Here is a 57,293-nt window from a genome sequence, read left to right on the forward strand (position 1 = left end):
CCGCCTTGCCGCGCAGCCCGCCATAAAGCGCGAGATAGGTGCGCGCTTCAAGTGAGAAGGCCATGTCGGGTCGCGACGGCGGTGCGTTCCAGTTGAGCCATAAGGCATGGCTGGGTGCGGTCGGCTGACTGTCTGCAATCTTGCGGAGCGCGGGCAGCATCGGATCGATCGGATCATTCATCCACATGCTGTCGGCGGTCCAGCGGGTGTTGGGCAGAAACAGCATCTTTTCGCCGGTCTTCATCATCATGTTGAGCGACATTGGCATCAGCGGCAGGGTCAGGCTGGCCTTTTTGCGCAGCGGGCTCCTGTCGATGAACGCTACCGCCTCGCGCGCGTCGCTCCAGCGATCGGTAAGCACCGGGGCCAGGACTTCGATCCCATGCGCAAAGATTCCGGTCGCCCGCCGGTTGAACACCAGCTGGAATTCGACCGAAGGGGACACATCCGGTCCCGCTTTATCTGCCCAGGCCATCACCTCTTCCAGATGGCGCATGCGGAAAATCTGCAGCTTCAAGCCGACAAATTTGGGTCGGCGGTGGAGCTTCAGATGGAAGCGAACCACGACACCGAAAAAGCCTGGCCCAGCGCCCCGCGCGGCCCAGAGTAATTCCGGATTTTCCTGTTCGCTGGCATGCACCAAGGTGCCATCGGCGAGAACGACATCGATGCCGATGACGCTCTGGCACGCAAGCCCCGACGCCCGACTGTTCCAGCCAAAGCCGCCTTGCAGCAGGAAGCCGCCCATGCCGACAGTATAGGCATGCGCGACAGGAAAGAAGAGGCGGCGCTTGGCCAGCGCGGCATTGAGTTCACCCGCAAGGCAGCCCGGGCCGATGACCGCGGTGTCGTCAGCTTCGTTGATGGCAATGCCGTTCAATCGCGACATTTCGAGCAGCATCCCGCCATCGCGGATGTGGTTTTGCGCCCAGCTATGCCCGCCCGAACAGATGCCGATTGTCAGGCCTTCATCATGCGCGCGCTTCACGGCTGCGATGACCTCTTCAACGTCATTGACCTGCACGATCCGATCGGGACGGCGACCCGGGTCTTGCGCATTGAAGCTGGTGCCGAGCAGCGCCGCGTCAAAATCCGGCGAGCCCTTGTCGATCACGACGCCCCGGCTCGCTGTGCGCTTCATCGCATGTCTCCTGTTTGTGATTGCGGGGATGGAGGCAGCGCCAGCCAGCGCATCGGCAATTCGGGTGGGGGCGGAAAATCAAAGGCCGCATGCGCCAGCCGCTTCGCTTCGGCTGCATCGAGACCCAAATATGTCAGAAGCTGGGCGGTTGCCGGATCAATCTTGGCGAAACCCAAGGTGCCCCGATGCAGATCGAGTGCCAGCCCCGTAATTGCGCCTGCGACTATCGAGGTAGCAAGATCGACGTCAGCCACCGTGAAGAGACCACGCGCGACGCCCTCTTCAATGTCCATTTTCAACCGCAACCGCAACTCGGCGCCCAACCGGTCAGACGGCAAGCCAACGTCAAACATCAACCTTCCGAAGCCGGGCTGCTCGGCCACGATCCGTAAGGTCTGACGGGTGATCCGCGCAAAACGCGCGGCCGGGTCGTCACGGTCATTTCCGTGTATCGCCATCGCCGCCGCGTGCGTGGCGCCAAGCAACTCGCCCAGATCGCCGATCAGCGCGGCCACGTCGGGATAGTAATTGTAGAAGCTCGCATGCACCAGACCGGCATGGGCGGTGATCTGACGAAGGCCAAGTGCTGCCGCGTCCGCTTCCATCAACAGGGCTTGGGCGGAAATCAGCAACTGATCGCGGGTTCGCTCGCGCTTTGTGCCGGAGCGGCTTTCTAAGGTGGGCATCATAACAAATGACATAATGTCATTAATGACATACTGTCAATATATGCGATTGGGATTTGCGGTGCTCATCCCATGCCTTGAATGCTCCAGATTTTGGCGAAGAGGTGGCTTGATGCCGCCTAGCGGACAATATGGCATTGATGGTGTCATTATTTCGCGATACGTATGATGGTAAGCAATGTCGTCATCGCGGGTCTGGAGGCCAAGGGCATCAAAAGCATGGCGCAGTTGACCCGCGACAAAATGAAACAAGGCACCACCCCAATGTACACAATCAACGGCGCACTCGGTTCGCCCTATTCGATGAAAATCCGCGCGCTGATGCGTTATCGCCGCATCCCGCATCTTTGGGTCCACGGGCCGGACTCGCGCGAGGCGCTGACCAAGGTCAGGGCTCCTGTCATCCCGGTGATGGAATATCCCGATGGCAACTTCCACAATGATTCAACGCCGCTGATCTATGATCTGGAGGCGCGGCACGCCGAACGATCGGTTGTCCCGCCTGATCCCGCGTGCGCCTTTATCGCGCACCTGATCGAAGACTTTGCCGATGAGTGGGTGACCAAGGCGATGTTCGGCTATCGCTGGCTGGAGGAGGTGGACCAGATCCAGATGAGCCGCTGGCTGGCGTTCGATGCGATGAAGGGCGGCGGGCTGCAGCAGAGCCAGGGCTTTGCCGAACAATTCCGCGCGCGGCAGGTCGGGCGGATGGCGATTGTCGGCTGCACGCAGGAAAATTTCCCGCTGATCGAGGCCTCGACCCACGCATTGCTCGACGCGCTTGAGGCGCATGTGGTTGACCGCCACTTCCTGTTCGGCACCCGCCCCAGCCTCGCCGAATTCGGCATGTACGGGCAATTGTCACAGCTCGGCGTTGACCCGACCGCGCAGGCGATGATGCGCAAGAACTATCCCTATAGCTATCGCTGGCTGCTCCATATCGACGATATGTCGGGGATCGAAGGCGAATGGGATGCGGCGGACGCGCCCTTTGCGCCGATCATCACCGCCTGGCTGAAACAGGTGGGCGAAATCTACATGCCCTTCCTCCTCGCCAACGCTGCCGCGATCGAAGCGGGCAAAGAGACCTTCAGCATCACCGCCATGGGCCTGCCGTACACGCAGGGCGTGTTCAAATATCAGGTCAAATGTCTGGCGGATTTGCGCGCGCGATACGCGGCACTGGACAGCGCGGCGCGGGCGAAGGTCGATCCGCTGCTGGCGGAGGCGGGGTGTCTCGACGCTCTGCTGAGGTAATGAGGATGAAGTGTCCGGCGACCGCCTTGGCCGCCTTGGCGTTGCTGAACCCTTTCACGCTCGGCGCCCAGGCCACGGCGACGAAGCGCCCCAATATCGTCATCCTCCTTGCAGATGATTGGGGGTTTACTGATGTCGGGGCGTTTGGCGGCGAGATTGCGACGCCCAATATCGACGCGCTTGCTGCCACGGGCGTGCGCTTTTCGAACTTCCATGTGGCAGGATCCTGCTCTCCCACGCGGGCGATGCTGCAGACGGGGGTGATCAACCACCGCGCTGGCCTTGGCAATATGCCAGAGACAATCCCGCCGGAACATTTGGGTAGGCCCGGCTATGAAGCGCAACTCAACAACCGCGTAGTGACGATTGCTGACCAGCTGCGTGCTGGCGGCTACCGCACCTATCTGACCGGGAAATGGCATTTGGGCCACACGCCCGATACCTTGCCCACCGCGCGCGGCTATGATCACGCTCTCGCGCTCGCACAATCGGGCGCCGACAATTTTGAAGATAAACCCAACCTGCTGATTTATGACAAGACCGAATGGAGTGAGGATGGAAAGCCGGCGAAACTGCCCACGCGCTTCTACTCCTCGACCCTCATTATCGATAAGATGATCAGCTATATCGACAGCGGCAGGTCGAGCGGAAAGCCCTTTCTGGCATCGGTCAATTTCATCGCGAACCATATTCCGGTGCAGGCACCCGATGCTGACATAGCGGCTTATGCCGAGCGCTACACGGCGGGCTGGACCGCGCTGCGCAACGAACGCCGCGCCGCTGCGATTGCCAAGGGCGTGATGCCCGGGGGTGTTGCAATGGGGACCATGGACACAAGCGGAGACTGGTCAAAATTGTCGCCACTGGAACGGCGGCAGCGCGCAGGGGCGATGGCGGCCTATGCTGGCATGGGCACGGCGATGGACCGCGAAATCGGCCGGTTGATCGCGCATCTGAAGGCCATCGGCGCATATGAAAATACAATCTTCGTCTTTCTTTCTGACAATGGTGCCGAAGCTACGGACCCGATGGCGATGAGTGCATTCGCGCGCTGGAACACCAATCTTCAATATGATCAAAGCATCGCCCAACAGGGACGCCCGGGTTCGCTGACCGCACAAGGCGCAGGCTTTGCCAGTGCTTCCGTCTCGCCGCTGCGCGGATACAAGTTTACCGCGAGCGAAGGGGGCTTGCGTGTGCCGATGATCATAGCCTGGCCGGGCAACCCGGCGATCAAGGGCGGCAGCGTTGCGGCAGGCTTTGCGCATGTCACCGATATGTCGCCTACTTTGCTGGCGTTCGCCGGGGTCGCACCGCAGCAAGGCAGCTTTGCCGGACGTCGCGTCGAGCCAATGATCGGGTTGAACCTATCGCCAATGCTCACGGGCACTGCATCCACTGTCCATCCTACGGATCGGCCATTGGGGTATGAATTGTCGGGCAACGCTGTGCTGTTCAAGGGCGATTACAAGCTGGTCAAAAACCTGCCGCCCTATGGTGATGGCCGATGGCGGCTTTACAATATCACCGCAGATCCGGGAGAGACCAATGATTTGTCGCGCTCCGATCCGAAACGCTTTGCCGTTATGCAGGACGATTATGTCGCCTTTGCCAAGGCAAACAAGGTGCTGCCGATGCCCGAAGGCTACACGGCGCCTAGCCAGATTACCGCCAATGCCTTGCGGACTTTGCTGATACCGCGGTTGCTCAAGCTGTGGCCAGTTGCTGCGGTACTGGTGATAGCAATTGCGGCCTTGATCTGGTGGCGCAGACGACGGCGAAGGGCATCGCCAAGCTAAACTTTGCGGGCCGAGTTCATCCCTCGGCGGCAGGGCGTGCCCTATTGTGAAGAACTTCGGTCACCGTATCGCTAGTCCCTTTTGCTCCATCCGCCACTTCATCTGATCAAACCGGTCCTGCCCGAAAAACGGTTCTCCATCGAACACCATCAGAGGGACGCCATAATGACCGCCTTCGCGCTGGGCATCTTGCGATGCCTTGATCGCCTTGTCGTAATGATCGGGGTCAGTGGCGATTTTGGCGTCGAGCTCGGCCAAGTTGAGGCCCGCGCGCTCAGCGGCTTTGGCGAGGTGATCGCCCTCATGCCAGCCCTTCACTTCGCCGCCCCAGATGGTGCGGCTCACTTCATCGAGGAACGCTAGGCCCTTGCCCGCTTCAGTCGCAGCCTGACCAAGCTGGGTGAGGCGGTAGATATAGGGCTGTTCCTTGGGATACTTTCGCGTCGCCATGTCCATCACCACCGGATCGGGGCTTGGCCAGGAGAACGGAATCTCCAGAAACTCAGCACAGCGGAAGATGTCGCGCATGAAATACTGGATCCAGAGCGGATCGTTATTGTCGAAGAAATCGGGCTGGCGAACCGCGATGGGATAGACGACGCGGACGTTGCAAGCGACGTCATAATCACGCTCCAGCTCGACCAGCCGCTTCATCACGAAATAGCTGTAGGGTGAGCGAAAAGACCAATAGAGGTCGTAGGTGAAGGTCATCAGCCGATCGCCTTTGTGCGTATATTGAGCTGGCCTGCAAGCCCGGCATCGCGGTGCTTGGTGATCGCCTGATATTCAGGCGACTGAACCATCTTAAGCATTGCCGCACGCGAGGGGTATTCGGCGATCGCGACCATGTCCCACAGCTCTTCCACCTCACCCAGCATCAGGTCGGTGACCATACCGGAGAACCGCGCCTTGCCACCAACAGCGGCGAGGCAGGCCTGGACCCCCGCGCCATAGCGCAGATAAGCATCGCGCCCCGGAAGCTCCGGCTCGGACCCGTCAGCATAGGTGGCCTTGTCCTTGAACTTGAGCAGGTTGACCATACACATCGGCCCGTCTTCAGCGCCGCCGAAAAAGGCCTTGGCTTGTTCGGGGCTGGGGTGGACCAGGTTGGTGACTTTCATTCAGGGCTCCTGTGCAGCGATAAACTTGAGGATCAGGTCGACAAGCCGCTCGGGCTGATCTTCCTGACAGAAATGGCTGGCCTCGATCCGGCAATGCGGCTGACCCTTGGCTCCGGGGATCCGCCGCTGAATTTCGGCATCGAGATGCCCAAGCACCTTGTCCTGTTCGCCAAAGCAAGTGACCACCGGCTTTGTGAAGCTTTCCAACACCGCCCATGCCGCTTGGTTTTCCGCGACCGATGCGTGTTCCGGCGTTACCGGCACCAGCACGGGAAACTGGCGCGCGCCCGCCTGATAGTTTTCGTCAGGAAAAGGTGCATCATACGCGGCCACCTCGGAGCTGCTGAGTCCGCGAACGCAGCCGCCATCGACGATCCGGCCGGTCTTGAATTCGGGAGTGGCCTGACTGAATGTGCGCCAGGCATCGAACCCTGAGCCAATGCTTTCGCCCTCTGGCAGGTAGGTGTTTGAAATCACCAGCCGGGCAAAGCGATCGGGGAAAGCCGCGACCAGTCGTAGCCCGATCAACCCACCCCAATCCTGACAGAACAGCGTGATATCGCGCAGATCAAGCTTAGTCAGCCAGTCACTCATCCAGGCGACATGGCGTTCATAGCTATAGTCGGCGCCCTCAGCGGGCTTGTCTGATTTGCCGAACCCGATCAGGTCGGGTGCCAGCACGCGGTGGCCAGCCGCGGCGAGCGGGGGTACGAATTTGCGATAGAGATAGGACCAGGTCGGCTCCCCATGGAGCAAAAGGATCGGCGCGGCGTGTCTTGGCCCTTCATCCAAGTAGTGCAGGCGCATAGGCGGTGCGCTTGGCACCTCAACCTCAAGGTAATGCGGCGCGAAGGGATAATCCGTGAGGTCGGCGAAAGCGGCATCAGGGGTGCGCAGGACCTTCAAAGCTTGGCTACTTTCAGGATGCAATCGACGAAACCTTGCGGATCGTTCTCCTGGATGAAATGGCCGCCGTGCAAGGTGCAATGCGGCTGGCCCTTGGTGCCGGGAACGCGGCCGATGAACCGGGCTTCGCCGCCGCGGGTCACCGGATCGCCATCGCTGAAGCAGCACAGGAACGGCTTGTGCCATTGCTCGAACACCTGCCACGCGCGCTTCTGGTCGGGAATCGCGACATTGTTTTCAAACGGGACGAAGCTGGGGAATATCCGAGCACCGGCTTTGTAGCTGCTGTCCGGGAACGGTGCATCATAAGCTGCGATTTCCGCAGAGCTGAGCGCGCGTTTGGCCCCTACGTTGACGATGCGGCCGATCGGGAAGACGGGACTCCATTTGGAGAACGCCCGCCAGATCGCAAAGGCGCGCGGCGGGCTGCCGCCTTCGGGCAGGCCGCCATTCGACAGCGCCACGCCTGCAAACCGATCAGGCATTTCCGCGACAAGGCGCAGGCCGATCAGCGAGCCCCAGTCCTGGCAAACCAGCGTCATCCGCGTCAGGTCCAGCGCTTCGATCCACTGGCGCATCCAGCCGACGTGGCGAGCATAGCTGTAGTCAGTCTTTTTCGTTGGCTTGTCCGATTTGCCAAAGCCGATCAGGTCGGGCGCAACCACGCGAAATCCGGCCGCAACCACTGGGCCGATCATATGGCGATAAAGATAGCACCAGCTCGGCTCACCATGCATCATCAGCACCACCGGCGCATCGCGCGGCCCTTCATCGACATAGTGCACGCGCAGCTTGGTGCCTTCATCGGGATCGGTGATCTCCAGGTAGTGCGGCGCAAAGGGGAAATCGCGGATAGCCGCAAAGGCGCTATCGGGCGTGCGTAGGACTTTCACTAGGTCTCCCCTAAGATTGATATTATTGGCACTATAAGTGCCATATTACCAAAGACAGGTCAAGAAGCAGGCCCAGCCTTCGTCCCGTCTATCAGCCGGAACCCGATATGGTCGGTGCCCAGCCCGCGTTCCTGGAACTGCCGCGCGGCGGGGCGATAGCGGGCGCAATAATTGGCAGCGCACAGGTATGAGCCGCCTTTGATGACGTTGACCGGTTCGCTGGCGTCGGCGCGTGATCCTTGGGCACTGGTCCATTCCCAGACATTGCCGATCATATCGTAGAGACCGAAGCCGTTCGGCTTGAAACAGCCCACCGGCGCGCGGCCGACGTAGCCGTCGGTGTTCAGATTTTTGACCGGAAAGATGCCTTGATAGTAATTGGCTTGCGGCTGGCCTTTCGCATCAACCGGCTCCGGCAGCGCCGCCGCGCCGCCGCGCGCGGCATACTCCCATTGCTCCTCGCTCGGCAATTGCTTGCCCGCCCATTGCGCATAGGCCTCTGCATCCTGCCAGGCGATCTGGACAACGGGTTTGCGGTCTCGCCCGGCAATGCTTTCCTGCACCCCCGCAGGATGCCGCCATTGTGCGCCAGCGATCCAGCGCCACCAGCGCGGTTCCTCTTGTGACGGAATGTTAAACACCGCAGACCCAGGGACCAGCATCTCGGGCGGTGCGCCGGGAAGCTTGGGCGGATTTCGCTCGGCCATGGTCTTGTAACCGGTCGCCTTCACAAAGGCTGCGAATTCGGCGTTGGTCACTTCATGTGCGTCGATCCAGAATCCCTTGACGGTGACGCTGCGCGGCGGCCCTTCCTCGGGATAATGCGAATCATCGCCCATTACGAAGCTGCCGCCGGGCACCCAGACCATTTTGCTGTCTGGCAGACCGGCGCACGATGCGCTCGGCGGAGCGCTTGCATCTCCGCATGCAGTCAGTAGCAACGCCAGAGCAACTACAACCGCGAGACGCTGCATCAATCGTCCAGCATTCCGGCCATGGCATCGCCCAGCAAACGCCGCACGACAGCCTTCGCCTCTTCAACCGGCAGTTCCTGATCATGCCGCAGCAGCCGCCAGGTCTGGAAGCTGAGGATCACGTTCAGTCCGCGCGCGCCAGCAGTATCGGCCCGGACTGCCTGCGGCAAATGCGCCTCGATCGATTCGCTCTCAAGGCGCAGCATTCGCCGGTAATCTTGCATCAGATAGGGCGATTCAAATCGCCTGAGATTGCCTGAAATGCGGTAAGGCATGATCGTTTCGAAGACCTTGGCCCGGCGCTCGGCCAGGTCGAAGATCTTGTCCTTCCAGGTCGCACCGATCGGCGGCTGGAGCAGGATCGGCAGGATCCCTGCCTCGATCACTTCGCCCATTTCGCGGTAGAGCGCGTCCATGTCCTCGAAATGCCGAAACACCGAGCGCAGCCCCACCCCGGCGACCTCGGCCACCTTGGCGGCGCTGGGAGAGACATCGCCCTTGCCGACCAGATCGAGCAAGGCGGCGACGATCTTCGAGCGGCTCGAGCGGCTGCGTTCGCGGCGACCATCAGCCAGTTGTGCTGTCGAGCGTGATGCCAGTTTTTGCGATCCGTTGGTCATAAGCCTGTGTTTTGCGGCAATCAGGAAATGGTGCAAGCGACAAAAGCGATTGCAAATATATTTTGGCACAATTAATGCCAATAACATTCCGCTGAGCTGTTGGAAGAGGATAGAATGTCAAAACCGGTGATGATTTTGGCGGCAACGGCACTGCTGCTATCTGCCGCACCGCTGTCGGCGCAGGACAATGTGCGCGAGGCATGCATGCCGGACATCCGCCAATTTTGCTCTGCAGAATTGGGTACCTTTAGCCGCGAAAAGGTTCGCGCCTGTCTCATCAAGAACATCAGAGAAACGTCACCAGCCTGTCAAGCGGCAGCAAAGGCGCAGCGCGATGCCGAGCGCTCCAAGAAGAGGGAGAGCTAAACCATGGCTGTCTTGACCATCTGGGGCGCGGCCCTGCTGGCCTATGGAGCATTTAGGCTCTGGTATGATAATTGGTCCGGCCCGCTGAAGCCTGCGGAGATTGATGCGTTTCTTGCGCAAATGGCCGGACGGTTCGAAGGCACAGGAAACAGCCCCGAGGTCATGCGCGCATTTCTGGAAGCCGATGACGGCCGCGAGTTCGTAATGCTGAACCTGGTCAAGGCGCAAATGGAGCAGGTGGCAGACCCGAAGACCGGGCAGATGGTTCAAGGCTTTGACCTGCTCAAACGCTATTCCAAACGCTTTATGCCGGTGCTGTTGCACAATGGCGGTCACCCCGGCATGGTCGGTCGCAAAGTGGGCGGCTATGTCGATGCCTGGAACACAGAACCTGATCCAGGCTGGACGATTTTCGGGCTGATGCGTTACCGCAGTCGGCGCGACATGATGAAGCTGGTGATGGACCCGGCCTTCATGGAGGGCCATCCGGACAAGCTGCGCGGTACGCTTGCGACCTTTTCCTTCCCGGCGCAGCGGGTGGTGTCGTTCTATCTCAGCCCGCGCGTGACGGTGGCGCTGGTGCTGGCATTGATCGCGGCATTGGCGCATCTCGCGCTTTTGAGCCTTGCGGGATGAGCGCCTTCCTACCGCCGAGTACCAGTGATCAGTATCACGGCTCGCGCTATGCAGCCTGGTTTCTCGCCTTTTACGGGGTCGCCTGGATCGTGCCGGGCATGATCCACAGCTTCCTGCCCGATGGCGGCGCGGGCACCATTGCGGGGCTGGACCTGAGCCACAATCCAACAATGATTTTCGGGATGTTCGCCTGGGCGGGGGCCACGCAAATCGCGCACGGGATCGTCACGTTGATCGTGGCGCTCCGTTACCGGGCGCTTGTGCCGCTGTTCCTGTTGGTCAGCCTGATCGAACGCCTGTTGCTCAGCTGGTCAGGCTGGGTGAAGCACCTCCCCGTTAACGGCCACCACCCACCCGAACATTATGCCAGCCTGATTTCGCTGCCGGCAATTCTGCTGTTTCTGTGGCTGTCAGTGCGGCAATCGAGTCTACACCAGCCGGAGATTCTTGCATGAAAAAGCTGAAATGGATCGGGGCTTTGGCGCTGCTGGTCGGCGCTGGCTATCTGGGTTTTCAGCAGTATAAAATCTACCTTCCCGGCATTATCGGCGAATGGCGGGAACCCATTGCAGAGAATCGCCCGATCAGCTGGGCGCAGGGTCCTGCGGTGGCACCTTCAGGCGAGCGTCCGCCCAATGTCATCCTGATTGTCGCCGACGATCTGGGGATGAACGACATCTCGCTTTACGGCGGCGGTGTTGCTGGTGGCGCTGTGCCGACCCCCAATATCGATTCAATAGCCAGGCAGGGTGTCAGCTTTGCCAACGGCTATGCTGCCAATGCCACCTGTTCGCCGTCGCGCGCGGCCTTGATGACGGGGCGTTATCCGACGCGTTTCGGTTTTGAATTTACCGCCGTTCCAGCCGCCTTTGCTTCAAACCTGGCTCATAGTGGTGGCGATTCACCCTATCCACCGATCTATCATGAAGAGCTGAACCGCGATCTGCCTGCCTATGCCGACATGGGTGTGCCCAATGCGGAAATCATGCTGCCCGAGGCGCTGAAGGCCAAGGGCTATCACAATATCCATATCGGCAAGTGGCATCTGGGCGAGGCCGAACCATTACGGCCAACATCGCAGGGATTTGACGAAAGTCTTTGCATGCGTTCGGGCGGAGATCTGTTCATGGCCGAAGAAGACCCCCAGGTCGTCAACGCGAAGCTGCCATGGGATCCAATCGACCGCTTCCTATGGGCGAACCTGCCCCATGCCGTCTATTGGGGAAACAGTCAGCGGTTTCGCCCAAAGGGCCATCTGACGGACTATTTTACCGACAATGCGCTGGCCGCGATCGAGGCCAACAAGAACCGGCCTTTTTTCATGTACTTGGCCTATAATGCGCCGCACACCCCGCTGCAGGCGCTCAAAAGTGACTATGATGCGCTACCGCAGATCAAGGACCATACCCAGCGCGTCTATGGCGCGATGATCCGCCAGCTCGACCGGCGGATCGGCGATGTGATGCAAAAGCTGAAGGACACGGGGCTCGACGAGAATACTCTTGTGATCTTCACAAGCGACAATGGCGGCGCCTGGTATACCGGCATCAAGGATCACAACACGCCCTATCGCGGTTACAAAGGAACTTTCTTCGAAGGCGGCATCCATGTGCCGATGATGATGCGCTGGCCGGGCAAGATCGCGCCGGGCACGGTCCGCAACGATGTCGCCCAGCACCTCGACATGTTTGCGACCATCGCCGCGGCAACCGGTGCGAACGTGCCAGGAGATCGCAAGATGGACAGCTTCAACCTGCTGGCGGCCGGGCCGAAGCGCGAAATCACCTTCTGGCGCTCTGGCGACTACCGCGTGGTGCGCGCAGGCGATTGGAAATTGCAGGTTTCAAAGCGGCCTGACAAGGTCTGGCTGTTCAACCTCGCCATCGATCCGACCGAGCAAGTCAATCTGGCCGCCAAGGATCCCGCGCGCGTGGCGGAACTGCGCAAGTTGATTGCAGCTCAAAATGCCGGACTTCCCAAGCCGCTCTGGCCCGGCCTGCTCGAAGGTGCGATCCGGATCGACGTTCCGCTCAATGCGCCGTGGAAGAAGGATCAGGAATATGTCTATTGGGCCAACTGATCGCGCAGCGATGTTTGGGTCATGTCCGTCGCCTTTACAGCGGCCTTCACCTCTTTCCACCTAATAGCGCGTATGGCACGATAGCGCGTATGGCACGCGAAATGGCTCCGGCTGTAGAGGCCGCTCCTAAATTCGCAGACACTGACCCGCCACGCCTTTTGGATGTTGAAGTCGTTGCAATCTTTTGATGCCGATAACAACAATGGCGCATTGCTGAGATGATTTGATCCACCTGTACGAACGTCTGCTGACCGCAATCGCCTTCTAAATCCGGACTGTCGGCACCGTCCAACTTTGCCATCATTCGAGCTTCAGCAAAGCGATGTCCGCTTTCGGGTGATCGGCAAAGGGGTTGGGATGGCGGGAATGAGGGCGCAAAGCGGCCATCCTAGGAATGAAAAGGTTGTGTCCTCCCCTGCCCCAAAGTCGGCCACCGCTGTTCGAATCCCTCAGGCGGGACTCGAACGCAGCGGTGATCTTGGGACCTTTTGATTGATCCGTTCTTGAAATCGCTTCGACAAGCCGTTGCAGTTGGATGAAAATCTTTTTCTCGCCGCAAGTTCATAGGTGGGGGTATTGCCCGATTCCGCGGAGGCCGAAAATACCCCCATCGATACCCCAAAAATGCCACGGTTTCAGGCGAACACATGCGCACGCATGCGGCTACACACGCCGTTCGACCTGATCGCGTATGCACGGGAGCGAAACATACTGACCGAGGCCTTTTCGCCCTTCGGTCATGGTGAAATCTTGGACAGTGTGGAGATCGCTGAACTCGCTGAGAAGTAAGACGTTTCGGTTCCTCAACTGGCCATCCGATATCTGCTCCAGCTCGGACTTCTGCCGCTTCCCAAGACTGTGACGCCTGCGCACATGCGGACGAACTCTGACGTCGATTTCGTTATCAGCGATGCTGAACTGATAGTCCTGAAATCCATGAAACCCTTGGAAAATTACGGCGCTGCCCGTCACTTCCCCGTTTATGCCAAAAGCAGAGGGTGAACGAGGAACCGGACGATCGCCAAAGCCTCCATCATCACGCTGCGGGCCGGTCCTTCTTGGGCCGGCTCGACAGCTTGCAAAAAAGGTGCGGAATGCAGTTCGGTTTGCAGAATCATTCTCGACTACAAACTTGCTCGATCCAGCGGTCGATTTCCGCTTCGAGCCAGACTGTGCAACGCGGACCAAGCGAGCGAGACTGCGGAAAGCGACCTTCGCGCATCCGCTGATAGATTGCAGTTCGGCGCAGTCCCACGCGCGCCATGACCTCGGGAAGACGGATGAGCCGGTCGGGCGCTGCCTCGCCAGCACCCGCTTCCGCATCCGTGTGGTCTTCGGTCGCCGTTTCAGAGAGCAAAGCTCTGTTCATCCTGCCTCTCCAGTTGTGCGAGGTGGTCCGACAGGAGACCGGCGGTGCGGTGCGCGGCCCCCCTTGCCCAGCGCGGTCTAACATCGAGCAGCCGCTCACCCAGGGCCTGATCCAACGCGGCCGGCAGCTCGCTGATGAAGGTTTCAAGAAACTGCAGCACAGCGGAGCTCTGCCAATCAACCGTCTGCTGTGAATAGCCTGCGAGAGCCAGCATAAGGGAGGTCCGAGGCGCGTGTCCGCACGCGTCGAGTATGGTGAGCGCCTCTTGTAGCGTGGCGGGCCTAGTCCCGGCAAGAATGCGTCGAAGCGCATCCTTGTTGATCTTCGTCTGTGCGGCGATCGTTCGCCGAGACTTGCCACTCTCTCCTACGGCATGGTCGAGAAAAGCAGCGAGGCCACGCGATGCCTCTCCCCATTTGTCCTGTCTGCTTTGCGTCATGGCACCTGCTTCCGGTTGTCTCAAGCGAATCGACAGCAGGCTATGCGACGCGTCAAACTGTAGGAAAGTAAAAAGAACAAATGAGGAACTTATAGGAAATCGACACATCGTCGGACGATGTGATTCGCGCAGATTCCGGTCCCTCGATCTCACATGGCGGTATTGATGGCGCAACAATCGGTAGTCTCGGCTGCAAGATCTGCATCGATCGCGCAAAACCCGGTCAACTCATCCTAAATCGACGAATTCTCTTGGTCGGAATGCGGCGCGCGGCAGTTTCCGTTTTCCTACACCCGGCCTTGGAATCGAGGAAAGAACATACAGCGAACGCATCGCTGCACATGTTCGAAACGGAGTTCCTCGATGACCAAGGCAATCACCCTTCCCCGCCAATCCGCCAAGGGCATTCGTGCCCGCGACTATATTCTTCCTGCCGCGATCGCGCTCGCTTGCGCCGGTGCCGCCTATGCCGGTGCCGACACTACCTTCGACCCGGCGCTGCAGAAATTCACCGACTTCCTCGAAGGGTCGGGCGGCAAGATCATCACGGTCCTCAGCCTCGCCGGCGGCCTGATCGCGCTCGCTTCGGGACGGTTTGCTCTCGGTCAGGTCGCGGTGCCGGTGGGCGTCGGGATCGGCGTCGGCACGGGCGTGCCGATCGTCACCTCGGTCGTCACCGCGGTCATCTGAGCCGCGGTTAGCGACGGGAGGGCGGCATGGCCGACAGATACCTCGTTCCACGGCGGCTCGACGATCCGGAGCTCATCGGCTTCTGGACCATCGACGAGTTTGCGGGACTGCTCGTCCCTTTCGCCTGGGGCATCCTTGCGCAGCACATCATCATCGGCACAGCCCTGTCCGGGCTCACCTGGTTCGCCCTTCGAAAGGCGAAGGCGTCAGGTGCCGGGTCGAAACTGGTCCATGCTGCCTACTGGTATCTGCCGGGGAGTTTCCTCGGGCTGAAAGCCACGCCGCCCTCCCATTGCCGCCTGCTTGCGGGCTGAGGGAGGACATCCATGAAACACGAATTCGCATACGAGGAAGCGCAGCGGCACTTGCGCCAACGCAACCGCTTCGCCGCGCTCGCCGCCGTGCTGGGCCTTACAAGCCTGCTCGCCGTTGGCGCTGCGACAACGCGCGAAGAGTCTGTGATCCTCGTCCCCGTCACATCCGAGCGCCTGACGCTCGGGAGCGATGCAACCGATGCGTACTACCTCGAGCTCGTCACCCGCGACACGGCGCTGATGCTGCTCAACCGCGCGCCCGAAAGCCTCGACTACTGGATGGAGCAGGTCCTGAAAGTGGCCGATCCGGCCGCGCACGGACGCCTCAAGGCCGAGCTCGTCAAGATCGTCGAGGAACAGCGCGGGTCGGACATCAGCCAGGCCTTCGTGATTTCGCGAATGGAGGTCGACCCGCAGGCGCTTACCGCCGTCGTCACCGGCACGCTCAAGACCTTCGTGGGCGCACAGGTGATCGCGAGCCAGCAGCGCAGCTTCGCATTCAGCTGGAAGCGCCGCGGCCTCAGCCTCGGCCTCACCGGCTTCCGCCAGCTTCCCAATGAGAACGAGGAGGAAGACCAATGAGTCTCCTTGCCCGCCCCTTCCCTGCCGCGCTGACCGCCGTGGCGCTCGCCGCCGCCAGCTGCGCCTTTGCTACCGCCGCTCATGCCGACCAGTTCGTCGAAGCCGCCGACGGTGCCGCGATCGACTGCGTGCTCGCGCGCGGTGCGCTGACCCGTATAGCGCTGGTCAACGACGGTTTCGCCAATGTTTCCAAGATGGCGAGCGGCTATCCCTACAACGATTTCGAGGTGACCCACGAGCCGGTCCGCGGTGACATCTATGTCTCGGTGCCGCTGCAATATGCGAGCGCGAAGGTCAGCTTCTTCGCCACCAGCAGCGCGGGCCATGTCTACAAGTTCGCCTGCAAGGTCGATGGCGAGGAAGCGAGCCAGCTCTTCGTCACCAACCCCGCGCTGGCGAGGCCCGACGCTGCCGAATGGGAATGCCAAGCCCCGACCCGCGACGAGGCTGCGATCCGGCTGATCGAGGCGATGGCAAGCGATGCCGTGCTGCCTGGTTTCCGGGCGCGCGCCGAACTCTCGCGCCCGCGCCGTAGCGACAGTCTCGAAGTACAGCAGGTCGCCGAATACGAGGGCGCCGAGCTTACCGGCCAGGCCTCCACGCTGCGCAATCTTGGGCCCGAACCCATCCAACTTTCGAGCGAACGCGAAGCGCCCGCAGGCGCGCTCGCCTTTGCCTTTGGCCGAGACACGCTCGCCCCCGGCGAGACCACCCGGGCCTTCCTCGTATTTGCCAAGGGAGGGCTGGAATAATGGCCGACACCGACACACGCGCCGCACCCACAGAACAGCCGCGGGACGAAAGCCGTTCGGAAGCCCGACGCGACCTGAACAAGACCGTCGCGCAGCGCCAGAAGCTGCTCCTCGCAGGCATCGGCGGGGTCGCACTCATTGCCGGTTCGATGTTCATCTTTGGCGGTGACGACGCGGAGGATGGAGAGGGCGGGGGTTCGACCACGATCGAGACCGGCGCACTGGTCAATCGCAACCTCTCGCAGCGCGAGTTTGTCGCCACCTATGGCAACCGGCTCGATGCGCAAGGCAAGGCGATCAAAGACCTGCAGGAAAGCCAGCTCCCCAAGGCCTCGATCGAACAGGAACTCGAAACGCTGCGCGGCGAGAACGCGCGGATGTTGAGCGACGGCCAGGCGGCGATCGACGCGATCTCGGCCGAGAACGCGGCGCTGCGCTCCGAACTCGAGACCCAGCGCGCCAATCCTCCGGTCGCGCCGGCTACCCCGCTTGATCCCCGTGCATTGGGCGCTGCACCGGGCGCCGCACCCGCGGCCCTCGATCCAAGTGCGGGCCCCATGGCCGAGCCGAAGGCGAGCCTCCTGAGCTTCAGCGGTGAGAAGCCCGGCACGGCAGGCAAGAAGGTCGACGCCAATGCGCCGCCCCTGCTGCTCGAGGCGAGCCGCGACTATTTGCCGCCCAACAGCTACGCGCCGGCAACCGTGATCGTCGGGGTCGATGCCTCGACAGGCGTCACCAGCCAGAGCGATCCGCTGCCCGTGGTGCTGCGCATCACCGGCCCCGCGCGCTCGGTTCTGAGGGGCAATCGCCTGCTGACGACCGACCTCACCGGCTGTCTCGTCAACGGCGCGGCGCGCGGCGATCTCTCGGCCGAGAAGGTCTACGTCAAGCTGGTGCGGATGACCTGCGCGCAGCCCGGCGGGCGCTTCGCGGTGAGCGAGGTCAAGGGGTTCATCGCCTTTGCCGGAAAGTCGGGCGTGCGCGGCCGTGTCGTCAGCCGTGAAGGCAGCCTTGTCAGCCAGGCGCTGCTCGCCGGGATCGTCGGCGGGTTCGGACGCGGCTTCTCTGCCAACGCCAACGGCATCTTCGCCGGTCAGGTCGGCAGCGACGGCAAGCGCGAGGCGCTCTCGCCGACCGACATCCTTGCGGGCGGCTTCGGCCAGGGCGCGGGCGAAGCCGCCGACACGGTCAGCAAATACCTCATCGAACGCGCAGAACAATACCAACCCGTCGTCGAGATGCCGACCGGCATCGAGGTCGAGATAGTCTTTCTCGACGGCGTCCATGTCAGGAGCACAGACCAATGAATTTCTCCCACCACCGGCCGGGCCTGAAAGCCCGCGCCGCGCACATATCGCTTGCCGCCGCCAGCGCAGCCGCCCTCCTCACCAGCGGCGTTGCCGTGCTGACCGCCATGCCGGCGCAGGCCGCCATTGCCCGCGATGTCGTCCAGGCGCTCAAGCTCAGGCTCCCGAAAACTCCGATCGACGCGCTCGATTGCACAAGCTTAGCGCCGTGGTGCGAAGTCGTCTCGGGCGAGACGCTGTTCTACACCGACGAAGCCGCGCGCTATCTCTTCGTCGGACGGCTCTACGATCTCGAAGAGCGGCGCGACGTCACCGCGACGCGGCTCCTCGAGCTCAATCCCGACTTGCTCGCCGCCGGAGCCGCGCGCGCTGCGGGCCGCGCCGAAGCCTCGCACAGCGAAGCCGCGCCCGCACCCGCCAAGACAAAGGTCGACCTCTCGCAGCTCCCTCATGAGGGCGCGATCCGCTGGGGCAATCCCAAGGGGCCGCGGCTCGTGGTCTTCTCCGATTTCCAGTGCGGCTACTGCAAGAAGCTCACCGGCGCACTCGAGCAGGCGGGCGTACTGGTCGAGGAGCGACCGATCTCGATCTTCGGCGCGGCGAGCCGGCGCCTCTCTGAAAGCGTCCTGTGCGCCAGCGATCCGGTCGCGGCGCTGCACGCTGCCTATACCGGCAAGCACGTGCCGCGTCCCGCCAGCTGCAAGGCCATCCGCGCGCTCGACGCCAACGAGGCCTTTGCCAAGGCCAATGGCTTTGCCGGGACCCCGGTGATCGTGCGCGCAAGCGATGGCGCGGTGATGCACGGCTATCGTGATGCTGCAACGCTCAACCGCTTCGCCAACCAGCGCGCCGGAGCAGGGCAATGAGCGGGCGTCACTTCCGGGCAATTTCAGCCGCCAGCCTCGCTGCGAGCATTGCCGGATGCGCCACGCTTGGCGGCAATGTCAAAGGCGATTTCGACTGCCGCGCGCCCGAAGGCAGCTGCGCGCCCACCACGCTGATCGACAGCGCGGCGATCGGCGAAGCTGGCACCGGCATGGCATCGCGCGCTGCAACCAGTCAGCCACCCTCGCTCGCTGGTCCGCGCCAGGCGGACGCCCGCTCGCTCCGGATCGTCATCGCCGCCTATCGCGACGCGGCGGGCCGGGACCACGAAGCGCGCGTGGTTCATGTCGCGCTGCCCGATCATCCTGCGGAGAGCTGGCATGCCCCGCGCTCGAGAGGCGAAGTGCTCCGCGCGCTCGGACGCGCGGGCAACGATGCGCAGACCCCGCCGCCGCCGACAGACCCGCAGAACGCGCCTGTCTTCAATCCCCTTCCCCTGCAGCTTCCGGATGTCCTGGTTATCCCCTCCCAGGCCCCGGAAGCGCAGCCCGGCGTTCCGGCGCCGGTCACCGGGGCACCTGGCCGTCTCCCCTCCCCCGGCTGGGTGCCCCACCCCCTTTCGCCTGGCGAACCCGAAGGAGAGAGCCAATGAACCGTTCGCTCGCCTCGGCGCGCGACGCGCTGCTCTCCGGCCTGTTCGGCGATGCGCGGCAGGCCGACCATGCCCGGCCGAGCTTCGCGCTCGACATGCTCTCGGACTGGCTCCCCTACCGCGTGTACGATGAAGGGCCGGGTCTCTATCGCAACGCGCATTCGAAGGGCTTCGTGCTCGAAGTGACCCCGCTGATCGGGGCGGACGAACGCACCGGCGAAATCCTCGGGCAGTTCTTCTCCGAGAGCCTGCCGCAGGGCGCCTGCTTGCAGGTCCTGAACTTCGCTTCCCCCCGGATCGGAGCGATCGTCGGACCCTGGTTCGGTCCGCGCTACGAGCAGGGCGGGATCTACGAAGCCATCGCCAAGGCGCGGACCAACCGCCTCTACGACCTCGTCTGGCATTCGGGCTCGGCGCATGCGCCGTTCCACGCGCGCCATGTCCGCCTCGTGTTGTCGCTCGGCGTTCCCGTGCCCGGGAGCGTCACCGACGCCGAGCTGACCGAATGCCGCGACGGGATGGCAGGGATGCTCAATTCGCTGGGTCTTGCCTCCAACCGGCTCGAACCGGCCGGACTTCTCGCGCTGATCGACGAGCTGACCTCGCCGACCACCGCGCGCGAGCTCGATCTTACGCACTGGAACCGCGAGGACACGCTCGACGTCCAGGCGATCCGCCGCGATATAGAACTTGAGGTCGAGGACGACCGGCTGATCCTCCGGACCGAGCGGTTCCGCGAGACCGGACGCAGCCGCGACGGTATTCCCCAGATGGGCACCTGCTATCCCGACCGCTTCGACGTGCGCCATTACGGCGTTCGTTCGACCCCCGAGCGCTGGGCACCGTGGGAATGCGCGCGGCTCATCGGCGACATGTTCACCGACAAGCTGCGCTTTCCCTGTCCCGCCGCGACCATGTTGTGCCTCCACTATCCCGACCAGGAAGCGGCCTCGGCGCGCGCAGGCTACAAGTTCATGCGCACTACCAGCCTGTCGGAGACCAGGAGCGCGCGCTTCCTGCCGAGGCTTTCTGAGCAATCGGCCGAATGGAAGCATGTCCAGGCCGAGCTCCAGGCGGGCAAGAAGCTGGTCAAGTTGTTCTACGGACTCACCACCATCTCGCCGTTGGGGGATGGCGACGCGCACGAACGCACGGTCAAGGCGATCTACAAGGCCGCCGGTTGGGACCTCGCCGACGAACGTTTCCTCCAGTTGCAGGGTCTCGTCGCGGCCTTCCCGCTGAGCCTTGCCGACGGGCTGGTCCACGACCTTGCGCGCCTTAAGCGCTTCCGCACCATGCTCTCGACCACCGCGGCGAACATCGCCCCGCTGCAGGGCGAGTATCTCGGCGGCGCAATCCCGCATCTGCTGCTCCTGGGACGACGCGGCCAGCCCTTCTGGTGGTCGCCATTCGAAAACACTGCCGGCAATCACAATATAGCGATCTGCGGCAAGTCGGGCTCGGGCAAGTCGGTACTGCTGCAGGAGCTCTGCACAGCGCTCCGCGGTGCGGGCGCCAAGGTCGTGGTGATCGACGACGGGCGCAGCTTCGAGCACTCGGTCAAACTGCAGGGCGGACGCTTCGTCGAGTTCACGCTCGCCTCGGGCTTTTCCCTGAACCCATTCTCGATGGTCGACGATGCCCGCGCGCACGAAGACGAGGATTACCGCCTCGACTGCTTCGCCATGATCAAGGCAATCGTTGGCCAGATGGCACGGCCGAGTGCAGCCCCCTTGGACACCGAGCGCGGCCTCATCGACCGGGCAGTGACGCAGGTCTGGGAAGCGCTCGGCAGCGGCGGCGCGATCGACGATGTCGCACATACACTCCATCAAAGCGAGAACGAGGCGGGCAAGGATTTGGCGACTGCGATCGCGCCCTTCTGCCGCGGTGGCAGCTATGCCGGGTTCTTTTCCGGCAAGGCGAGTTTCGCGCTTGAGGACGATTTCACCGTCTTCGAGATGAGCGATCTCGCGAGCCGCGAGGAACTGCGAAGCGTCGTCCTTTCGGCGATCATGTTTATGACCGGCCAGGCGATGACGCGGAGTTCGCGCAGCACCAAGAAACTGCTGCTGATCGATGAAGCCTGGGCGATGCTCAAGGGCGGCTCGATGGGCGAGTTCGTCGAGACCTACGCCCGCACCGCACGCAAATATGGCGGCGCGCTCGCCACCGCCACCCAGTCGCTCAATGACTATTACAAGTCCGATGGCGCGCGCGCCGCGCTCGAGAACAGCGACTGGATGCTGGTGCTCCAGCAGAAGCCCGAGACCATTGCCGATTTCCGCAAGGAAGCCCGGCTCGACATGGACGACCGCACCGAAACGCTGATCCGCAGCCTCAAGCGCTCGGGCAGTGAATACAGCGAGATCTACCTGAAGGGTCCCGAGGTTGAAGCCGTCGGGCGGCTCGTGCTCGATCCGCTCTCGGCGACGATCTTCTCCTCCGATCCCGACACCTATGCCGCGATCCGCCGCCATGTCGAAAGCGGCATGCCGCTCGAACGCGCGGTCGCGCTCGTCGCCGGCGTGGAAGGAGGCGCATGATGGTGCTCGAGACCACCACGCTCGTCGACCGCGTGCCGCTTCCGACTGCCAAACGCGCCCGCGAAAAGCATCGCGCCGTAAACTGGCTCGCGCTGTTCCAGGGCACCTGCCTCGTCCTCCTCGAAGCAGCAGGCTTCGCTGTGAGCACGCTGCTGCTGGTCCTCGGTCTGCCGCTTTTCGTTTTTCTACTCATCGCCGGCTGGGACCTCACGGCGCTGTTCGCGCAGCTCGGCAACCTCGCCGATCACTACCGCACTGCCGAGCCGATCGCGCGGCACCTCTTCGCGCAGGACCTCCAGATCGCCTTCCTCAGCTCCGCTGGCGGGCTCGCGCTGCTGCGGCTGCCAAGCTTCCTGCGCCGCCTCGACCGCCGCCTTTGCCGCCAAAACAACGAGGGATATCCCCGCCATGGATAGACTGAACCTCCCGCTTCGCCAGCTAGGCCCGAAACTCCTCGCCGTAGCGGTGCTTGTTGCCGCGCTGCTGTGGGGCGCATGGCTTACCCAGCAGGTCACCAGCTCCCCCAAGCAGCGGATCGTCACTGTCCGGCTCGCCGAGACCATCGGCACATTCGTTGAGGAGGCCGCGCGCGCCGATGCCGATCCGGCGGTCGTCCAGGCTGCGAGCCTTGCCTATCTCAAGGCCGCCGAGGCAGCAGTCGCAGACATGGGCCGCGACGGCCGCGTGGTGCTCGTCGCCGAGGCAGTGCTCGCCGGGGCAGCCGAAGATGCGACCCCCGAACTCGAACGGCGCATTGCGGACGAGCTCGCCGGGGAGAAGCAGCCATGAGCCTTCCCTTCTCACTTCGCCGTCCACTGCTGCTTTCGGGCCTCGTCCTGTTGCCCCTCGCCTGGGTGCCGCTCGATGCCTTTAGCAAGGACCACGCCTTTCTCATCAATGCGAGCCCGAGCCTTCCCAACTGGGCATTCTGGCTCGACAAGAAGGCACCGATCCAGCGCGGCAGCCTTATTTTCTTCGAGCCGCCGCGAAGCGAACTCGTCGAAAGACATTTCGGTGAAGGGCCGCAGATGTTCGGCAAGCGCGTGCTGGGCATGCCGGGCGATGTCGTGCGCCACGAGGGCGACGCGGTCTTCATCAACGGCAGGAAGGTTGCGAGCCTGCTCAAGGTCACGCGCCTCGGTATTCCGCTCACGCGGGGCCCCGAAGGCATGATCCCTCAGGGCTGCTACTATACCGGCACCAGCCATCCACGCGGGCTCGACAGTCGCTACGGCGAAATCGGCTTTGTCTGCCGTGGACAGATCCTAGGTAGCGGGAGGGCGATCCTGTGATGCGCTCCCTTCTTCCGCTTGGCGTGCCTCTCCTCCTTGCGCTCCCGGCCAGCGTGCAGGCACGCGACTACGGCCAACGCGGCGCGATGTTTCCGGTGATCGAGCGCGACCTCCTCGAACAGATCCATACTCGCCTCGCGCAGATGGAAAAGTCGGGAGAGACTGCGCGGCTGAACCAGGAATTGAAACGTCGGACCATTGCGCGGGTCAACCGGCCCGATCCGGTTGTCGGTCTCATTCGCGCGCATGAAAGTCGCAGCTGGCCCTTCGATCCGACGATCACGCTTGCCGCCGATGTCCGCGGGGCCAAGGGCGAGCTGATCCATGCGGCTGGAACACGCGTCAACCCGCTCGACAGCGTCAAGCTGCGCGGCGACCTCCTGTTTTTCGATGGCGACGATCCTGCGCAGATCGCCTGGGCACTCAGGCAAGAGGCCAATGCCAAGCTGATCCTCGTGAAGGGCGCGCCGCTTGAGCTGATGAAGGCCCGCCAGCGAAGGTTCTATTTCGACCAGGGCGGCAAACTCAGCGAGAAATTCGGCATCAGGGCCGTCCCCGCGCTTGTGCGCCAGAATGGGCGAATGCTCGAGATAAGCGAGATCGCGCTGCCTCCCCGAAAGTCACGGCCATGAACAGCATCCGCGCCTTCCTCGTGCTGTTCACGGCAGCGCTTTCGCTTGCGCTTGCCTCGCCCGCCTCGGCCGATGCCGGGCCGGGCAAATGTACCGGGCAGTTCGTCAACCCGATCACCGACATCTGCTGGTCGTGCCTCTTCCCGATCTCGGTCGGCGGGCTCGAGATCTGGCCGAGCAATCGGCCCGATCCCGACAACCCCGATTTCCCGCTCTGCCTCTGCGGTCTTCGGCCCGGCATAGCGATGGGCTTCTGGGAGCCCGTCCGGCTTGCCGATGTCAGCATGAAGCCGTGGTGCTTCGTCAACCTTGGCGGGATGAAGCTCGATCCGGGCTTCGATATCGGCTTCCGCTCGATCTCGGGGCCCTCGGCGGTGGGCGGCGCGAGCCAGTATTATTCGAGCTGGCACGTTCATTGGTACGCCTATCCGCTGATCTACTGGATGGAGATCGTCGCCGATTTCCTTTGCCTCGAGCCGGGTTCGATCGACATTCTCTACATCTCCGAGATCGATCCGCTGTGGCAGGATTCCGAACTCACCGCGATCATCAACCCCGAGGCCGTGCTCTTCGCCAACCCGCTGGCGCTCGCCGCCTGCGCGGCGGATTGCGCCGCATCGACTGCGAACCTGCCGCTTGACGAGATGTTCTGGTGCGCGGGCTGCCAGGGTTCGATGTACCCGATGAACGGCAATGTCTCGGCCAGCATAGGCCACGTCCAGGCCTCGCGGCTCGTGCTCTCGCGCTTCGCCTACAAGCTCCACCGCGAGCTCGTCTCGTGGGGAACGATGGGCTCCAAGGGCCTGTGCGGCAAGTACCTCATGCCGGTGATGAGGAAGCAGCAATACCGCTTCCAGGCCACCAACCCCAATCCGGCGACCAAGGGCCGCTACGCCTGCCCGCCCGTCGGTGCCTCCACCACCTTCCAGTCCCCCGGACAGGTCATCCCCGCCATCGGCGAAGACATGGGATACCTCGTCTGGCGCAAGAGGAATTGCTGCGCGCTATGAGAAACGCCTTCCCTCTCCTCGTCCTCATCAGCCTGGCAACTGCCGCTGCCTTCGCTGCCGCATCGGCGCAGGATACTCCGCCCGATCTCAACCTTGCCCAGGTCCGGGCGCGCGCGAGCGAGCATGCCCAGGACGCCGAAGCGCTCGCGACCTCGGTCAGGACCAGAGCCGACACGCTGGCCGAGGACGCACGCACCACGCAGCAGGCGGCACTCGACAACCGCGCCGCCTATGCGAAGGATGCGCAAGCGACGTCCAGCGCCGGTCCGCTCGATCTCGACGGCATGATCCGCAGCGCAGCCGACGCCGAGGTCGCGGCCATGGGCGATGCGCCGCGCTTCATCGCCTTCGCTTCGCTGTCGATGCCCGAACCATCGCTCAAGGCGCTGGTCCGCGACGTCACCCGCGCCGGCGGGGTCACCGTGCTGCGCGGTTTTCCGCAAGGCGACAGCGCCGCCTTCAAGAAGCGGCTCGCAGCGATCTGGCGCGATGGCAGCGAGGCCGGCGCGCTCGGAATCGATCCGCGGCTGTTCCGCGCCTTCGATATCGGCGTCGCGCCGAGCTTCGTGATGATCGCGAGCGATTTCAGCCCCTGCGACGGGTTCGATTGCACCGACACATTGCCGCCGCACGACCGGCTCGCGGGCAATGTCAGCGTCGAGGACGCGCTCGAGACCTTCGCTGATGGCGGTGGCCCGGGCGCGCAGCTTGCCCGTCTCCACCTCGCCCGCCTGAGGGAGCAGCGACCATGAAACACCCGCTCAACTTCGCGACGACCGCTTTCGCGGCGCTCCTCCTCACCGCGAGCGCTACAGCCCAGCAGCAGGAAGCGAAGGCCGACGGCAAGGCCTTTGCCGAGAGCCTGCGCGGCGAAGCCCAGCAGGCGGCGCAGCAACAGCCGAACGCTGCGACCCTCCCCAACTACGATCGCAACGCGGTCCGGGGGCTCGAGACGCTTGCCGAGGATCCCGACCGGATCGAAAGCAATGCGGCAACAGCGGCGAGCGGCCACCAGGGCTACCGCGCGATGCGCGACAGCCTAGCCAACCGCGCACGCTTCGATCCCAGCGAGATCGAGGACGTCATCGCGCGCAGCCTTGCGATCAACGAGGCTCCGCTCGACTACACCAGCGGCATGGCGATCTCGGGGGACCAGGGAAGCTGCGTCCCGCTGCCTCCCGGATCGGGCTCGGCCGGGACCTTCACCGCGACCTGCAACACCGGAACAAGGATCGACCAGTCGGCGGGCCAGTGCGCGGTACCGCTATTAGCAACAGTGAGCCAGCTTCCGCAGTACCACTACCTTTGCAATCGCTTCGGCGATTTCAACGGCTCGGGCGAGCCCGAATGCGCGGGGTTCGACGGCTATTCCTGCCGCGTGACGGGTCGGCGCGACACCTGCCTGCAGTGGAGTTCCTCGGGCGGCCCGCCGTGGTGTTCCGAGCCGGGCGATCCGATCACCGAACTCACCTGCGACGAAGAAGTGCCGGGGCAGACACCCTATATGGTCACCACTGCGACCAGGGTCACGACAACGCCCGACGAGAGCCAGTGCTCAGGCTTTGCCGACAATGGCGACTGCACGCTCGATACCGAGATCTGCACTGACGCCGATCCGCAGACCCGTATCGTGAACGGCGTCCCGGTGACACGGCCCTGCTGGGAATGGCAACGCAGCTACGCCTGCACCGCGCGCGAAGCGGCGACCGACTGCTCGGATATCGAGAGCCAGGGCACCTGCCGTTTCTTGCGCGAGGAATGCCTCACCGACGAAGTCCCGTGCGAGACCTGGGAGCGCATCTACGAATGCCCGCTCCCCGAAACCGATAGCACCAGGCAATATGTCTGCGACGGCGATGTCTACTGCATCGATGGCAGCTGCGAGACGATCGAGCGCACCGCGAACGACGAGTTCAAGGATGCCGCGGTCGCGTTGCATGCGATGGACGAGGCGCGCGGCCAGTTCGATCCAAACACGCTGACCCTGTTCCGCGGCACGCGCAACACCTGCTCGTCCAAGGTCTTCGGCGTGCTCAATTGTTGCAAGGGCAAGGGTTTCCCGCTCATTCCGGGGATCAGCCTGCTCGTCGCGCTCGGCTGCGACCGCGAGGAAGTGCTGCTCCACCAGCGCGATGCGCAGGGCCTGTGCGCCTATGTCGGGACCTATTGCTCGGACAAGTTCCTCGGCGTCTGCCTGACCAAGAAGAAGGTCTATTGCTGCTTCGAGAGCAAGCTGTCGCGCATCCTGCAGGAACAGGGGCGCAAGCAACTGCCCAAGCCGTGGGACAAGCCCAAGGAAGAGCAGTGCGAGGGGTTCACCCTCGAAGAGTTCGCCCGGCTCGATTTGAGCCGGATGGATTTCAGCGAAGTCTATGCCGAGTTCACCGATGCCGCGCGGCTCCCCGACGAACTCGAAACCAGCGTGCTCATCCAGCAGAAGATCGCCGATTATTACGCAAGGGGCGGCCAATGACCCATTTCAATCGCATGGCGGCGCTCGCGCTCGGCTTCGCCGCTTTCCCCGCCGCTTCGGCCTTGGCCCAGGAACGGCAGGACGCTCCATCGACCACCACTTCAGACGCGCTCTACTGCGAGGAGCGTAGGCTCGGCTACTGGTTCTACTGCGTCAAAACCGCTCCCGCGGAAGAAACGCAACAGCCCGAAATCGAGCCGGTCGCGGCGACCCAGGAACTCGATGTGATCACGTCCGAGCTGCGCGAGCTGAAGGCGCGCGCAATCCTCTATCCAACCGAAGCCAATGTCGCGGCCTATATCCGCTTCCAGCGCGCACAGCTCGACCGCGCCTCGCTCTTCTCCGATGTCTGGCAGCGCGCGATCTGGCAGGACCCCGAACTCGACTACACGCTCGAGCGGCCGGTCGGCGCGCTCGCCAAGAAACAATGGCAGGATGCGCGTAGCGCCGAGCGCGACAGCGTCATGGCACGGCTGTCGCAGCGCTACGGCCTGTTCTATTTTTACAGTTCGACCTGCGCTCCCTGCGAGGTGATGAGCCCGATCGTGAAGGGCGTCGCTGATCGCTGGCGCATCACCGTACGCGCGATCTCGACCGATGGCGGTCCCTCGCGCCATTTCCCGGACTACAAGGTCGAAACGAACCAGCGCGCCAGGCTCGGTCTTGAAGGCAAGGCCACCCCGGCGCTGGTGCTGTGGGACAGCGTGACCAAACGCCCGATCCCGATCGGTTACGGCGTGCTCTCGGCCGACGAGCTCCAGGACCGCATCTACCTCCTCACCTCGAAGGAAGCCGGACATGATTACTAGCATCCGCAATGCGACACTGACCCTCGCCGCGGCCAGCATGGTCGCGTCCCCGCTTGCTGCCAACGTCGGCGACAGCATGGACCGCTTCATGGACGACATGGGCGCGGCGGCGAACGTGACCGGCCCGACCGCCTTCGAAGGCCAGTCGGCGGGCTACTACAGCCTCGGCAACGTCTGGACGCGCTTCCCCCAGAAAACGACCAATTTGGCCAATCTCCAGCTGCCACGCGCCCGCGCGGGCTGCGGCGGGATCGATATCTTCGCCGGGTCTTTCTCGTTCATCAATGCAAGCGAGATGGTCGCGCTGTTGAAAGCGGTGGCCAACAACGCGGTCGGTTTCGCCTTCAGCCTCGCGATCGATACCGTTTGCCCCGAGTGCAACAAGATCATGCAGGAGTTCAGCCAGAAGGCTCAGCTCATGAATAATCTCTCGATCAACTCCTGCGAGATGGCGCAGGGGCTGGTTGGAGGCCTGTGGCCCAAGGGCGATCTCGCCGACAAGGCAATTTGCGAAGCGATCGGCAATTCCGAAGGCATCTTCACCGACTATGCCGCAGCCAAGCATGGTTGCGGAACGCGCGGCCAGCGCGCTTCGACCAATGAAGGCGCCGGCACCGATTATGCAGACGTCAATCTGGGCGTGGCGCGCAACTACACCTGGCACGTTCTCAAGAAGAGCGCCTTCTTCAATCCCGGCGGGACCTTCGACCGCGAGCTTGCCGAATATGCGATGACGCTCATCGGCACGGTGATCTACGTGCCACCCAAGGACGACGAGGCAGGCAAGTTCGTGCCTTTCGCCGGCGATGCCTCATCCACCCTGGTGAGCGCGCTGCTCGACGGGACGCAAGGCCAGACGGTCAGGGTGTTCCGCTGCGACGAGACTGACCTTTGCCTCAATCCGACCTTTGAGCAGATGAGCCTTTCCAACGCCAAGGCGATCCGCCCACGCGTCGCGCAGCTGATCGGCAATATGGTCGATGCGATCCGCGCCGACACCGCGATCGGCAATGCCGAGAAGGAACTGCTGCAGGTGGCCTCGGTCCCCTTGTACAAGATTCTCACCGTCCAGGCCGCCTACGGCCGCGGCATGCCGACCGACGACCGCGACACGCTCGCCGAGATCGCCAGCATCGACCTCCTCTATGCCATCCTCGACCGGATCGTGTCCGAAGCCGGGCGCTCGATGGCAAGCTTCATCGCCGCCGACGAAGCCAAACTCGCGATCTGGCGCGGCCAGGTCGCCGACGTGCGCTCGGGCCTCGTCCAGCGGCAGGCGACCGGACAGGCCAAGGTCTCGGCGATCATGCAGATCATCGAGAAGACCGCGATGATCGAGAACGCGCTCGCCGCCTCGATGTCGCCTTCGATGTCCGCCGCACTCGACTGGTCGCGCGGGCTCCAGTCGCGCTCGATCGTCCCCTGAGGCGCGCACATGGTCGAGATCTTCACCACCGGCGGCGGCGAGTACATCGTCAACGTCCTGAACGCCGTTGCCGCCTGGACAGGTGCCGGGGGCTACAAGAGCCTGATCCAGGTCGCGCTGGTGATGGGGTTCGCGCTCGCGGTGATCGTGGTGGCGTTCCACCAGGACTGGCGCGCCTGGCTCAACTGGTTCCTCGGAGCGACGCTCATCTATATGTGCCTGATGGTGCCGCGGATGGACGTCCAGGTCACAGATCGCGTCAATCCGAGCCTTGCTCCGTCCACGGTCGCGAATGTCCCGCTCGGGCTCGCGCTGATGGCGAGCTTCACCAGCCAGGCGGGCGACTATTTGACGCGTTCGGCCGAGACCGTGTTCGGGCTGCCCGACGATCTCAACTATTCGAAGAACGGCATGATTTACGGCGCGCGCCTTCTCGAAGCGACCAGGAGCTTGCGGATCGCCGATCCCGAGTTCGCCGCCAATTTCGACGAACATGTCCGCCAATGCGTATTCTACGACCTGCTGCTCGGCCGCTACTCGATGAAGGAATTGTCCGAGAGCAATGACATCTGGGCGACCATTGCGCCTGGGAGCGCAGCGCGCGCGCAGAAGTTCCTCACCCGCGAAGCCGATGACAGCGTCACTGCGTCGATCGTCACCTGCCGCGAGGCCTACAACGCGCTCTCGAACCAGTGGGCTGGAATGATCGACGAAATGACGCTCGTTGCCGGCCGTCAGCTCTATCCCAAGCAGACCGAAGCGCTCGCCAAGGCCAAGCTCATCGCCGATCTTCCCATCGCCTACCAGTATCTAACCGGGGTCTCGAAGGACGCGAGCAGCATTTTTCGCCAGGTCCTCACTATCAACGCGATGAACCAGGCAATGCACGGCTTTGCCGGAGCGAGCGGCGCGTCGAGCGTCGATGTATTCGCGCAGACCCGCGCCGATATCCAGACCGAGCGAACGTATTCCTCGATCGCGCAAAATGCGATGAAATGGGTGCCAATCCTCAACGTCGTGCTGACGGTCGTCTTCTACGCGCTCTTTCCCGTCCTTTTCCCGCTGTTCCTGATGCCCAGGACCGGGCCGATCGCGCTGAGGGGCTATGTCACGGGCTTCTTCTATCTCGCCGCCTGGGGACCGCTCTTCGTCATCCTCCACATGATCCTGATGCTCAAAGGCGCAGGCGATGTGGCGGCAGCGGGCGGCGCGAGCGGGCTGACCCTCGCGACCTTCTCCGGCATGACCGACGTCAACAACGATATCGGTATTCTCGCAGGTTATCTCGTCGCCTCGATCCCATTCCTTGCCGGCGGGGTCGCGCGCGGAGCCATGGCCATCTCGGGCCAGGCGACAAGCTACCTTAACCCGAGCCAGAATGCCGCCGAGGAAGCGGCCCGCGAGGCGAGCACGGGCAATCTCTCGTTCGGGAACACCAGTTTCGAGAACTCGAACGTCTTCTCGCGCCAGTTTGCACAGGCGAGCCTTGCGCCAAACATCGCCTATGGCGCATCGCAATCGCGCGAGTTTGCCGACAACGGCACGCAGACGACGAACTTTCCGCAGGCCGAGTTCGCGACCGTGCCGACCTCGAGCTACCCGTTCACGCCGACGCTCGGGCAGGACTTCTCGAGCAGACTCGCGACCATGGCGAGCCAGAGCCGGGGGCAAAGCGAGACCTTCTCCAATCTTGCCCAGCAGTCGACCAGTTCGGCGGTTACAAGGTTCAGTGAACTGCGCGATGCCTACACGCGTTCGCGTTCGAACGAGAGTGTCAGCGGGACCTCGACCAGCAACAGCATCGGCAGCGCGTTCAGCGAGGTCGACAACGCCTCGAAGACTCTGCAGCAGCAATTCGGGCTGTCGCGCCGTGCCGCCGACGACATCACTGTGTCGTGGTTCCTCAACGGAAACGCAGGGATCGAAGGAAAGGTGGAGCGAAAGGGAACCAAGGGAACACTTGGGCTCGGCGGCGGTCGTAACCAGAGCTGGACCGATAGCGATATCGGCATCGCCTCAGAGGACCGCTCGCGCATAACGGGCGCGCTGCGCCAGATCTCGGACAGTCGCAGCTGGTCGAGCACGCGCGAAGGATTCCTCCGCGAGACAAGCTCAAGCTCCGAAGCGCTGGTTTCGAGCAGCTCGGCCGGCATCACCAAGTCGATCACCGAAGCGCAGAGCTATACCCGCGAAGCGCGCCGCGCCGAGGAGATCGCCAGCCGTCTTGAGAACCAGGCAAGCTGGTACGAGAGTGCCAATGCCGCAGGCACGCTCAATCTCAGCCAAGCCTATCGCGAATGGGGCATGGCCGAGATCGACGCCAATCGGGATTACTACGGGCCAGTGCGCTTCGACGACATCGACTTCCAGTTGAGTGCGCGGGGCCAGCAGCTCCAGGCGCGGTTCGTCGCAAGCTATGCGGACCAGCTCAACGCCGAGATAGCGGAAGACCTTGTACTGCCGCCCTTTGCGCCCGTCGCTCGACCTTCGGTGGGCAGCGCAAATGGCGTGCGGGGATCGGTACGGCTCGGCGGGGTACCAGGAAGCCTTGGCGCCCCCTCAAGCGATCGCGAGGACATCGCCCGCGATGTCGATAGGGTTCAGCAGCAAGGGGAACGGCGGGTCGGGACCGTGAAAGGATACCTCGACGGCAAGACCCGCGATGCCAAGGGAGCCTCGGCCGAAGCGGCCGATGACGTGAAGGAATGGTAGCTCAGATCAAGCCATCATAGATGATCACGTAGACAACGAACGCTAGGAACAACACGGCAAACAGGTAAATTCCGCGCCGCTCCCAAGGATCAGCCCAGATCTTTTTCCAGGTGTAAGAAGTAAGGCGGTTCTCGGCGATGGCCCGGTCGACTTCTCGAAAGCCTTCCCAGTCCTGCTTGCCGCCGGTGGGAGTGTTGTCTGGATCGCTCATTGCTCATTCTCCTTCGGGAGCAAACCCGCACCCTCCCCTCTGGACTGCCCCTCGCGTTGCGGCGAAAATAGCTGAAAATCATCGGGAAAGCGAGCACGGTGTCTTGGCGTGAAGGTCCGGAAATGAAAGAAGGTGGAATGTCCAAGAGACCACCCCGGGATAATGTCTTTGATTTCCAGACCGGACGTGACCGGAGCAAGCGCACCCGAGAAAGAAGCCTCGCCGTTCTTGTTACGGGCGGTCTATTCGTCGGCATTCTTGGAGGTCTCGCTGGAATCTATTGGCCATTTGGGTCGGCGAGCGCCGAAGCGCGAACCACGCACAGCTTTGCGGTCTGCGGCATGGTCAGACGCACCTGCGTCGTCGACGGCGATACGATCTGGCTCGAAGGTGTGAAGATCAGGATCGCAGATATCGACACGCCGGAAATCTCGCAGCCTAGGTGCGATTACGAATACGACCTCGGCATCAAGGCACGCGATCGGCTGGTTGTCTTGCTCAACCAGGGCGAATTCGAAGCGGTGACGATTGGAAGCAGGGACGAAGACCAGTACGGTCGCAAGCTGCGCGTGCTGCTGCGCGATGGACGCTCGATCGGCGACCAGCTGGTCGCAGAAGGCCTTGCGCGAACCTGGTCCGGGCGCAGGGAGCCCTGGTGCTGATGCGCGACTGGCCCGACAGCGACGATCCCTTTCCGCAGGGCAAGCCGGAATGGAAATTGAAGCTCGAGGCATGGCTTCTGGGTATTCCAATGGTCCTCATGCTCGTTGTCGGCATCGGGTCACTCTTTTGACGCTCACCCGCGACCAAGAACTTTGGGGCATGGCGCTATGGGTCGAGAAGCACCACGGCGATGCCGGGCATGAATTCATTGCGTCGAAGATCGATCAGTTGACCCGGGCCGGAGAGCAGGACGGGGCGAAACTTTGGCAGGACGTTGCACATCGCTATGAGCAGCTGGTCGAGCACCCTTCCCATTCCTCGTGATGCAGTTGGGAGCGATAGCCTGGACGGACTTCAGGTAGGCCTCCAGCCGCTCGATGGTTCTGCGGCGCGGTCTGCGCCCCATCCTCAGGTCGAGTACGAATCGAGGATCTCCGACCGCGCGTCGTCCGAAGCGCGTTGCCGAAATATGATGATCTTTCAGATGCTTTTCGATCCGTTCCAGCAAGGTCATGTCCCTTTCGCTCCGACTCGCAAATCCCTTGTGTTCTTGTTCTGTTCTTAGTAGGATCACATCCGCGAGTCTAGGAAAATTCCTACGATCAAGATTCGAAGGACAGGCGAATGGAACATGTGAGGGAAGAGCTCGACCGGCTGATCCTCAAGGGCGGATATGGCTACGCGTCGATATCGCGGCTGCTCGGTCGCAACCCCGCCTATGTGCAACAGTTCATCAAGCGCGGCTCACCGAGGAAGCTCGATGACGAGGATCGAAAGACGCTCGCCTGTTTCTTCGGCGTCGACGAACAAGTGCTCGGTGGCCCCGCCAATCCGGTCACCGATGGTATGATCGAGATTCCCGTTCTTGATGTCGAAGCATCTGCCGGGTTCGGAGCGGTAGCTGCCAGTGAGACTGCTCATACTCGTTTCGGGTTCGACGAGCGGTGGCTGCGGCACCTGACGTCGGCCAAGAGCGCCAGCCTGTCGATAGTCGGCGTAAAGGGTGACTCGATGGAGCCAACTCTAAGCGATGGTGACGAGGTCCTGGTCGATGCGTCAGATCACGGCTCGCGGCTGCGAGACGGGATCTACGTCCTTCGCTCTGATGATACCCTCGTCGTGAAGCGTATCGCGATCAAGCCGGGCGGTCGCCAGATCACCATTGCCAGCGACAATCCGGCCTATCCGACCTGGCACGACATGGACCGGTCGGAGGTCCACGTCGTCGGCCGCGTCATCTGGTTTGGCCGTGCACTGTAGCTGCAAGATCTGGGCCGATAGCAGAACGACAGCTGCCAGGTTGAACGAATGAATACCGACAACTTGCAGGCACGACTAGTATTCGCGATATTTTTCAGCGAAGGCCGAGAGCGATGAAAAGAGCACGCGAGGCGCTTTCCGGCACGCGAAAGTTCAGCTAGAAGAGGCTTGGACGAACCAATCGAACAGGTTTACACTTTCATGTTATAGGTTGACACATGACCCGAATTAGGGTTACAGATGTCGCATGAACGTTGACGCCTCGACTCTCTTCAAGCTCTTCGAAGCCGCGATTTCCGCGGATTACACAACCGTGCGCCGAATCGGCGGACAGCTCGCCCGCAAGCTGGCCGAAGAGAAGGATACCGAGGCCGCCAAGGCACTCCAGGCGCTGCTGCGCAAGCGCGGGGTTCCGCTCCAGGCGTCGGGTTATGTCGAAGCCCTTCCCCGCGACGCCGGCTCGCGCCTGCCGCTCGTCGAGGAAGAACAATGGCCGACGACTCCGCTGTTCCTGAACGAAGAGTCGAGCCACACAATTGAGCAATTTCTGGAAGATGCGGCGAATATCTCGATGCTTTCGGAGGAAGGTGTATCCTCGCGCCTGGGCGTGCTACTCTACGGCGCTCCGGGTACCGGCAAATCGCTTCTCGCTGGCCATATCGCGGCCAAGCTTGCGCGTCCCTTCTACGTAGCGCGCCTGGATTCAGTCATATCCTCGCGGCTGGGCGAAACGTCGAAGAACATCCGTTCGATGTTCGACTTCATTCCAACCAAGGAAGCCGTGCTCTTCCTCGACGAGATGGACGCCGTCGCCAAGCTGCGCGACGATCGCCACGAACTCGGCGAGCTCAAGCGGGTCGTTAATACTGTCCTGCAAGGCCTTGATTCGCTGACGGATGATGTGATCGTGATTGGCGCAACAAACCATCCTCACCTGCTCGATCCGGCAATCTGGCGCCGCTTTCCCTACAAGGTCGAACTGCGCGCGCCCAATGAGGATGTCCGCGCTGACATGTGGCTGCATTTTCTCTATCAGGACCGCGACACCGAGGCATCGCATGCAAGGCTGCTGGCGCGTCTGTCGGAGACCATGAGCGGCGCGGAGATCGAGGGTCTTTCGCTCGCCGCAAGGCGCCGTTCGATTATCAACAAGCAGCCCCCCAATTTGCCTCACATCCTGCTGGCGATCGATGCGGCGTCGGATGGTGTCCCCCGAATTCCGGCCGGTCACGAACTCTCGCCCGAGGAGCGCAAGCGCCTGGCGCGCATGCTTGTCGACAAGGGCGACCTGCCTCAGACCGAGATCGCCCAGATGCTGGGGGTGAGCCGGCAAATGGTCCATCGCTATCTGCGGGAGGAGAAAAATGGCGAGTGATTCCCGCCGACCGCTGCTCAACCCGGTCCTTCGATTCACCAAGGAACCGCGCCCGGAAGCGATCACCGGTCGCGGCAAGTCAGCTGCCGGAATCAAGACCGAGCGGCTCACAACCCAGCGCGCTCGACTGTCGGAGGCCATCGCCGACATGGCCGAGCAAGGGGCCCGGCATCCGCATTTCGGTGGCCGCGCTGTGGCCTATGCCGCGATGTTCGAAGACTCGCTGGCGCCGACCTGGACACCGTCCGACCTGTTCCAACCCTCGCATGGTGCCCGTTTGATCGCGCCGCATGCGCAGGGCTATCTCGTTGAACTTGAACTGGCCGCCCTGCCCCGCTTCTCGGCCTTTATCCGCAATTTCGGCACGGTTCGCGACGAGGTCGACATCTCGCGCGTGGAAATGGTGCGCTTCTACGATCAGTCGGACGTGCTGCAGGATCGCTCGATCGACTCGCTATGGGAGCAGGCGGTCGAGCAGGAAGGCGGCCGTGCCTTCTTCCTCTGGCTGACGCCATTCCGCACGGGCGATGCCGCCGAACAGTTGCTGCTTCAATTTGCCGGGCTACGCGACGGAATCATTGCCCCCACACGCCCGCAATTGCCCGACCTGGCCACAGCGGCGGATGCTGTCGGCGACCGCGCTGTTGCGCATGCGCTGCGCGCCATTCCAACCGACCGGGTCGGCAGGGCCTTGCGCGAGTATCGCCAGCGTCGCCGCGCGAGGACTTCGGTATTGGTCCCCTCGCGCGAGGCGCTCGCCCGGCTGGTTGCATCTGGCACCGTCGTACGCCTCGATCCGGTGATGCCGATCGTAACGACCCAGCCCGGCGAAGGCCGCGAGCCCGACCGCCCCTTGCCAGCCAATCTGGCCAATGCCCCGATCGTCGGCGTCGTCGATGGCGGCCTCGATGCAAGCTCCTACCTGCCTGCTGAGGCCTGGCGTGCGCCGCCCCTGGTCGCGAGCGCCGCGGCCGAGGTGATGCACGGCAATCGTGTCACCTCGCTGATCGTTCAGGGCTATGACTGGAACAACAATCTCACGCTTCCGGCGTTGACCTGCCGCGTCGGGACCGCCGCGGCTATCGCCAAGCGCGGTCATCGCGGCCCCACCGAAGAGGATCTGATCGACTACCTCGATGCGGTGATCGGCGCGCATCCCGAAACCAAGGTCTGGAACCTCTCCTTCAACCAAGACCTTCCCTGCAGCGACGGTGAAGTCTCCTATCTGGGCCATGCACTGGCAGAGCTGGCCCGCCGCCATGATGTCCTGCTGGTCAACTCGATCGGCAACGCGCCAGCCGGCCGGCTCAAACGTCCCGCCGATTGCGAAGCTGCGTTGACCGTCGGTGGACGGCTTCACACCGAGACCGGCAAGCCTGGCGACAAATGTCCGGTCAGCCTCGCCGGTCCCGGCCCCTGCAGCATGCTCAAGCCCGATGTCTCGCATTTCTCGCATGTCCGTGCGCTCGGCGGAGCAGTCATTTCCGGATCGAGCTTCGCCACGGCGCTGACCTCGCCGCTCGCCGCCCACACGATGGAGCGCTTGCGCCATCCCAATCCCGATCTCGTGCGCGCGCTGTTGATCCATGGCGCCGATGGGGGCGTTTATGATCCAGCGCTGGGCTTCGGAACGCCCGATCTCGTTACCCTACCCTGGGAGTGCCAGCCCGGCACGGTCACACTGCAGTGGGAAGCTGAGCTGCGCGACCGCGCGTCTTACTACTGGGAGCTGCCGATCCCGCCCGCCTTGCTTCACAACGGGCGGCTGCGCGGCCAAGGCCGTTTGACCGCGATCCTCAATCCGCATCCGATGGTCGATGAATTTGCCGGGCCTAATTATTTCAGCGCCCGGATCAACACCGCGGTCCAGTATCCGCGCGGCGACGGGTTTACCAACCTGCTCGGCTCGATGGATACCGACCGGATCCGCGAGCAGGTCGCGCGCACGGATCACTACAAATGGTGCACCGTGCGACATCATCACAAGGATTTCTCGGCCCGTGGCCATCAGGTCGATGGCGATACGCTGCGCATCTACGCCCGCGTCTACACCCGCGATCATTATGTCTATGGCTATGCGAGCGCCGACGAAGTCCCGGCGCTCAACGCCGTCTTCGTCCTCTCGCTCAGCGGAATCGACGACGGCGCCGACATTTACAACCAGCTGCGCGATCAGCTCGGCGTCTTCGTCGAGCCGTCAGTGATCCATTCCGACATCGAGATCGAAGGAGGTGACCTATGAGTGACAATGACCGCATGGTGTATCGCCGCGCGAGCGACCAGAAATGGATCGACAAGCGCAATTCCGCCTCGCGAGGCTTTGCCTACGACACCCAGGCCGAAGCGGCGGCAGCCGGCAAGCAGCGTTTGCTTAATTCTGGTGGCGGCGATCTGACGATAAAGGGGCGCGACGGACAGATCCGCAGCAAGGATACCATCGGGCGCAAAGACCCCTTCCCTCCGCGCGATCGCGAACATTGATGATGCGAGCCTGGGTGGAAGTGATCCCAGCCCCCACGCGACCGTGAACCAGAACCAAACTAACCAGGGCCTTTAACTTGTCCGTTTACGTCACAGGAGGGGGCGGCACCCACCTCGAACCCCGCGTAGCCAGCCATTACCTTGCCGCCATGGTCGCGGAAGGCGGCGCGCGGGGCGTGCTGGGAACGGTTGTATCCATAAAAACTCAGCAGTCTGAAATCGATGCACCGCTGGACGATTTGGTGATCGAAGCGCGCCTTACCGATGGCACCCGCACGAGACTGGACCTTCAAGTAACCACGACGCTCTCTTTCACCAGAAGCGATGAGAAGTGGTTAGACGTGGTGCCAAGGGCATGGGACACCTTCCGACAAACGGGCTTTGATCCTGCGACACGGCGCATCGGTATCGCAGTTAGTCAGACCACCACAAAGCTCGAACGAAGTATCCAGCCCTTGTTAGCCCGCGCTCGTCATGCTCCCGATGCAGGGCAGTACCGCACACGCCTTGCGAAAGAAAACGGAGCCAACAAGGAGCAGCGTGAGTTCCAAGTGGTTCTCGATGAAATTGTGAAGAACCACGACGTGTCGGCCACCGACGACGACGTCGTCAGCTTCATGCGATGCCTAGACGTCATCCCTTTCGACCTCGACAAGGAGGAAGCTTCCCGGGACCTACTCGCCTCGATCGACCAGTTGACGTCGATCGCTGGGAGCAATGCTGAAGCTCGCCGTATCTGGAGCAGCCTTGCCGCGATGGCGAGCCGTATCATTCCGAACGGCGGCGGGACCGACCGAACGAGGGTCGTCCACGAGCTAAAGACGGAAGGCTATACCCTGGGCTCTGACCGCGCCCATGCTGAGCTGATCGGTGCACTCGACGCTGAATCGTGGGCGGCTGCCGCCAGTATCCGCGAAACCATCGGCGGAAAGTCTATCAGCCGCGACGAGCTTCACGAGACCTTGCTAAGCTCGTTGGGCGAGGCGCGGGTGCTCCGCATTGTGGGACAACACGGGACCGGCAAATCCGCAATGCTGAAGCGCCTGGCATCCGAAGAGCCGGCTGGCGCGCCGATCCTCCTGCTGCGCGACCTCCGGGTAACCGGTGGCGGTTGGGCCGCTCACGCAGCCAAGTTTGGCAGACCAATGCCGATCGCCTCGCTTCTCCGTCAGTTCGGACTTGGCGGCGCGCGCACGCTGTTCATCGACGGCGCCGATAAAATGGATGCCGCCGCCCAAGTCACAATCAACGATCTGTTGAAAGCCATTGTCGACACACCGGATCTTACAGACTGGCGCGTGGTCATGACGATGCGCGAAGAGAACGCACAGCGGGTTGACGCTTGGCTCGAACCCGACATCGCTTCGCTGCCCTCTAAGACAATTCGTGTCGAAGGCTTCGACGATGATGAGGCGAACGAGGCAGCCGCCGCGTTGCCGCTGCTGCGACCATTACTCGTTGACACTCGCAGCTATGATGCCGTTCTGCGTAGGCCATTCTTCCTTGAAGCGCTGTCGCGATTACCAGTGCGCTCCGGTGCTGAAGTGCGTTCGGAGGTCGACTTAGTCGATCTGTGGTGGGAGCATGGTGGTGCGGACAGAGCGGATTTCGCACCTGCCCAGGATCGGCGCAACGCATTGTTGTCACTGGGCGAGGCGCTTCTCCTCGGGCCGGGCGTTGCGCTCTCGATCCGCGGCATTGAGGCGGTGGCCCTTCACGAGCTCCTGCAGGCTGGCGTGCTACGGCACGTCGAACTCGGCGTGTCTGTCGCCTTCTCACACGACATTTTCGAGGAGTGGATCCTCGCAAAAGTCCTGCGCGGGCGTCGCAGTGAGATTGCTCAGGCGCTCCACGATGGCGGTCAACACCCGCAACTAGCGCGCCCGCTGCAGCTCCTTGCTGCTGATCTGCTTGAGCGGTCTGAGACCGGAAACGAATGGGCCGCATTGCTTGAAGCCGTCGACGACGACGAACTTCAGACAACCTGGCGCCGCGTCGTGCTCACCGCTCCGGTTCGGTCTGTCCGCAGCGCGGACATGCTGGACAGGATCGAAGCGATTTTGATGCGCGATGATGCGCGTCTGCTTGCGCGCCTGATCATGTCAGTGCGTACCACCGAGACGGTCCGTGACCTACGTTTCATGGACCAGAAGCTCTTCCCCGATCTGACAAACGACCAGCGCGAACAATTTGCTTCAGAGACCGCCGGCCCTGAGATCGTAAGCTGGATGCGTCTGATCGCCTGGTTGATTCCTCGTCTGGGCGTGATGCCCGCTTCTCTAGACAAGGAGCTTTTCACCTTTCTGAGCACTTGGGCGTCGGCAATCCCAGGCGAATTTGGACGATATGCCGGGCTTCAGGAAACCGCCGCTTGGGCGGTGGAAAAGCTTGGCGATACCGACAGCACAGATGAACGCCGCCGTCCGGCATTGCGGGGAACGCCGGATTACAAAGACGAAGCCCGCGGTCTCTTGCTGAAATGCGTCAGCGGGGCGCCCGACATTGTGCGCAACTATCTCGCGAGTATCTCCGACCACAGGGTCGGGCGAGTACGCAAACAGATCCTCGAATTAAGCGTCGTCCTTGCCAGCGTGCTTCCAGCTGAGGTCACGGCCTTTCTAAAGCGGGCATACCTCCTCAATCTGGATCGGCCACGTGAGCGTCGTCGTTCAGGCACGATCGAACGCTCCGAAGCGTTAGGTTTCGATGACGACCACGACTTCTATCCGGCCTCACCGGCTCGACCGCCCTTTTTGCATCTGCTTCGAACGCGCACCGCTATCGGACTGGAATTGATTTCTGACCTCTGCAACCACGCGATGGAGGCGTGGCGGCAAAGGCAGACCGGGCCAAAGCACACACCCATCCCCATTACGCTCGACCTTGGCGACGGTGAAAACGAATACTGGGGCGATGAGGGAACCTATCGTTGGTTTCGAGGCGGATCGCATGTCCACATGCTCGATACTGCGCTGCTGGCGCTCGATGCGTGGGCTCACGAACGCCTTGCAGCAGGAGATGCCCTCGACGAGCTCTGCTTGCGCATTGCCCGCGGCAATAGATGTAACGCGGTGCTCGGTATAGCCGCCGGACTTTGCCTGTCCGACCTCCGCGCTGCGTCGACAAGTCAGGCGGCGCTCGAGATCGGAACGCACCCAGCCCTTTGGCAGTGGGATATAGGACGCCAAGTCGGCGACATGGGATCGTTTTCGAACGAAATCGCCCATTGGGGCAAGTGGGCCGTACTCGCGCGCCCCTTGCGAGACCTCAATCGACTGCCGCATAGAAAGCATACGGTTCGGGACCTTTCCGTCTTGTTTGCAGGTATCGCCAGCGATGAGGTGAAGGCGGCTTACAGCGAGCGGATTGCGACCTTCCTTGAACGGGTGCCGTACAACACCGCCGAGCAGCGCGACGATCCGGATGAGGCGAACGCCACCCGCGCTGCATTCGAGCCGCTGCGCCAACAAGCCGATCCTGCCAACCTCGTGACCGAGGTGGTGGATGACAAGACGTACATCTCGATGCGCCCACCATATGTCGACGACGAGAAACACCAGGCGTTTCTGGAAGAACAGGCAAGTCTCAATCGTGTTCTTAAGCTAGATCTCTGGGCGCAGAAGGCCATCGAAAGCGGCCAGCCGGGCGAGGAGTTCACCCTAAAAGCAGCATTCGAGGAGATGATCGCGCTCGACCAGAGCGACCTGCTCGAAGAAGTGGCACCTCTAGTCGATATGAAGCGCAGATACACGCAATCTGGTGTCGCGGGAACTGCTGCTGTCCTGGCTCGCGATGCCGACGAACTCTGGCCAGAAGTCGAAGAAGCTGTATTGCATGTGATTCGGCGCGCAGCCACCATGGTCGAGCAGGAGGACGGATTGTCCTACCGCGGCTCCAAGGTTCACGGCCACCCACCCGTCATGGCCGCCCACGCCTACGTTGCACTCGTCCGCCGGGTCCCCGCGCGCCACGAGTGGAAAGCTGCGCTTCTGCAACTCGCAGTCGATCCAATCGAGGGAGTTGTGGAGGCCGTGTACAAGTCAGCATCGCTTCTATCCGATTGCACATCGGACATGCTCTGGAGGTTATTCTGCCTCGCTACACAGCGGGCAGCGCGGACGGCTGCCATCGGGCGCAGCCTGCATTGGTCGCCAGCCGAAGCGCAGGAGCAGTCGGCCCTGGCCGACGAGGCTGAGCAAATGATGGCGAATGGAACCATGCCGAGCGCGCACCCGGCACCTTTGACCGCCGGAACGCGCCGCGGCGATGGATATTACCGTTCGGACTTCCACGAGAACGCGATGCAAATTCCCGTGGGGCCACTTATGGGCTCGGCAACGCGGGGGCCTATGATCGACCATGCGGCATCGCTGATCGACTGGGCACTCATGTCTCTCGACGAGAAGCGCAATCGTGGTGACACGCCATATGAGTGGCTGTTCGCATTATACCGATGGCTGGGCGACCTCATTACTTACATCTCACCTGCCGAGCTGCGCGCGCTACTCATAGCACGTGTCGACGCTGCCGAATCCCAGGCGGCGGCAGAACTTGTCGACGGTATTATGCAGCGTTTCATGCTCAATATCCTGATCGACAAATCACCTATCGATGCCGACACGCTCGAGAAGTGGACCGTGTTGATAGACTGGGCCATCGCACGGCCGGGTTGGGCCTTCACACCGGAAGACGCGCGCCAGCACGATCGCGGAATGGCGATCTCGGCGTTCCTCAGTTTTCCGCATCAAGGGCTCATCAGCGTGATCGATGACGATTGGCCGAACCTTCCTGCCCTACTTCCCTCCATTGAGCGGGCAGCCGAAACCTTCGCCACGGAAAGGACCGCCTTCACCGCCATGCTGTCGATGCTTGAACGCCGCTCGACCCAGCTGCTGCCTCAGCCAGGTTTGGCTTGGATCGAGCGCGTTCTGCAGGTGCGCAAGTCGGACGGTAACTTCTGGCACCGAAATTCGAACGGCGAGCTACTAGTCCTCTTGCTGCGCAAGTTGGTCCAACAACAAGAGGTCGTGGGAAAGAATAGGGAGATTGTGATCAGGGCGGCAGACCTTCTGATTGAACTTGGTATCAAGGGCGCTGCGCATCTCCAGCAGGACTTGGTAAGGGTGAAGCGGTGACCCTTTTCCAATGTTCGTAGAGGGAGTGAAATGAAGACCGACGTCGCTGTTTTCGTCACCGACGGCGTCAACCGGCAAAACATGTTGTTGCCGCTGGCGACGTTGGTAGAGTCGATGGAAACCCCGCTCGCTACCGCAATCGCGTCGAATATCCCGTATGGAATGCCCGCTAATCTGGCGCACGACCTGTGCCGACCAGTCGGTTGGAGCGAGCCACGCGGCATCTATTTATCCCGGGACATGGCGCGCCAACTCGGTCGCGTGTTTCTGCCCGAAACAGAGGAAGATCGCGAAAGGATCGGCGCGCTACTCCAAGGCTTTGCAAATTGGTTCCAGGCCCGCCAGATCGAACCCTTCGCTGATGGCATCAATGCCAGGGTGGCGGATCATGCAACCTCGGCAATGCGGCTCTGGCACGGCGAGGCCGCCGGCGCGATCGAGCCCGGCCTTGCGTCCGCAATGTTTCCCGAATTTTTTGCGCTCGGCAGCGAGCATGTCGACAAGGACGGCTTGGTCGACTTCAACTATCTTCGGGAGCGGACACGCGAGGTACAGCCGGGAGTTTTTCACGAACCCGAACGCGACCTATTGTTGTTCGCGCATCGCTACTTTCGACGCAGCTTATCGCGCCGCAACAGCCTCAACACGTATGTGCTGCGAAGTTTCTCTGATGCCGCCGCGTTGGAAGGCATGACTGCCCGCCTGCGCTTGGATCCGGACGTAATTGGGTTGCCCGAGAGCGCGCACTCGCGGATTGAACTCGAATATTGGCACGGTCCCAAATACGATGACGACTTCGGATCTATTCCGGCAGGCGTGGCAGAGCACAAGAGCAGTGACGGCGATCGCCACTACTCGCGCATCGACAAAACTCAGATCTGGTGGAAAGACCCCGAAACTCGTTCAACGCCCAGCCCCCTCTCCGAAATTCGCACGTTCGAGATTGAGGAGCTGATCGAAGATGAGAGCCCGGGACTACCCGATGGGATGTACGGGTGCCGCTATGCGCATGCGGAATATGACCTAGCGAAATGTGTCCTAGCCCATTTCGACGGCGCTATCCGCGCCTATCCGAGCGAGGCCTACCTGGAGCGAATCGAGCGCAGGATCGACCGTGCCGGCAAACATTCCGACTACACCAAACTGTTCAGACTGGATGGTGCGCTGCCAGTCTCAATGTGGAAACGCGTTCTCACAGACTGGTATCGTGGCAACCGTCTGATCCCAGAGTACCTTGGCGCGCCCGAGGAGGACCTCGCCGAAGCGCACACCCCAACGAGTCGCGTTAAACAAAGGAGTGTACCTGCACTTGGCGCTTTCCTTTGTCTCGAAAAAGCGTCCCCGCTCTCGACAGTTCAGACGCAAGTGGTCGCCGATCAAACTATCGAGCTGGATGGCAGGCCAGTGCAAGTAGCCGAAGTCGCTCAAGGCGAAGTAGGAGCCCTGATGCGTCAATGGGTGGACAGCAGCACCTCATGGATTGCCGCAAGGAGCACGCGAGCCAACCTTGCGCGAATTTTTCTCCCTGGTGACCCACCGAGCGAAACGGAATGGATCGCTGTTGCCGAACCGCTCGCAAGAGCAATTTCCGATGATAACGACGCCGGTCTACTTGAACGGATCGCGCTTTCGATCAGCTGGCGAGCCGAAGGAATCTTGACCACACTCTCGATCGAGGGCGAAGCCGGGTGCGTTTCGCTGCTACTTGCCGACGCTGTCACAATTGTTCGCCCTGACATGCCGGCCAGCAGCTGGATTGAAGCCTTTCGCGACGCCCTTGTCGATCGGGCACCCGAGCTTGATGCGCCTGTCGATTGGCCTGCAAATGCCGCAAGATGCAGTCGCCTTACACTGCTCCGCAACGAGGACTTGAAATTCGATATCCAGGTAAGGGCGGACCAGTATGACCCTCAAATTGGCCATGAGGTCGACGAGCCCGATAAGATCTGACCTGACGTACTGTCCATCATACGGGACCTCTAGTCTCCACATCTGACCTTCGGACGCAGAGCTGCTGCGCCGGTATGCCACGGTCAAAAATAGTAAGGGCTCAAGCGTCATTCTCTTTCGAACCGATCTCTGGTGCAAAGTGGAGCCGCACATGCTGTCCGGCGGCATCCAGCACCTCATCGATAAATTCCACGACCCGTTCGATGAAGGCGTCCGACAAATACCAGACCCAAGGCCGGCCGTTGCTCGTCGCAGACTCGAACCAGCCAGCAGGCCAAGTTTTGACTCGATTGGCGAATGACTCACGCTCGTCGATCGGCCATTCAAACCCGTTATGGAGGACCTTGTTGCGGTAACCAAAGAGAGCCTCAAGCACAGGCTTCAAATCAGCGGGAAGATGGGGCTCGAGTTTCGATGCCACAGAGAGTTGAAGAATGCCCGTGACGAGATCGTCGCGGATTTCCCTCCTTGCGTAGGCGAAGTGCGGATCCCAAAACCCGGCGACTGCTCGGACCGAGCGTTCAGATGCTGAATCGTGCCCCAACACGTCCTCACCCATCTTGCCGATGCCGCGAAAGATACCGACGAAGAGACTCTCGATGAAGGGTGCGAGCATGCCGACAGCGGCGGCACTCCGCGCTGCATCGTGATAGACGGAGGCATGGACTTCATCGGTCCACATGCCGACAAGGTGATCGCTGCCGATCTCATTTGCACGTTTGGCAAGCGCTTCGATTTCGTCGGTTTCCTGGCTCGCCGCGGATCGCGCGGCAGCGAGTGCGCCGCGGATAGCGATCAGCTGCGCATCGAGATCAAAGTCCTCGAAATAGAAATGTGCGTAGTCGCGATTGGTGAGCTGAAGCATAGAACCTCTCGTAGGCCGGCGAAGATGATAAAAAATGAAAAAGCTGCGGATCCATCGCTATAGGATCCCAATGCCAACAATCTCTTCGATGACTCTGCCCCGCCCCGACGACTTCCAAGAGTTCGAGAGCATGACCCTCGCGGCCTTGGCGCAGCGCTGGCGATCGCCCAATCTCCAGAAAAACGGCCGCCCGGGGCAGAAGCAGTCGGGTGTCGACATTTACGGGGCTGACGAGATCGGCCGCCCGGTCGCGATCCAGTGCAAGAACTTCGCGCAGGCGCCCAAGCTCGCCCTCGTCGAAAGCGAAATCGCGAATGCCGAACACTACAAGGGCAAGCTCAATACCCTTTTCATCGCAACTTCAGCCGATCATGACGCGAAGCTTCAGCAGGAAGTACGCCTCCTGTCGGAGAAACGCGTGGCGGCGGACAAGTTCGCGGTGGCGATGATCTTCTGGGACGAAATCGTCGAGGGGCTTGCCCTGAACCCGCAGCTCATGCGGAATTTCTATCCGCAAATCCATCTTCCGACCCCCGCAACGGTCAATCGCGAACGCCTGCTCGCATCGCTTGAGCTCGGCTATTACGGGCCCTTTCTGTGGGACTACGTCGAGCTGCTCTACGGCGAATTCGGCTGGATGGCACAGGAAGATACCGACCAGCTCGAGGTCATTCTGCGCATCGTCGAGCGGCGCGTGTTTCAGCTGCTGGACGAGGCAGACAGGGCAGTGATCGCACAGAGCCTCGCCAAGATCCGTACCGGCTGTAACAAGAAGTCAAAGGATCGCAAATCCTGGGACCACGTCGAGGACCATGCCAAGCGGATCGCGACTCGCGTGCGTGCCGCGACGACATTTCTGAACGTCGTCGAAGGCAACGCGCTGGGCATCGGCATGTCGCTCGGCACGATCAGCATCCGCTCCGACGACAAACCCGCGAAAGCCGCGCGCGACGAGCTGCGCGGACGTATCGAGGCCCTTTCGCCGGGAATCGACGGCAATGCCGTCGCAGCGGCCTTTCGCAAGGTCCAGGCGAAGCGATGGGGATATCAATGGGCGCCGCCAGTATATCATTGTGTCGAGCGGCAGTTACGATCGCTTCCGGCCTGATGGACTATCAGTAGATCATGATGGTCGAATACGATCAAATGCCACGCGTGTTTCAGGCGAATATCGATCGCTTCTATCAGCGCGTGATCGTTCCCACACTTGCCGGCCTTCGCTGGCACGCGGTATTGAAAGTGGGAGAAGCGGCCTCGATGGATGCGTTTCTCGATCACTGCGCGGCGCAGGTCGACAATCATACCGCTAACGAAGTCGCCAAGGCCTTCGTGCTGACGCTCGATGGTCTCTTCGAGCGGCAGCTCAGTCGCTGGGCTGTTGCGCACGGAAGAAACACTCAAGGGCTCGAAAAGCTTCTCGCCGCGTGTGCCCAGATCGCGTCTATCGACCTAGATGATATTGGCATTTCGCAGGATCTTCACGAATTGCATCTGGCAGCCAATGTCGTTCGCCATGGCGAAGGCCGATCAAGCGCCGACCTCCAGGCGCGCGCCCCCGATTTGTGGGCCATCGAGACGAACGATTTTTTCGACCTTGCACCTGGATCCACCCCCGCCAGTGAGTCGCTACGCATCCGGATCGACGATCTCAAACGGTACGCCCGCGCGATCATACTCTTTTGGGGTCATGCCGATCCCTTGCCTATGGCTGTGCGCGAGCCGCTGTTGTGAGTGGCGGGCGAGAAAGCGACCGGCCAGACTCCGATTGAGCGCAGCTCCCGACCTAGCGCTCGAGCCATTTTGTGAATTCGGCGGTCTTGCCGGTATAGGATCGGCAAGGAGTTTCTGACCGTGCCCATACCTCAATCGTACTTTGAACTGCGAGACGTTCAGCCGCTGCGGAGCAAGTCCTGGATTCCGTTGCGCCAGATCACCGACGCTTCGTTCGAAACCGACCAGCCCGATGTTTATCGTCTCGAGGAATGGATCGGGATCGCTACTGCAGCGGTCGAGGACGGACACCGTGGGGCCGCCGAGAAGCTCGGGTGGACCGGGGATCTCGATGTGAGTCCGCACCGCTCGGGAGTTGAGCGTTGGGGCTATAGTGCCGCCGACGTCTTCCGAAGCTGGAGCAAGACACTCGGTATCAATCTCGTGATCGACCAGCACCTTGAACAGGGCAATCGCAATATCTGGCACCTGCACCCGGATTTGTGCGTCGCGCTTGTGCTGATCCAAGAAGGGGATAGCTGGTTTCGCCCCGAAGAGGGATGGATCGAAGTCGTCCGGCTCAAGCGCAACGACGATGGCGAGCCATCCCTCATTGAGATCAAAGCGGAATTCCTGCGCGACTATCTCGCCGCACGCGGCATGGCGCTGTATTGCTCGAGCTATCGCGAGCGCATTGCCGTCACCGTAAACAAGCCGCCTTACGATTGGCCCGATGATCGCCTCGCCGATGAGCAAGACCGAGATCGGCGCGAAGCCATGATCGTCGAGACCGACTATCCCGATCCAGATGATCACTATTGGACGAGGGGTGCCCTCTGGCGGACCGAATGGGTTGAACCGGGAACGCTTAGCACGCGCGTCCGCGGCGAAGCCGATCCGCATACCACCACTTTCACGCTCGAAAATGACGGAACGCGCGCGGCGGCCGAGCAGTTGGCGGGGGCGATGGCGTGGTTGTATTTCGAGCCGACGATCGCCTCGGCATTGCTTAGGCATCGCAGCGCAACACTTCGCTGGGCGACCGAAGAAACTGGTTCGCTCGGTGCGACCAACCATGGTGTGCATTTTGGGATCAATGACATTGGACTGATCACCGTTTTCGCCAAGGACATCGGGGGCTTGCAGCCATGGGAACAGCGATTGTGGAGTGCACACAACGTCACGCCCGACGGCGGCGTTTCGCGCGAACTCTTCTCCGCGCAGATGGAAGTCAATCCCGCCGCTACCATCGCGCCGGAGATGCAACTGTCTCAAGCAATGGACGCGCTCGATGTTGCATTTTCCTCGCGCTACGGCGCTCGGCTGCTACGTGAGCACAATTCCCTTCAGGGGCTGCTCCGGCGGGCGCACCGATTTATTGCCGCCGAGCCGGACGGACTGCTCGAGTTGTCGAAAGAACTAACCCGGCTATTCATCGAGCGCATCGACATCGACGCGATCACTGCCGCACTTGCCCTGCCGAAGACCGACAAGAAACCGGGGTCCCTGAAAGCGCTTGAGAAGCTTGCCGCGCATCACGGCTCCAACGCCGCCGCAAGAAAAATGATGGCACCACTATTCGGCATATACGACCTCCGTCTCGCCGATGCGCACATCGGATCAAGCAAGATCGCGAGCGGCAAGGCGCGCGCTGCGGTCGACGATAGCTCGCCTCCCGTCATGCAGGGTCGTCAATTGCTCCAGAGCTTCGTTGCGACACTCAACCGGATCGCGGCTACGCTGACCTGATGCCGACGGAAAGCCCACCCGGTTTGAGTGACGAACAATTCGACGCTCTTGTGTCGGTGGGCCACGATGTACTGTGTGCATTTCCGCGAAAGGCGGGTGCTTGTGTGATGATGAGCGCGCTTTATACTGGCAGGCTACGCCATCTCGGCCATACCTCAGCTATACTGGTTGGCGGCGCCTTGTTAGTCACAGGCTCTCCGGTCTTCGGCTACGCTCCAGGGGGTGGCAGGCTCAAGACCGACCTCGACTGGGACGGGCACGCTTGGGTTCGGTTTGGCGAATATATCGCCGATGTCTCGCTAGTGACGACCGCCTATTCACCAGGAGCGCCAAAATTGCTCGCAAGCCACATAGCGCCGCGAATGAAACCCACTCAAAGGCTTTATATCGCCACACCCGACGCCGCACGCCGCGACGATCAGCTCGACTACCAGCCACAACGCGTCTTCACCGATGCAGAACTCGACCGGCTCTATCGGGGTGCGCTGACCTTTTTGACGTGATTAGCCGCCCGCGGGCCGGATCAACAATGTCAAGAGCGCATCGGGTTTGAGGAACGACGGATAAGGTTTGCCAAGCGACTTGAAGCCACATTCGCTCAGGATCGTCAGCATCCGCGGCGTCTTGGTGGTTGCATAGACTCCCTGATCAGCCACAAGGCCCACTGCGGCGCGCACCAGTTCGGGCGCGTGACCACGTTTCCGATACTCGGAATGCACGACGACCCAGCCAAGCTCGAGTGGAAACGCATCGGCGTTTTCCGCGGCGTTTGCCTTCGCGAATTCGCCACGCCGGTGTGCAGAATAGGGGGTTTTGATCGCTGCCGTGCCAATCAGTTCGTCGCGCTCGAAGAGCATGACTAGCGCCACTGCATCGTCGACCAACCTTGGCAGGATGGCCCGATCGACCTCGCCAGCCGCGGCGACGAACTCAACAAAAGCGGCTTTGTCCGATGGAACGAACTTGGAAGGTTTTCCAGTGCGTATGGTCATACATCCTTATACCTCCCGGTCTGCACCACTGCAATTTTCAGCGTGGCGCGGCCTTGGCATCAGCTGAGGGCCAAGCGGCCGATTAGCTCTATCGCCTCAGCGGGCGTCGCTACAACCTCGCAGCCGTAGAGCCGGTCGAGACGGACATGGCCGCTCGTGATCAGACTACGCAGCGGACCGTCTGTCATGAAGGCGCGGCAGTAGGGAAGCGCCGCGGCCGCGTGGCGAAAGTCGAAGATGTCGTTAGGTTTGATTTTGCGTTTCCTTTCCGATCGCACAGCCGCGTGCAACATTGCGGGTACGTAAAGGCTGCCGAAGGCGCGCCGATGTTCGTCCTTCTCTAGCGCTTGAGCGAGCATGCCGGTGACGCGCCTGCCGACCCTAATGCTGTCTTCTTTGTCGCCTGCCTCACGGTCGTGTCCGACTGCCGCCGCCATGCGCCGATATTCGCGGGCAGCAATGCCCGTGAGCATGCTCGCCGCACCCGCAACCTCAATTCGCAAGGCGGTCGCGAGGCTGTCGATCTCATGAGCGTGGAGCGCTTCCTGCTCATTTAAGTATGCCGCCATTCGTTCACTCTCCGACCGAGACGCGAAGAGCTCGGGCGGCACCATCTTCGCGAGCATCGACGGCTGCCCCATCCAGGCCTCTTGAGCGAGCGCAACCAAGAGCGCGTCGTTTGCCTCCACGTTAGGGGAACACATATCCTCATAGCCAAGCGCAAAGGCGTAGCAGGTCCATAGAGGGCGTGGAGCGGGCGGATGGTCCGGAAACGCCCTTGCGTTGAACGCTTCCATCTCGATCGCAGTACGTTCTTGATGCGGCACCATCACAACACCGAGACTCAGCCGGTCAACAAGCAGCATCGTTCGCTCAAGGCGTTCAGGCGTTTGCTTGCTGAATTCTGCGATGAGATCGCTTGTAATCGGGAAGAAGAATTTTCCGGACTCGACCGCCAGCCTCAGCGCGCCGAGGAGAGAAATTTTTTCCGGTTCTTCGCTTTCTTCGAATGCCGCTTGGCGCGCCATGACCCAGAAATTGGTGTCGAGAAAGATCGGCGACCTGCTCGACAGCAAATCGACGAGTTCCCATTGGCGCTTTAGAATATGATCGGCGCCAGCGCCCGTCGGCCAAGGCCATTCGAACATTTCTTCATCCATAAGTCGATCTATTTGCACTAGTTTGCCTCAAACCTCCGACGGCCAAGTCGACCCAATAAATTTAGCTTTTTGGGGGTTAGCACACTAACGCGCGGCGAGAGTTGTCGAACCGGTATGCCAAACCAACACGCGAGAGCTATGGGTGAATATCGTCCACTTTTGGTATATCACCAATCGGATTGATGACGAAGATGAGGGCGCAAGCTTGCCGTTCAGATCCCAAAATCCAGCGTCTTGCTCTTGCTCAGGGTCAGCTCCTTCTCGGCCTTGCTAGCCTCCTCCGGTTTCGGCTCAATGGCCTTCATGCCCTTCTCGCTAGTCGGCTTGAGCCGTTCCGTGACCTCGATGGCGGATGCCTTCTCGCCCTTGTTTCGGGCGACAGCCGCGCCGAGCTTGTCCGAGCTGTCGACCACCAGCGTCAGGTGATCGCGCAACCTCGTGACCGTCACCAAAAACGTCTTCTGGTTCGACAGGTTGCGTTCGCGGCTGTCCATCACTGCGATACCGCGATCCGAGGTCAGACCCTGCGCCATATGGGCGTTGAGCGCGTAGGCGAGGTCGATCCGCTTGAGAATCGGATCGCCCTTCCTGAGCTCGACCTGGTCACCTTTGGATGTTTCGAAGGTGACTCTGCCGCCTGCAATTTCGACCACCCTGGCCTGGTCGGAATTGAACAGGCCGCGCCGGTGATCATTGCGGGTCCAGCGGATCCGGTCGCCCTCATGGATTTCGAGCTTACGCGTCTCGAGCAAGGTGAGGTTGTCGTCACCCTTCCCCGCTTTGACCCGCGCCGGATCGAACCGGTACCGCCTCCCGCGCTGGTCCTCGACCTCGACCAGCCTCCCCTTCCGGTTCTGTCCGATGACACGGTACTCACCAACGGAAAGGCCGAGGGCCTCCTGCTTCCTGGAAACCTCGAGCACCCGTCCCGCCCGGTAGGCCGGGAGATGGCGAAGTTCTTCCCGCGTCGCGTTCACGCGGTCGAGGACATCAAACCTCATCATGCCAGGACCGATCTCGCGATTGGCGAGAAGGCCCTGCTGGACTGCCGCGTTGACCGCGGAACGAATTGCGCGGCCAGAAGCGTAAATCGAAGTCCGCGCGCGGGTCTCCTTGTCGAGCGCGAGCCAGGTCTCAGCGGCGACCAGCGCGCCATCGCCCTTAGCCTCGACGGTATGCGCCTTAAGATATCGAAGTGCCTTGCGCACGTCGCCAACCTGGGCTGCTGCCTGCGCTTCGCGGATGACAGGGTCGCGGGCGCGCAGGTTGGTCGCCATTTCAGCGCTCGCCATACCCGTCCGCTGCAGGAGCGCGAAAGGTTTGCCCGCATCGACTGCGCCGAGCTGCTTGCGGTCCCCCATCAGGACCAGGCGGTGCACGCCAGCCAGATTGGCAAGGCGGACGAGCTTTTCCTTGTCCTCGTTCGAGACCATCGACGCCTCGTCGAGCACCAGGACATGATCCTTGAGGCCCGCCTGCGCTTCCGCGCGCAATGCGACATTGCCTGGATCGTCGAGTAGCTTATTCCAGCCCCCGAGAAAACGCGCCAGCGTCTGCGAGCCGATCCCGGTGTCGCGTTCGAGCATCTGGACAAGAGTGTTCTGGATCGCGAGCCCGATGACCGGGTGTCCCTTTTCGCGTAGCACCTCGGCCACGGGCTTCAACACGCTGCTCTTGCCGGCCCCCGCGATGCCCTGGACCGCGATCGTGCGATCCTCCGACGTGAGGATCAACTGCGCCGCCGCCAATTGCCCCTCGTTGAGCCGGAAGCCCTGCCCCGTGAGCGCGGCCGCCTGGACAGATGCGGCGGCCTTTTGCGGGTCAATCACTCGCGAGCTGTCGCGCTTCCCGGCCGCGACTTCGGACAGGATTCGGTGTTCGGTCGCGACCGCATCAAGCGAGGCAAGCCACCCCTTGTGCTCGCCCTTGCCCGCAACCAGATCGCCCGAGCGCACCAAAGCCCGGGTCCGCTTCTCGACGTCGGTAATCGTGGTCGGCAGCCCGAAATCGAGCGCGGCCTTGTAAAGCGCCGTGCGCTCGAAGGCCGCCTCGCGCTGCGAGAGATGACGCACTGCCGATGCAACAGCCTGCGCTGCGGCGATAGTCTGGCGGTCCTGTCTCAGCACCGATGCCGGCACCAGCGGATCGGCGGGATCACCCCTGACATGCGCGGCAAAGCGGCTGAGCCATGCCCGCCCACGCTCGACCAGCGAGCCGATCCGCGTGGCCTCCATGCTTCGCCCGAGCGCCTTGGTCCGGGCCCGATCGACGAGCGGCGCCAGGTCGAGGCCAATCGACTTTGCGGCCTCGCTCCATTGTTTGCCGAGGGTCTCGCGGTCTTCGATCCCCTCCTTGCTCGCGCGGGTATCGAGTGCGGCGATGCGGCCAGCTTCGAGACCCGGACCGCGCCGCGCCTCGAGCACTTCCTTGCGGCGGGTCGAGAACGCCATCACCTGCTCGCGCGCTATCCCGCGCGCCTCGAAATTGCCGTGTTTTAGCACCGGCCCCGGCTCATAGCCGAGCTTCTCGACGGCGACGCGAAAGCGCGCCATTGCGATCGAATTGAGCGTGGTATTGAGCTGCCAGAGCCGATCGTTCTTGAGCGTTCGCCACTTACCGTCCCTCCCCTGCGTGACGTTGGCGATGACAGCGTGGAAGTGAAGGTTGGGTTCCTGGTTGCGGTTGGTGTCATGCTGGAACAGGCCGACAGCGAGATTGCCCGTCGCCTGAGTGACCACCTTGCCTTTCTCGACTATCCGGGTCTCGGCCGCGTTCTTCTCGGCCCAGTACAGCGCCTCGACGACGGCTTCGCGGTAGGCGGCGATGATCCTTTCGTCTTTCCCGACCAGCGCCAGCAACGACCAGCTCTTGGGTACCGAGAAGGTGAGATCGGTCCCCGGCCGGTGCGCCTGACCGGAGTTGCCGACGCTGCTCCCGTCGGGCAGCTCACCGCGCAGCAGCGCGTCGAACGCCTTGGCCTCGACCTTGCCCTCAAGACCTAGACGTTTGGCGGCGTCACCGATCCATTGACCCGACCGGTCGGCGTCGGCGCTGGCGTAATAATTGTCAGAAGCGAAGTAGCTTGCCGCCGCCGATGGCGAACGGACATTGGCGACGGAAAGCATGGGGCAGGATCACCTTTCGCAAGCCCTCGCCCCTCCCCTGGTCGGCGTTACATATCGGGATCGTAGTCGCCGAGATCGTGGTCGTGATCGTGATCGTGGTCGGCGCTCCGTCCTTGCTTCGCAGCGCCGCCCAGGAGCGACCTTTGCTGCTCCTCCTGCATCTTCTGGTCGGCCTTGCCGTGGGCGTCCTGCGCCCGCTGGTGGGGCGCAGGATCGGGAACGTCGGACCGCTGCGACGGTGCAGTTATCTGGTTGCTGTCGCGATCCTCTTCGGCCTTGCTAGACAGGGGAAGCTCGGACTGGGCGGGCCGGGGTTGGGCAGGAAGCGCGCTCCTTTGTCCTCGATCGCGAGGTTTTCGCGCCTTGGTTCGTTCCGGTCGCGCCTGCTCGGCCTTGGTAGTCCGACGACCCCGGCTTGGTTCCTTTTGCTGGTCCTTGCGCGGCCTCTTTTCGGGGCGGGTGGATGGTTCGTGTTTGTCCTTCATCCGGCGCGGATCGCCGTCATTGTCGCTCGTTTCCGACGGTCCGGTCGGCTCTGACGTGGTTCCCGCTTCGCCGCTCGCAGACGCTGCCTTCGTGGGCGTATTGGGGATCTCCCGGGCGATAAAGCTTTCGGCAACCCGGGGCCAGTTTCGTGGCTGGAGTACGACCGGCGCTGCGGGAAATCCTTCCGGGAATTTGATGAAGCCGTGGAGGTTCTTGAGCCTCATCAGCTCGTCAGGCAGGAGCAGCGGAACCACCTGACGCCGCGGCGTCAGACTGACCGCATCACGGGCGTTGTTGTAGCCGTAGCTGTAGCCTTCTTCCATCTCGCGAACCTCGCGGTGACCGATGACGTCGGAACACCAGGTGGCCGTCTCGCGGTCCGCCGTGCCGAGGATCAGCTTGGTGCGGGCAAGCGAGGACAGCGTCATCGCCATGTTCTCACCGTAGACGTCCTTGAGCTTGGCAAAGGCATGGATGCCAGTGACGATCGCGCCCCCGAAATTGCGTGCGGTCTGGAGGCCCTTCTCGAGCGATGGAAGGCGATGCAGCGCGCCCAGTTCGTCGATCAGGAACCACAGCCTGAGATCGCGCGAACGCTCGCCCGCCATCAGCGTGTTGATCGATGTATCGAGCCACAGGGTGAGCAACTGCGAGAGAACGCTCATGTCGATGTAGCGCGCCGAGAGAAACAGGATCGAGCCGGGTTTTCCCGCCCCGTTGACCCATTCGCGAACCGAAAAGGGCACGCCCTCTTCGGGCAGCATCTGCAGCGCCTTGGCATTGACATTGAACACCGCGCGCACCGATTCCGCCATACGCGCCGCGCTCGGCGTGCTGATCGGTCCCGCCATCGTGTCTTCGAGAAGCTGGTGCAGGTCGGAGAGATCGGCATTCATCAATTCATGCGCAAGCGCGGCATTGGTCCCCCGTCCCGCCTCGGCGAGCTTGAGGCAGGTCTCGACGAACAGCGTGCGCGCAGCAAGCACCCAGAATTGTTCTGCGCCGCCACCGTCATGAGGGACCAAGGACTCCGCCGCGGCATGGAATTCGGCGCGGGTCGTGCAATCGTTGAACACGCTCCAGGCCGGGCAGCGCGCGTCGAGCGGGTTGAGGATGATGTCGCGTCCGGGCTCGTAGAAAGTCTCGATGAAGGCCCCGGTGAGGTCGAAGATGACCGCGCGCTCGCCGCGTTGACGGATCTCGTCTGCCAGCTCGGTAAGCACCACCGTCTTGCCGGTTCCGGTCGTGCCGACCAGCATCGCATGGCTCTGCTCGAGCCGCCATGGCCAGCTGACACGGGCGAGATGCGCAGGAGCATAGAAGCCTGCTTCCCGAAGGTAACTGGCCCCGGCAAGCCGCCACTTCCAGCCCATGGCTTCGCCATATTCACGCGAACGCGCATTGCGGTTGTGCCGTTCGATCTCGCGCTTCAGTTCGGGGAGGGTTGCAAGTTCCGCGCCGCGCACGTGCTTCTTCTGTTTCGACCGCTCGCCGAAGCGTTCGGCGACCCACCAGAAGAGCAGGAAAAGGGGGGCGAGGATCAGCGCGGCAAGCCAGAGTGCGCCGACGGCCGTCGATCGAAAAAGCGCGACCGCCTCGCGCATTGGCGGGTAGTCGGTGACCACCGAAATCGGGAAGGCAACCGTGCTGCCATCCGCAAGCTTCAGGTTCACGAGCTTGTCGGGATCGAACTCCATGAAGCCATAGGCCGAAGCGTAGATATGCATCCACAGGAGGTAGACCTGATGGTCGTCGAGCGCGCCGCTCACTCCCCAGTAAAGGAGGCCGATGGCGACCAGAACGGTGACGATAAGCGGACCCT

At 62.0% G+C, this 57,293-nt stretch carries 54 protein-coding genes (1 of these 54 running past the window's edge); 37 read left to right on the forward strand and 17 right to left on the reverse strand.

Annotated elements, in window-relative coordinates:
• Positions 1-1,141 (reverse strand): FAD-binding oxidoreductase (locus tag AAG591_RS05195; protein ID WP_342529994.1); only part of this gene is annotated, 1,141 nt, incomplete at its 3' end.
• Positions 1,138-1,830: a TetR/AcrR family transcriptional regulator gene (locus AAG591_RS05200; protein WP_230832764.1), complete on the reverse strand. Its 693-nt coding sequence runs from the start codon at positions 1,828-1,830 to the stop codon at positions 1,138-1,140. The genes AAG591_RS05200 and AAG591_RS05195, both read right to left, overlap by 4 nt.
• Positions 1,831-1,992: 162 nt before the next feature.
• Here AAG591_RS05200 and AAG591_RS05205 point away from each other — a divergent pair, with 162 nt between their 5' ends.
• Both AAG591_RS05205 and AAG591_RS05210 read left to right on the forward strand, forming a co-directional pair.
• Positions 1,993-3,084: a glutathione S-transferase N-terminal domain-containing protein gene (locus AAG591_RS05205; RefSeq protein ID WP_342529995.1), complete on the forward strand. Its 1,092-nt coding sequence runs from the start codon at positions 1,993-1,995 to the stop codon at positions 3,082-3,084.
• A gap of 35 nt (positions 3,085-3,119) precedes the next feature.
• Positions 3,120-4,883: an arylsulfatase gene (locus AAG591_RS05210; protein ID WP_230832766.1), complete on the forward strand. Its 1,764-nt coding sequence runs from the start codon at positions 3,120-3,122 to the stop codon at positions 4,881-4,883.
• Between the two features lie 60 nt (positions 4,884-4,943).
• Here the strand turns inward: AAG591_RS05210 and AAG591_RS05215 are convergent, their stop codons facing one another.
• The 6 genes from AAG591_RS05215 to AAG591_RS05240 are packed head-to-tail and all read right to left on the reverse strand — an operon-like array spanning position 4,944 to position 9,397.
• Positions 4,944-5,594 (reverse strand): 2-hydroxychromene-2-carboxylate isomerase, encoded by a 651-nt coding sequence (locus AAG591_RS05215; RefSeq protein ID WP_230832767.1) that lies wholly within the window; start codon positions 5,592-5,594, stop codon positions 4,944-4,946.
• Entirely contained in the window at positions 5,594-6,004 is a 411-nt protein-coding gene (locus AAG591_RS05220) for a DUF1330 domain-containing protein (protein WP_230832768.1), read from the reverse strand. The genes AAG591_RS05215 and AAG591_RS05220 overlap by 1 nt, the downstream gene beginning before the upstream one ends.
• A complete protein-coding gene (locus AAG591_RS05225) occupies positions 6,005-6,910 on the reverse strand; it encodes a haloalkane dehalogenase (protein ID WP_230832769.1) in 906 nt (301 codons plus the stop codon). It lies immediately after the preceding gene.
• A complete protein-coding gene (locus AAG591_RS05230) occupies positions 6,907-7,803 on the reverse strand; it encodes a haloalkane dehalogenase (RefSeq protein WP_230832770.1) in 897 nt (298 codons plus the stop codon). Before AAG591_RS05230 ends, AAG591_RS05225 begins: the two co-directional genes overlap by 4 nt.
• 59 nt (positions 7,804-7,862) lie before the next feature.
• Complete coding sequence (locus tag AAG591_RS05235) at positions 7,863-8,777, reverse strand: formylglycine-generating enzyme family protein (protein ID WP_413775940.1); 915 nt, start codon at positions 8,775-8,777, stop codon at positions 7,863-7,865.
• Positions 8,777-9,397: a TetR/AcrR family transcriptional regulator gene (locus tag AAG591_RS05240; protein WP_230832772.1), complete on the reverse strand. Its 621-nt coding sequence runs from the start codon at positions 9,395-9,397 to the stop codon at positions 8,777-8,779. The genes AAG591_RS05235 and AAG591_RS05240 overlap by 1 nt, the downstream gene beginning before the upstream one ends.
• Before the next feature lie 114 nt (positions 9,398-9,511).
• Here AAG591_RS05240 and AAG591_RS05245 point away from each other — a divergent pair, with 114 nt between their 5' ends.
• The 4 genes from AAG591_RS05245 to AAG591_RS05260 are packed head-to-tail and all read left to right on the forward strand — an operon-like array spanning position 9,512 to position 12,479.
• Positions 9,512-9,763, forward strand: a complete 252-nt coding sequence (locus tag AAG591_RS05245; protein ID WP_230832773.1) for a hypothetical protein — start codon at positions 9,512-9,514, stop codon at positions 9,761-9,763.
• 3 nt (positions 9,764-9,766) lie between these two features.
• Entirely contained in the window at positions 9,767-10,399 is a 633-nt protein-coding gene (locus AAG591_RS05250) for a hypothetical protein (protein ID WP_342529997.1), read from the forward strand.
• Positions 10,396-10,854: a hypothetical protein gene (locus AAG591_RS05255; protein WP_230832775.1), complete on the forward strand. Its 459-nt coding sequence runs from the start codon at positions 10,396-10,398 to the stop codon at positions 10,852-10,854. Before AAG591_RS05250 ends, AAG591_RS05255 begins: the two co-directional genes overlap by 4 nt.
• Before the next feature lie 23 nt (positions 10,855-10,877).
• A complete protein-coding gene (locus AAG591_RS05260) occupies positions 10,878-12,479 on the forward strand; it encodes a sulfatase-like hydrolase/transferase (protein WP_230832776.1) in 1,602 nt (533 codons plus the stop codon).
• Between the two features lie 980 nt (positions 12,480-13,459).
• On the opposite strand, the gene AAG591_RS05265 is transcribed toward AAG591_RS05260, so the two are convergent.
• The 3 genes from AAG591_RS05265 to AAG591_RS05275 are packed head-to-tail and all read right to left on the reverse strand — an operon-like array spanning position 13,460 to position 14,062.
• Positions 13,460-13,597 (reverse strand): hypothetical protein, encoded by a 138-nt coding sequence (locus tag AAG591_RS05265; RefSeq protein WP_222823401.1) that lies wholly within the window; start codon positions 13,595-13,597, stop codon positions 13,460-13,462.
• Positions 13,594-13,848 (reverse strand): helix-turn-helix transcriptional regulator, encoded by a 255-nt coding sequence (locus AAG591_RS05270; RefSeq protein ID WP_187336392.1) that lies wholly within the window; start codon positions 13,846-13,848, stop codon positions 13,594-13,596. The genes AAG591_RS05265 and AAG591_RS05270 overlap by 4 nt, the downstream gene beginning before the upstream one ends.
• Complete coding sequence (locus AAG591_RS05275; protein ID WP_246449693.1) at positions 13,826-14,062, reverse strand: hypothetical protein; 237 nt, start codon at positions 14,060-14,062, stop codon at positions 13,826-13,828. The genes AAG591_RS05270 and AAG591_RS05275 overlap by 23 nt, the downstream gene beginning before the upstream one ends.
• A 588-nt stretch (positions 14,063-14,650) precedes the next feature.
• Here AAG591_RS05275 and AAG591_RS05280 point away from each other — a divergent pair.
• The 18 genes from AAG591_RS05280 to AAG591_RS05365 are packed head-to-tail and all read left to right on the forward strand — an operon-like array spanning position 14,651 to position 32,309.
• The gene (locus AAG591_RS05280; protein WP_011413153.1) at positions 14,651-14,977 is read left to right on the forward strand and encodes a hypothetical protein; all 327 of its coding nucleotides are present in this window, start codon (positions 14,651-14,653) and stop codon (positions 14,975-14,977) included.
• A gap of 26 nt (positions 14,978-15,003) precedes the next feature.
• A complete protein-coding gene (traL, locus tag AAG591_RS05285) occupies positions 15,004-15,291 on the forward strand; it encodes a type IV conjugative transfer system protein TraL (protein WP_011413152.1) in 288 nt (95 codons plus the stop codon).
• 12 nt (positions 15,292-15,303) lie between these two features.
• On the forward strand, positions 15,304-15,873 hold the full coding sequence (locus tag AAG591_RS05290) for a type IV conjugative transfer system protein TraE (RefSeq protein WP_187336394.1): 570 nt from the start codon (positions 15,304-15,306) through the stop codon (positions 15,871-15,873).
• Positions 15,870-16,625 carry a type-F conjugative transfer system secretin TraK gene (locus tag AAG591_RS05295; RefSeq protein WP_187336395.1) on the forward strand — a complete coding sequence of 252 codons (756 nt, stop codon included), beginning with the start codon at positions 15,870-15,872 and terminating at the stop codon, positions 16,623-16,625. The genes AAG591_RS05290 and AAG591_RS05295 overlap by 4 nt, the downstream gene beginning before the upstream one ends.
• A complete protein-coding gene (locus AAG591_RS05300; RefSeq protein WP_342529998.1) occupies positions 16,625-17,932 on the forward strand; it encodes a TraB/VirB10 family protein in 1,308 nt (435 codons plus the stop codon). Before AAG591_RS05295 ends, AAG591_RS05300 begins: the two co-directional genes overlap by 1 nt.
• Positions 17,929-18,798, forward strand: a complete 870-nt coding sequence (locus AAG591_RS05305; protein ID WP_011413148.1) for a DsbC family protein — start codon at positions 17,929-17,931, stop codon at positions 18,796-18,798. The genes AAG591_RS05300 and AAG591_RS05305 overlap by 4 nt, the downstream gene beginning before the upstream one ends.
• Positions 18,795-19,409: a hypothetical protein gene (locus tag AAG591_RS05310; RefSeq protein ID WP_011413147.1), complete on the forward strand. Its 615-nt coding sequence runs from the start codon at positions 18,795-18,797 to the stop codon at positions 19,407-19,409. The genes AAG591_RS05305 and AAG591_RS05310 overlap by 4 nt, the downstream gene beginning before the upstream one ends.
• Positions 19,406-21,955 carry a type IV secretion system protein TraC gene (gene traC, locus AAG591_RS05315; RefSeq protein ID WP_011413146.1) on the forward strand — a complete coding sequence of 850 codons (2,550 nt, stop codon included), beginning with the start codon at positions 19,406-19,408 and terminating at the stop codon, positions 21,953-21,955. The genes AAG591_RS05310 and traC overlap by 4 nt, the downstream gene beginning before the upstream one ends.
• The gene (locus AAG591_RS05320) at positions 21,952-22,371 is read left to right on the forward strand and encodes a hypothetical protein (RefSeq protein WP_011413145.1); all 420 of its coding nucleotides are present in this window, start codon (positions 21,952-21,954) and stop codon (positions 22,369-22,371) included. The genes traC and AAG591_RS05320 overlap by 4 nt, the downstream gene beginning before the upstream one ends.
• Positions 22,364-22,744, forward strand: a complete 381-nt coding sequence (locus AAG591_RS05325; protein ID WP_011413144.1) for a type-F conjugative transfer system protein TrbI — start codon at positions 22,364-22,366, stop codon at positions 22,742-22,744. Before AAG591_RS05320 ends, AAG591_RS05325 begins: the two co-directional genes overlap by 8 nt.
• Entirely contained in the window at positions 22,741-23,247 is a 507-nt protein-coding gene (locus tag AAG591_RS05330; protein ID WP_187336402.1) for a S26 family signal peptidase, read from the forward strand. Before AAG591_RS05325 ends, AAG591_RS05330 begins: the two co-directional genes overlap by 4 nt.
• Positions 23,247-23,879 (forward strand): type-F conjugative transfer system protein TraW, encoded by a 633-nt coding sequence (traW, locus tag AAG591_RS05335; protein ID WP_187336403.1) that lies wholly within the window; start codon positions 23,247-23,249, stop codon positions 23,877-23,879. The genes AAG591_RS05330 and traW overlap by 1 nt, the downstream gene beginning before the upstream one ends.
• Entirely contained in the window at positions 23,876-24,889 is a 1,014-nt protein-coding gene (traU, locus tag AAG591_RS05340) for a conjugal transfer pilus assembly protein TraU (protein ID WP_187336404.1), read from the forward strand. The genes traW and traU overlap by 4 nt, the downstream gene beginning before the upstream one ends.
• Positions 24,886-25,641, forward strand: coding sequence for a type-F conjugative transfer system pilin assembly protein TrbC (gene trbC / locus AAG591_RS05345; RefSeq protein WP_187336405.1), 756 nt, complete (start codon positions 24,886-24,888; stop codon positions 25,639-25,641). The genes traU and trbC overlap by 4 nt, the downstream gene beginning before the upstream one ends.
• Positions 25,638-27,362 carry a conjugal transfer protein TraN gene (locus AAG591_RS05350; RefSeq protein ID WP_342530000.1) on the forward strand — a complete coding sequence of 575 codons (1,725 nt, stop codon included), beginning with the start codon at positions 25,638-25,640 and terminating at the stop codon, positions 27,360-27,362. Before trbC ends, AAG591_RS05350 begins: the two co-directional genes overlap by 4 nt.
• On the forward strand, positions 27,359-28,171 hold the full coding sequence (locus AAG591_RS05355; RefSeq protein WP_187336407.1) for a conjugal transfer protein TraF: 813 nt from the start codon (positions 27,359-27,361) through the stop codon (positions 28,169-28,171). Before AAG591_RS05350 ends, AAG591_RS05355 begins: the two co-directional genes overlap by 4 nt.
• Complete coding sequence (locus AAG591_RS05360) at positions 28,161-29,597, forward strand: conjugal transfer protein TraH (RefSeq protein WP_187336408.1); 1,437 nt, start codon at positions 28,161-28,163, stop codon at positions 29,595-29,597. Before AAG591_RS05355 ends, AAG591_RS05360 begins: the two co-directional genes overlap by 11 nt.
• A 9-nt stretch (positions 29,598-29,606) precedes the next feature.
• On the forward strand, positions 29,607-32,309 hold the full coding sequence (locus tag AAG591_RS05365; RefSeq protein WP_187336409.1) for a conjugal transfer protein TraG N-terminal domain-containing protein: 2,703 nt from the start codon (positions 29,607-29,609) through the stop codon (positions 32,307-32,309).
• Between the two features lies 1 nt (position 32,310).
• Here AAG591_RS05365 and AAG591_RS05370 read toward each other — a convergent pair whose 3' ends face one another.
• Complete coding sequence (locus AAG591_RS05370) at positions 32,311-32,520, reverse strand: hypothetical protein (protein WP_187336410.1); 210 nt, start codon at positions 32,518-32,520, stop codon at positions 32,311-32,313.
• 341 nt (positions 32,521-32,861) lie between these two features.
• Between AAG591_RS05370 and AAG591_RS15180 the strand changes: the two genes are divergently transcribed.
• The 9 genes from AAG591_RS15180 (at position 32,862) to AAG591_RS05415 (ending at position 45,384) form a co-directional block, all read left to right on the forward strand.
• Positions 32,862-33,182 (forward strand): thermonuclease family protein, encoded by a 321-nt coding sequence (locus AAG591_RS15180; protein ID WP_187336983.1) that lies wholly within the window; start codon positions 32,862-32,864, stop codon positions 33,180-33,182.
• Positions 33,176-33,313 carry a hypothetical protein gene (locus AAG591_RS05380; RefSeq protein WP_187337201.1) on the forward strand — a complete coding sequence of 46 codons (138 nt, stop codon included), beginning with the start codon at positions 33,176-33,178 and terminating at the stop codon, positions 33,311-33,313. Before AAG591_RS15180 ends, AAG591_RS05380 begins: the two co-directional genes overlap by 7 nt.
• Entirely contained in the window at positions 33,310-33,507 is a 198-nt protein-coding gene (locus tag AAG591_RS05385; protein ID WP_187336984.1) for a DUF6961 family protein, read from the forward strand. Before AAG591_RS05380 ends, AAG591_RS05385 begins: the two co-directional genes overlap by 4 nt.
• 300 nt (positions 33,508-33,807) lie before the next feature.
• Complete coding sequence (locus tag AAG591_RS05390; RefSeq protein WP_187336411.1) at positions 33,808-34,443, forward strand: S24 family peptidase; 636 nt, start codon at positions 33,808-33,810, stop codon at positions 34,441-34,443.
• 247 nt (positions 34,444-34,690) lie between these two features.
• Positions 34,691-35,818: an AAA family ATPase gene (locus tag AAG591_RS05395; RefSeq protein WP_187336412.1), complete on the forward strand. Its 1,128-nt coding sequence runs from the start codon at positions 34,691-34,693 to the stop codon at positions 35,816-35,818.
• Positions 35,808-38,060 carry a S8 family peptidase gene (locus tag AAG591_RS05400; protein ID WP_187336413.1) on the forward strand — a complete coding sequence of 751 codons (2,253 nt, stop codon included), beginning with the start codon at positions 35,808-35,810 and terminating at the stop codon, positions 38,058-38,060. Before AAG591_RS05395 ends, AAG591_RS05400 begins: the two co-directional genes overlap by 11 nt.
• Entirely contained in the window at positions 38,057-38,299 is a 243-nt protein-coding gene (locus AAG591_RS05405; RefSeq protein WP_187336414.1) for a DUF2188 domain-containing protein, read from the forward strand. Before AAG591_RS05400 ends, AAG591_RS05405 begins: the two co-directional genes overlap by 4 nt.
• 77 nt (positions 38,300-38,376) lie before the next feature.
• Complete coding sequence (locus tag AAG591_RS05410; RefSeq protein WP_187336415.1) at positions 38,377-43,434, forward strand: NACHT domain-containing protein; 5,058 nt, start codon at positions 38,377-38,379, stop codon at positions 43,432-43,434.
• Positions 43,435-43,464: 30 nt separating this feature from the next.
• Positions 43,465-45,384, forward strand: coding sequence for a hypothetical protein (locus tag AAG591_RS05415; RefSeq protein WP_187336416.1), 1,920 nt, complete (start codon positions 43,465-43,467; stop codon positions 45,382-45,384).
• Positions 45,385-45,484: 100 nt separating this feature from the next.
• Here AAG591_RS05415 and AAG591_RS05420 read toward each other — a convergent pair whose 3' ends face one another.
• Entirely contained in the window at positions 45,485-46,249 is a 765-nt protein-coding gene (locus tag AAG591_RS05420; RefSeq protein ID WP_187336417.1) for a hypothetical protein, read from the reverse strand.
• An 88-nt stretch (positions 46,250-46,337) separates the two neighbouring features.
• On the opposite strand from AAG591_RS05420, the gene AAG591_RS05425 reads away from it, so the two are divergent.
• The 4 genes from AAG591_RS05425 to AAG591_RS05440 all read left to right on the forward strand — a co-directional run bounded on the left by AAG591_RS05425 (position 46,338) and on the right by AAG591_RS05440 (position 50,211).
• Positions 46,338-47,357 (forward strand): hypothetical protein, encoded by a 1,020-nt coding sequence (locus AAG591_RS05425; RefSeq protein ID WP_342530004.1) that lies wholly within the window; start codon positions 46,338-46,340, stop codon positions 47,355-47,357.
• 17 nt (positions 47,358-47,374) lie between these two features.
• Complete coding sequence (locus tag AAG591_RS05430; protein ID WP_187336419.1) at positions 47,375-47,980, forward strand: hypothetical protein; 606 nt, start codon at positions 47,375-47,377, stop codon at positions 47,978-47,980.
• Positions 47,981-48,100: 120 nt separating this feature from the next.
• Positions 48,101-49,708 (forward strand): hypothetical protein, encoded by a 1,608-nt coding sequence (locus AAG591_RS05435; RefSeq protein WP_187336420.1) that lies wholly within the window; start codon positions 48,101-48,103, stop codon positions 49,706-49,708.
• The gene (locus AAG591_RS05440; protein ID WP_214645515.1) at positions 49,708-50,211 is read left to right on the forward strand and encodes a hypothetical protein; all 504 of its coding nucleotides are present in this window, start codon (positions 49,708-49,710) and stop codon (positions 50,209-50,211) included. Before AAG591_RS05435 ends, AAG591_RS05440 begins: the two co-directional genes overlap by 1 nt.
• Here AAG591_RS05440 and AAG591_RS05445 read toward each other — a convergent pair whose 3' ends face one another.
• The 4 genes from AAG591_RS05445 to AAG591_RS05460 all read right to left on the reverse strand — a co-directional run.
• On the reverse strand, positions 50,212-50,700 hold the full coding sequence (locus AAG591_RS05445) for a GNAT family N-acetyltransferase (protein WP_187336422.1): 489 nt from the start codon (positions 50,698-50,700) through the stop codon (positions 50,212-50,214).
• A 59-nt stretch (positions 50,701-50,759) separates the two neighbouring features.
• The gene (locus AAG591_RS05450; protein WP_187336423.1) at positions 50,760-51,860 is read right to left on the reverse strand and encodes a hypothetical protein; all 1,101 of its coding nucleotides are present in this window, start codon (positions 51,858-51,860) and stop codon (positions 50,760-50,762) included.
• A gap of 212 nt (positions 51,861-52,072) precedes the next feature.
• Positions 52,073-54,985, reverse strand: a complete 2,913-nt coding sequence (gene mobF / locus AAG591_RS05455) for a MobF family relaxase (protein ID WP_342530005.1) — start codon at positions 54,983-54,985, stop codon at positions 52,073-52,075.
• Between the two features lie 47 nt (positions 54,986-55,032).
• A protein-coding gene (locus tag AAG591_RS05460; RefSeq protein ID WP_342530007.1) for a type IV secretion system DNA-binding domain-containing protein crosses the window boundary here: on the reverse strand, positions 55,033-57,293 show its 3' portion. It continues 79 nt past the right edge of the window; the window shows 2,261 of its 2,340 coding nt (coding positions 80-2,340); the start codon falls outside the window, past its right edge; the stop codon is at positions 55,033-55,035.

The organism is Citromicrobium bathyomarinum (assembly GCF_038594485.1).
Classification (GTDB): Bacteria; Pseudomonadota; Alphaproteobacteria; order Sphingomonadales; family Sphingomonadaceae; genus Alteriqipengyuania; species Alteriqipengyuania bathyomarina_A.

Bases quoted from the DNA above. Each gene is read 5' to 3' on its own strand.
- AAG591_RS05200 (WP_230832764.1), bottom strand. From the start codon at position 1,830: ATGATGCCCACCTTAGAAAGCCGCTCCGGCACAAAGCGCGAGCGAACC.
- AAG591_RS05205 (WP_342529995.1), top strand. From the start codon at position 1,993: ATGATGGTAAGCAATGTCGTCATCGCGGGTCTGGAGGCCAAGGGCATC.
- AAG591_RS05215 (WP_230832767.1), bottom strand. From the start codon at position 5,594: ATGACCTTCACCTACGACCTCTATTGGTCTTTTCGCTCACCCTACAGC.
- AAG591_RS05220 (WP_230832768.1), bottom strand. From the start codon at position 6,004: ATGAAAGTCACCAACCTGGTCCACCCCAGCCCCGAACAAGCCAAGGCC.
- AAG591_RS05235 (WP_413775940.1), bottom strand. From the start codon at position 8,777: ATGCAGCGTCTCGCGGTTGTAGTTGCTCTGGCGTTGCTACTGACTGCA.
- AAG591_RS05240 (WP_230832772.1), bottom strand. From the start codon at position 9,397: ATGACCAACGGATCGCAAAAACTGGCATCACGCTCGACAGCACAACTG.
- AAG591_RS05245 (WP_230832773.1), top strand. From the start codon at position 9,512: ATGTCAAAACCGGTGATGATTTTGGCGGCAACGGCACTGCTGCTATCT.
- AAG591_RS05250 (WP_342529997.1), top strand. From the start codon at position 9,767: ATGGCTGTCTTGACCATCTGGGGCGCGGCCCTGCTGGCCTATGGAGCA.
- AAG591_RS05255 (WP_230832775.1), top strand. From the start codon at position 10,396: ATGAGCGCCTTCCTACCGCCGAGTACCAGTGATCAGTATCACGGCTCG.
- AAG591_RS05265 (WP_222823401.1), bottom strand. From the start codon at position 13,597: ATGATTCTGCAAACCGAACTGCATTCCGCACCTTTTTTGCAAGCTGTC.
- AAG591_RS05270 (WP_187336392.1), bottom strand. From the start codon at position 13,848: ATGAACAGAGCTTTGCTCTCTGAAACGGCGACCGAAGACCACACGGAT.
- AAG591_RS05275 (WP_246449693.1), bottom strand. From the start codon at position 14,062: ATGCTGGCTCTCGCAGGCTATTCACAGCAGACGGTTGATTGGCAGAGC.
- AAG591_RS05280 (WP_011413153.1), top strand. From the start codon at position 14,651: ATGACCAAGGCAATCACCCTTCCCCGCCAATCCGCCAAGGGCATTCGT.
- traL (WP_011413152.1), top strand. From the start codon at position 15,004: ATGGCCGACAGATACCTCGTTCCACGGCGGCTCGACGATCCGGAGCTC.
- AAG591_RS05290 (WP_187336394.1), top strand. From the start codon at position 15,304: ATGAAACACGAATTCGCATACGAGGAAGCGCAGCGGCACTTGCGCCAA.
- AAG591_RS05295 (WP_187336395.1), top strand. From the start codon at position 15,870: ATGAGTCTCCTTGCCCGCCCCTTCCCTGCCGCGCTGACCGCCGTGGCG.
- AAG591_RS05300 (WP_342529998.1), top strand. From the start codon at position 16,625: ATGGCCGACACCGACACACGCGCCGCACCCACAGAACAGCCGCGGGAC.
- AAG591_RS05305 (WP_011413148.1), top strand. From the start codon at position 17,929: ATGAATTTCTCCCACCACCGGCCGGGCCTGAAAGCCCGCGCCGCGCAC.
- AAG591_RS05310 (WP_011413147.1), top strand. From the start codon at position 18,795: ATGAGCGGGCGTCACTTCCGGGCAATTTCAGCCGCCAGCCTCGCTGCG.
- traC (WP_011413146.1), top strand. From the start codon at position 19,406: ATGAACCGTTCGCTCGCCTCGGCGCGCGACGCGCTGCTCTCCGGCCTG.
- AAG591_RS05320 (WP_011413145.1), top strand. From the start codon at position 21,952: ATGATGGTGCTCGAGACCACCACGCTCGTCGACCGCGTGCCGCTTCCG.
- AAG591_RS05325 (WP_011413144.1), top strand. From the start codon at position 22,364: ATGGATAGACTGAACCTCCCGCTTCGCCAGCTAGGCCCGAAACTCCTC.
- AAG591_RS05330 (WP_187336402.1), top strand. From the start codon at position 22,741: ATGAGCCTTCCCTTCTCACTTCGCCGTCCACTGCTGCTTTCGGGCCTC.
- traW (WP_187336403.1), top strand. From the start codon at position 23,247: ATGCGCTCCCTTCTTCCGCTTGGCGTGCCTCTCCTCCTTGCGCTCCCG.
- traU (WP_187336404.1), top strand. From the start codon at position 23,876: ATGAACAGCATCCGCGCCTTCCTCGTGCTGTTCACGGCAGCGCTTTCG.
- trbC (WP_187336405.1), top strand. From the start codon at position 24,886: ATGAGAAACGCCTTCCCTCTCCTCGTCCTCATCAGCCTGGCAACTGCC.
- AAG591_RS05350 (WP_342530000.1), top strand. From the start codon at position 25,638: ATGAAACACCCGCTCAACTTCGCGACGACCGCTTTCGCGGCGCTCCTC.
- AAG591_RS05355 (WP_187336407.1), top strand. From the start codon at position 27,359: ATGACCCATTTCAATCGCATGGCGGCGCTCGCGCTCGGCTTCGCCGCT.
- AAG591_RS05360 (WP_187336408.1), top strand. From the start codon at position 28,161: ATGATTACTAGCATCCGCAATGCGACACTGACCCTCGCCGCGGCCAGC.
- AAG591_RS05365 (WP_187336409.1), top strand. From the start codon at position 29,607: ATGGTCGAGATCTTCACCACCGGCGGCGGCGAGTACATCGTCAACGTC.
- AAG591_RS05370 (WP_187336410.1), bottom strand. From the start codon at position 32,520: ATGAGCGATCCAGACAACACTCCCACCGGCGGCAAGCAGGACTGGGAA.
- AAG591_RS15180 (WP_187336983.1), top strand. From the start codon at position 32,862: ATGGTCAGACGCACCTGCGTCGTCGACGGCGATACGATCTGGCTCGAA.
- AAG591_RS05390 (WP_187336411.1), top strand. From the start codon at position 33,808: ATGGAACATGTGAGGGAAGAGCTCGACCGGCTGATCCTCAAGGGCGGA.
- AAG591_RS05395 (WP_187336412.1), top strand. From the start codon at position 34,691: ATGAACGTTGACGCCTCGACTCTCTTCAAGCTCTTCGAAGCCGCGATT.
- AAG591_RS05400 (WP_187336413.1), top strand. From the start codon at position 35,808: ATGGCGAGTGATTCCCGCCGACCGCTGCTCAACCCGGTCCTTCGATTC.
- AAG591_RS05405 (WP_187336414.1), top strand. From the start codon at position 38,057: ATGAGTGACAATGACCGCATGGTGTATCGCCGCGCGAGCGACCAGAAA.
- AAG591_RS05415 (WP_187336416.1), top strand. From the start codon at position 43,465: ATGAAGACCGACGTCGCTGTTTTCGTCACCGACGGCGTCAACCGGCAA.
- AAG591_RS05420 (WP_187336417.1), bottom strand. From the start codon at position 46,249: ATGCTTCAGCTCACCAATCGCGACTACGCACATTTCTATTTCGAGGAC.
- AAG591_RS05425 (WP_342530004.1), top strand. From the start codon at position 46,338: ATGACTCTGCCCCGCCCCGACGACTTCCAAGAGTTCGAGAGCATGACC.
- AAG591_RS05430 (WP_187336419.1), top strand. From the start codon at position 47,375: ATGATGGTCGAATACGATCAAATGCCACGCGTGTTTCAGGCGAATATC.
- AAG591_RS05440 (WP_214645515.1), top strand. From the start codon at position 49,708: ATGCCGACGGAAAGCCCACCCGGTTTGAGTGACGAACAATTCGACGCT.
- AAG591_RS05445 (WP_187336422.1), bottom strand. From the start codon at position 50,700: ATGACCATACGCACTGGAAAACCTTCCAAGTTCGTTCCATCGGACAAA.
- AAG591_RS05450 (WP_187336423.1), bottom strand. From the start codon at position 51,860: ATGGATGAAGAAATGTTCGAATGGCCTTGGCCGACGGGCGCTGGCGCC.
- mobF (WP_342530005.1), bottom strand. From the start codon at position 54,985: ATGCTTTCCGTCGCCAATGTCCGTTCGCCATCGGCGGCGGCAAGCTAC.